Here is a 54875-nt window from a genome sequence, read left to right on the forward strand (position 1 = left end):
AGTTGGTTGCGGGAACCGACGTTGCCGCCGGAATTGCCTGCGTGGCTCACCGACGCGGACATCGATTTCTATGCCGGCGAATTCAGGCGCACCGGCTTCCGCGGTCCGCTCAACTATTATCGCAACCTCGACCGTAATTGGGAGCTGATGGCGGCGTTTACGGGAGTTATGGTGAAGGTACCGGCGCTCTTTGTCGCCGGCGACCACGACATGGTGATGGCTACTCCTCCCGGCATGGAACAGCATATCGCCAATCTCAGGCAGTTCGTCACGACGCTGCGCGACGTGCAAATTCTGCCTGGTTGTGGGCATTGGACCCAGCAGGAGCGCCCAAGCGAGGTCAGCGCCGCGATCATCGATTTCATCCGCGGCCTGCCGGGCTGAGGGGCAAAGGGACGCGCGTTGCCGACAACTCAGCTGTTCCCGGCGGACCCCAACGGATGCGTACGCGTTACCTCCGATCCTATCGTGCCGATCGGAGGTTCCCATGGGCATTACATTTCCCGGCGAATCCGCGGAGTATCGCACCGCACGGAATTCGCTGCTTGAGCGAGAGATCGAACTACGCCGGCAAATCGAGGACGTCGCAGCACGGCGCCGCGCCCTCCCACCCGGTGGATTGCTGAAGCAGGATTATGTCTTCGACGTCATGGCGCACGGCCATCCTGCGAAGATCAAGTTTTCCGAGCTGTTTCGGCCCGACACCAACTCACTGATAACCTACAATTTCATGTTTCCGAGATATCCGACGGACAAACGGGACGCGCCAAAAGTCGGCGAGACGGCGAAACTCAAGAAGATCGACACGCCCTGCCCTTCCTGCACCGCGCTGATCGACAGCCTCGATGGTGCAGCGGAACATCTCGAAGCGGCTGGTTTCAACTTCGTGATCGTGGCCAACACCTCGATCGACCGGTTGGCGGCCTTCGCACGGGACCGCGGATGGACCCACGCACGCTTCGTGTCGTCAGCCAACAACAGTTTCAAGCGTGACTATCATGGCGAGATCGAAGGCGGTCAGCAGCCCCTGATGACGGTATTTCATCGTTATCCCGACGGCATTCGCCACTTCTGGAGTTCGGAGATGGTCTACGGTAAGTCCGATCCCGGCCAGGACCACCGCGCCCTCGGATTGCTCGACACCTTCTGGAATCTGATGGACATGACACCAGAGGGACGACCGGCCAGCTTCAAGATTCAACCGCAATATCAGATGCCAAGCGACGTTCCGGAGCGGGCGCCGACGCTGAGCCCGAATTAGGGACGGGCGGCCGCGGTCGGTTCTGCCGTTCAGCGTAAATTGCGTAGGGTATTCGCGATCCGTCTACTGCTTTGATCGCGCGATGCGCTATTATCGCGCCCAAGAAGCAGAAAAATCGGGGAGCGAACTCATGGCCGCCAGCACTGCACCCGCCTCCAGAAGCGGGCTCTATGTCGATCCGCGCGAAGACTGGCTGGCGCAGCACACCGAAGAGATCATCGATCCCAGCCGACCGATCGTCGATCCGCATCACCATCTCTGGGATCGCGGCGGCCTGCGTTACATGATCGAGGAGATGGCGGCCGACATCGCCTCCGGCCATAACGTCATCGCGACAGTCTATGTCGATTGCCGCTCGATGTACCGCGCACACGGGCCCGAAGCGTTTCGCCCGGTCGGCGAGGTCGAGTTCGCCAATGGCGTTGCGGCGATGGCGGCGAGCGGCGGCTACGGCAAGGCCGCGATCTGCGCCGGCATCGTCAGCCACGTCAATCTCCTGCTCGGCGAAGGCGCGAAAGCCGTGCTGGAAGCCGAGATCGCGGCCGGCAACGGCCGCTTCCGCGGCATCCGGCACTCTTCGGCCTGGGACGCCGATCCCAACGTCGCCGGCATGTATGCGACCCGGCCGCAGGGGCTGTTGCTCGACAGCACTTTCCGCAAGGGCTTTGCCTGTCTCGCGCCGCTGGACCTGAGCTTCGACGCCTGGCTGTTTCATCCGCAGATCGGCGAGCTCACCGACCTCGCCCGCGACTTTCCCGATACAAAAATCGTGCTGGATCATTGCGGCGGCCCGGTCGGCATCGGCCGTTTCGCCGGAAGGCGCGAGGAGGTTTTTCCGGAATGGAAAACATCAATCCAGGAAATCGCGCGATGCCCGAATGTCGTGGTCAAGCTCGGCGGGCTCGCGATGTGCCTGCTCGGTTACGACTTTCACCAGCGGCCGAAGCCGCCGTCATCCGAGGAAGCCGCCGCCTCATGGCGGCCCTATATCGAAACCTGCATCGAGGCCTTTGGGCCCGATCGATGCATGTTCGAAAGCAATTTTCCGCCCGACAAAGGCCAGTGCAGCTATCAGGTGATCTTCAACGCCTTCAAGCGGCTGGCCGCGCAATATAGCGAAGCCGAGAAGACCGCGCTGTTCTCGAAGACGGCGACGGAATTTTACAAGCTCAAGCTGGACTGATCACGCCCACTCGCCCTTGCGCATCACAGGGACGCGGCGTCCGTCGGCGTGGACACCGTCGATGTCGGTCTCGGCCGTACCGATCATCCAGTCGATATGGATCAGGCTCTTGTTGCCGCCCTGCTCGGCGATCTGCTCCGGCGTCAGCTTGTCGCCATTGATGAAACATTTCGAGTAGCATTGACCGAGCGCGATATGGGAGGCGGCGTTCTCGTCGAACAGGGTGTTGAAGAACAGCAGCCCGCTCTTCGAGATCGGCGAGGAATGCGGCACCAGCGCCACTTCGCCGAGGCGCGCGGCGCCCTCATCGGTGTCGAGCACCTTCTTCAGCACCTCCTCGCCGCGCGAGGCTTTGGCCTCAACGATGCGGCCTTCCTCGAACCGCACCGCGATATTGTCGATCAGCGTGCCCTGATAGGACAGCGGTTTTGAGCTGACGACATGGCCGCTGACGCGCCGGCAATGCGGCGTAGTGAAGACTTCCTCAGTCGGGATGTTGGCGTTGCAGGTGATGCCGTTCTTCGCAGTCGAGGCGCCGCCTTCCCACTCATGGCCGTCGGCGAGACCGATCGTCAGGTCGGTGCCGGGGCCGGAATATTTCAGCGCGTGAAAGCGCTGGCCGTTCAGCCAGTCGGTCCGCTCGCGCAGCACGGCGTTATGCTTTTCCCAGGCGGCAACGGCGCCGTCCTGATCGACGCGCGAGGCCGCAAAAATCGCGTCCGCCAGTTTTGCTATCGCGACGTCCTCGGGAACATCGGGGAAAACCTGCCTGGCCCAGGACGGGCTCGGATAGGCGATGATGTTCCAGTTGGTGTCGAAATTGACGATCTTCTCCAGCGCCGGCTGGTAGGCGATCGAATTGGCTTTGCTGGCGCGTGCGACCTTTGCCGGGTCCTCGCCCGACAACAGCATCGGATTGTCGCCGACGATGGCGAGCCGCGCGGTGTTGGCGGCGAACGCCTTCGCCATGCCCTCATAGAGCCATCCGGCGGCGCGATCGAAACTCTCGTTGTGGCCATAGCGATAGCGCGCCAGCGTGATCTCCTCATCCGACAGGAACGGGGTCACGATTCCCGCGCCGGCCCTGTAGGCATGTTCGGCGATCCGGCGCACCAGCGGCAGCGCGACTGAGGGCGCGGTCAGCAGCAGGTCCTGTCCCGGCTGCAGCCGCAGGCCGACCTTGACCGCGACTTCGGCGAGGCGGTCGAGTTTCACGGGATCGATCGAAGGGGAAACGTTGCGCTGTGCGGTCATGATTCTTTCGGCCAATGCTCATCGATTTTGAAGGCCTCGCAGCCCTCGGCCGTGATCACACAATCAAGCCAAAGCGAGCGAAGCGCCTGACACAGCAATAGCACAGGAATGGTCCGGCGAAAGCCGATCTCGTTGATGTTCCGGAATGCAACAATGCCGAGCAGGGAACCCGCAAACAGCGCCGGGCCATCAGCGCTGCCGCTGTCAGCGCAAGCCCCTCACCGTGAGCACAATGCCGTCGGCGCCCGCTTTGCGGTCGACGGATATCTCCTGATACTCCGGCGAGGTCTGAAATTCCTGCGCCGCGGCCTCATCCGGGAATTCCATGATCACGACCTTGTCGCGCGGCCATTCGCCTTCCAGCACCACCGGATGTGCGTCCGCCACCAGCAGCTTGCCCTTGAACTTCTTGAACACGTCCATGAAGCGCGATTGATAGCGGTCGTAGAGTTCGCGGCGCGTGAACTTCAGTTGCGCGATGATGTAGACGCTCATGATAGCTCCTCATCTCACGTGGCAGGTGAGCGCCGGCGCTTTCAGCAATGGTCGCGCCGCTCAGCCACGAAACTTCTTGTTTTTCTTCTTTCCGAATGCGGGCTTTGCAGACGTCCCATTTTCATGCCGCGGCTTTCCGGGATGCGCCTGCTCGCCTCGATCCCGCCTCTTGGTATCGTAACGCGGTTTCTTGTCAAACCCCGCTCTGTCGGCGCCTTCAGCCTTCTTGCCGAAGTGCTTCGGCTTCGGCGCCGCCGCGTCGCGAACCGGCTCGCGCGATGGAGCGCCTGCGAGCGCCTCGATGCGGATGCTGTCTTCCTTGTCGGGACGGCGAATTTGCGCTGCGAAACGTTCGGCGATGCGCGCGGAAATCTCGAACTCGGTGGTGGTATCGAGAATGCGGATGGCGCCGATGTCTTCCTTCTTGATGCCGCCGCGACGGCACAGCATCGGCAGCAGCCAGCGCGCTTCGGCATTCTTCCGGCGTCCGATCGCCGCGCTGAACCAGACAGAATCCTCCGCCATGCGATGGCGCGGCGATGATTTCGCAGGCTTCGACCCGCGTCCGGCCTCGCGATCGGCCCTCTCCCGCGCACGTTCCGCCCGCGATTTGACGCGATCCTCACCGGGATCGACGATATCCTCGGGCGACGGAAGCCGCGAGCGATAGAGCCGCGCCAGCGCCGCGGCGATATCCTCCGCCGAGCGTTCGGCGAGCAGCGCCTGCGCGAGCGCCAGATCCTCAGGCGTCGTCTCGGCGGCGAACAGATCGTCGCGCAGCATGCGCTCCTGATCGAGCTTGCGAATTTCATCCGGCTGCGGTGCCTGACCCCAGGCGGCATCGATGCCGGCCAGATTGAGCAGCACCTCGGCTCGGCGCTTGCGTGCCGGCGGCACCAGCAAGACGCTGACACCCTTGCGACCAGCGCGTCCGGTGCGGCCGGAGCGGTGCTGCATGACTTCCGGATCGTTCGGAATATCGGCGTGAATGACGAGATCGAGGTTCGGCAGATCGATGCCGCGCGCCGCCACGTCGGTCGCGACGCAGACCCGGGCGCGGCCATCGCGCAGGGCTTGCAGCGCCAGCGTTCGCTCATTCTGGGTCAATTCGCCCGACAGCGCCACCACGGAGAAGCCGCGCTCCAGCAGCGTCGCCTGCAGATGCCGGACGGCATCGCGCGTGTTGCAGAACACCAGCGTGCCCGGCGATTCGAAAAACCGCAGGATGTTGACGACGGCATGCTCGACATCGCCGGAGGCAATCCGGATGGCGCGGTATTCGATGTCGGCATGGCCGCCTTCTTCGCCCGCGACTTCGACGCGAAAGGCCGATTGCTGATACTCTTTCGCCAGCGCGACGATGCCGCGCGGCAAGGTTGCCGAAAACAGCAGCGTGCGCCGGTCCTCCGGCGTGGCCTCAAGGATGAACTCCATGTCCTCGCGGAAGCCGAGATCGAGCATCTCGTCGGCCTCGTCGAGCACGATCGCCTTCAGTTCCGAAACATCGAGCCGGCCTCGCCGCAAATGATCGCATAGCCGCCCGGGCGTACCGACCACGATGTGGGCGCCTGCGGCAAGCTCACGCTGCTCGCGGCGCGGGTCCATGCCGCCGACGCAGGAAACCACCCGCGCATCGGCATGCTGATAGAGCCAGGCAAGTTCGCGATGGACCTGAAGAGCCAGCTCGCGGGTTGGCGCGACGATCAGCGCCAGCGGAGCCGCGGCCCGCTCGAACCGGTCGGCGCCATCCAGCAGATTCTTCGCGATCGCCAGGCCATAGGCGACCGTTTTGCCCGAACCGGTCTGCGCCGAAACCAGCAGGTCGCGGCCGGCAGCGTCGTCGGCCAGCACCGCGGTCTGGACCTGTGTAAGCCGATCGAAGTTGCGTTCCGCCAAAGCTCGGGCGAGCGGCGGATGGGTGGGCAATAATGTCACGAGATGTCAGACCTTAGGTTGGCTCTATCAGCCGGAAATGTTGAATACCGCCCCGAACCGAAATGGCTCAACGCTGCGCATTTCACGAAGCGCAGCCGAACGGCCTGACCGATTTCACTGAGGTGGGGATGCTTTAGGCGAAAACCAGCCAATACGCCATCCATTCTTTGCAGATCAGCCGATCACTTCTGTGGCGATTAACCTTTCGCGTTGCATGCATCCCGACGCTGGGAATCCTGGAGCGATCGGCTAAACTGCGGTTTTGAGGCGTTTCGCCCGTGTTTTCAGATCATGCGTCGCTCAAAGGGGCCGTATACCGTGATCGCGTTCAAGACCGTTCGTGCCCGGGCCGAGAAGCGCAAGGGCGGCCCCAAGGCGCTCGCCAGGCTGCTGCCGGCCAAGCCCGACCCGAAGGCGCTTGGCAACCTCGGCGATGACCGGATTCTCGCGGAAATGACCAGGCGGGTGTTCTCGGCGGGGTTTGCCTGGAGCGTGATCGAGACCAAATGGCCGGGTTTTGAGAAGGCGTTTCTCGGCTTCAAGCCGGGCCCACTGTCGCTGAAGCCGGACGAATTCTGGGACGATCTGATGAAGGACACGCGCATCGTCCGCAACGGCGCCAAGATCATGTCGGTGCGCGCCAATGCAAGCTTCGTGAGGGACATCGCCAGGGAGCACGGCAGTTTCGGCAAGTTCCTCGCGAACTGGCCCTCGTCCGACGAGGCCGGCTTGCTGGAATTGCTGGCCAAGCGCGGCAGCCGGCTCGGCGGCAATACCGGGCAGATGATGCTGCGCTTCCTCGGCTGGGACGGTTTTGTCACCTCTAGGGACGTCGTGCTGTGCCTGCGCGACGCCGGGCTCGACATCGCGGAGACGGTGACCTCGAAGCGCGATCTCGCCAAGGTGCAGGCGCAGTTCAACGCCTGGGCCGAGGAGACCGGGCTTTCCTACGTGCAGCTCTCGCGGATTTGTGCGCTATCGATCGGCGAGAATTATGCGGCGGAGAAGCTCGAGAGCATGATGGGCGGCGACGAATGATCCGCCTTCGCTCTTCGAGCTACGGCGCGACAAGTCCGCCCAATCCATCGGCTGAATTCGTCGGTTTAGAATCATATGACGAAGAATCCATGCGTGGCGTCGCGGCGGAGTTGCTCGACGAGGCCGTATTCCCAGTCGAGATAGGCCTGCATCGCGCTTTCCTTGATATCGGTGCCCTCATAGGGACGTCGGTAGCGGTGTGACGGATCGGGCTTTGGGATCGCAAGCGGCGCCCCGATCTCGAGCGTGCCGTCATAGCCGCCTTCGAGCACATAGGTTTCCCATCCCATCTGCGCGAGCCAGGACGCGGTCATATCGGCCCTGACACGCAGATTGTCGGTCAGCACGATGCGCGCGCCGCGCACAGGCGCAGCCATGTCGATCTCCTGCACCAATTGCCCGCCGGCATAATGGCGAAAGCCTGCGAGATGGCCGGCGGTGTATTCCTCTTCCGAGCGCACATCGAAACGATAGAGCGTACGATCGGCCTGCGCCTGCAGCGCCGCCATCTCCGCAAAGCCGATGTGTCGGACGCCGGCGCGATAGGCGACATCGCGCGCGCTGGCCTCACCGCCCGCGATAGTGCCGATCTCGCCGCGCCTGTTGGATCCATGTTCGAGATTCTGCTTGGCCAGCGTCCAGCCGATCGTTCCGTTGCGCAGCGCCCGCACCTTGTTGGTAACGCCGGCATTGATCAGCGACTGGGTGCCGATGATCGAGCGGGTGCGGCCGGCGCAATTGACGATAATGGTGGTTTCGGAATCGGGCGCGGCGCGGCCGGCACGCAGCACCAGTTCGGCGCCCGGTACGCTGATCGAGCCCGGGATATTCATGGTCGCGTATTCGTCGAACCGGCGGACATCGAGGATTTGAATGTTGGCGCCATTCGCAATCAGGGCGCTGACTTCCTCGGCGGCCAGCGAAGGCGTGTGGCGGCGATGCTCCACCAGCTCGCCGAACGCCTTGGCATAGGAATTGACGTCCTGGAACAGCTCAAAGCCCGCCTGTTTCCAGCCCTGCAATCCGCCATCGAGCTGGCGGACGTTGCTGTAGCCCAGCGCCGAGAGCCGGTCCGCCGCGACGGCGACGAGGCCTTCGCCGTCGTCATAGATAACGATCGGCACGTCCTTGCGCGGCAGCCGCGCTGCGGCCTCCAGCGTGATCCTGTCAGCCGCCATGTTGGCGGCAAACAGCGGATGGCCGGTGGCGAAGACGGCCTCGTGCCTGACATCGAGCAGTGCGATTTCATCGCGCAACAGCAGCGCGGTGCGGATTTGCGAGGGACTGACGGGGGGTACGGTCATGGATCGTGAATTCCGGATGGGGATCGTTGCTCCATTAACAGCATCCAGAGCCACGCGTCACGCCGGGCGAGGCATTAACTCTCATGTCATCGAACATTGAACTGATTGCACCGACTTCGCCGAAAACAGCATATGATGCCTACCAGATAAGCACCCAGGCATCCGATGGACCTCAAACAATTGCGCACCTTCCGCGCCGTGGCCGAGCTGGGCAGCCTCAGCAAGGCGGCGGACCGGCTGCGCGCCGCCCAGCCCGCGCTGAGCCGCCACATCAAGCTGCTCGAGCACGAGCTGCGCGTCGAGCTGTTCGTCCGCAACGGCCGCGGCATGCTCCTGACCAGCGCCGGCCGGATGCTGCTCGACCGCACCACGGGCCTGATCCGCCAGATCGAACAGGTCAGCGATGATCTCAAGTCGGCCAACGGCAATCCGTCGGGCCGCGTCATCCTCGGGCTGGTGCCGACGGTGAGCGCGGTGCTGTCCGGGCGGTTCGCCCGCCGCGTTATCAGCGAATTTCCCGACGTCTCGCTGCGCATCGTGGAGAGCTATGGCGGGCATCTGGTCGAGTGGCTCCACCGCGGCGAAATGGATCTCGCGATCATCTACGGCCCCGCGGTCGACCTGCATCTTCAGGTCCAGTCGATCGGCCGCGAGGATATCGTGGCCGTCGGGCCGCCGGGTTCGGGCCTCAACAAGCGGAAGCAGGTCGACCTGAAATGGCTGGTGAAGCAGAAGCTGATCCTGCCCAGCATCTCGCACGGCTTGCGGGCGCTGCTGGAGAAGGCGCTGGCGCGCGAGAAATTGAAGCTCGACGCCATGATCGAGGTCGATTCCTATCGCGCGCAGATCAGCCTGATGGAGGAAGGGCTTGGCTACACGCTGCTGCCGCCCTCCGCCATCCGCACCGAAGTGGCGGCGAAACGCCTGGAGATGGCGGCCGTCAGCCCCTCGGTGTCGCGCGAACTGATTCTCGCTTCGCCAATCGCCCATCCGCCGTCGATTGCAACGACGACGATTGCGACGCTGATCATGTCGGAAATTCAGCAGCTCTCCAGGGAAGGGCGCTGGAAGATCAACATGACGGCGTAGTGGCATTATTAGTTAAACAGCGCCCCGTCGCCCAGCACCGATTGCCGGAAGCGCGTCGTCAGGATGACCCCGTCCGCCGGCGGCATCACGAACACCAGCGCTTCGGGATTGATCTTGATCTGGGCGAAGGCCGTTCCCCTTCCCTCATGGGCGAGGTCGCGCAGTTCGGTCACTTCCGTCATCGTGCGCACGATGCGCGAGGTGCGGATGCCGCAGGCGGTAGCGATGGCGGCGAGGTCGACGCCGGAGGCGGTCGGGGTTTTCTGCATGCCGGTCTCGCCGAAGCGTTCATTGTCGAGGACGGCGATCGTCAGATTCTTCGGCGCTTCCACCGCGATTGAGGCAAGCGAGCCGACATTCATCAGCATCTCGCCGTCGCCGGTAATGACGATCACTTTTCGCTTCGGCTGCGCCAGCGCCAGTCCGAGCCCGATCATGGAGGCGCCGCCCATCGCGCCCCAGAGCGGAAAATTGTTCGGATGGTCGCCGGCGGCGGAGACATCCCAGTTCGGCGCGCCGAGGCCGGCGATGACAAGGAGATCGCCGCGGTCGCGCAACAATTCGTTGACGACGTCGCGCCGACGCAGGAGTGCGTTGGGATTGGTCATTTGCTGGCAAGCTCCTTGAAGTTCTTGGCGCCGAGCACGCGCTGTCCGATCAGCACCGCCACCGGCTTCCAGCTGTTGAAGGCGAGGTGCGCCGCGCCCTGCACGGCGGAAGCGACCAGATGCGGCTCGTCCACCTTGTTCACGATCACGCCCATGGCCTCCAGCGAGGGCCGCGTCCCCTGCCCCATCGGGATCTGCCACGGATTGAACTCGCCCCAATCGCCGCGCATGGTGACGATCATCAACAACGGCATATGACAGATGACGGGCAGCGACAGCATGTTGATGCAGTTGCCGACGCCGCTCGACTGCAGCAGCAGAACGCCCCGCTCGCCGCCGAGCCATGCGCCGGCCAGCATCGCCACGCCTTCCTCTTCCGTCGTCAGCGTCACGACGCGGGTTTCAGGGTCGGCCTCGAAGGAGCGGATCAGACGGCTGTGGCCGGCGTCCGGCACTATCGCCACCTGGCGAATGCCGGCGTCCTTCAGCACGCGATAGATTTCGTCCGGCCACGTCGGCAGCGCTGGTGCCGCCTCGCTCCGTGATTTTGCTGCTTCCGCCATCGGGCTCAGTTTCCTCTGCGATTCCCAAGGTGATTGGCGCGAACCATAGATCGCAGCCTGGCCTTAAGGAATTTGAATGTGGACATGGCTTCTATCGCAAAATTGAAAGGCTGGGGTGGGACTCGCCCTTCGAGACGGCCGCTTCGCGGCCTCCTCAGGGTGAGGGATGGACGCGCGGCTCGGCCTCTCCACGTCATTGCGAGCGCAGCGAAGCAATCCATGGCGCGGCAAGCGGAGAGGTGGATTGCTTCGTCGCTTCGCTTCTCGCAATGACGGCCAGACATCGCATCTCACCGCGCGTTCGTGACGATGGCCAACGCCCCTCATCCGCCGTGAGACGGGCGGAGTTATGCGGTTGATTTGGCCTGCGCGTTAAGCGGAATATTTTGGCAAAAGGGGCTGGACAGGATTCAGGTGATTTGCCCGACAAGTGGTTTTGTCGCAGTTTTTACCGTCATTCCGGGGCTCGCGAAGCACGAGCCCGGAATGATGGAGGAAGAGGTCAACTGCGGCTTGGAATCCGGCGCAGGATTTGCTTCCCTGTACCGATCGCCGGAGGAGCTTTCATGACCATCGACCTGACCCGCCGCACGTTGCTTCACCTCGCCGGCGCCTCCTCGCTGGGCGCGGCGGCGATCGCGGCGGCGCAAGCCGAGGGGACCGCAGGCGGCAGCGGGCCGACCTTTGCCAACCGGACGCCGATGCGGATCGGCATGGTGACCTTGCGCGTGCGCAACCTCGACCTCGTCGCTGATTACTATCGCGACGCGATCGGCCTGACTGTGATGCAGCGCTCGGCCACAAGCGCGCGTCTCGGCTCGGGCGGCGTGGCGCTGCTCGACCTCGAACGGCGCGAAAGCGCGGCGCGCGAGGCACGGAACGCGGCGGGGCTCTATCACACCGCGTTCCTGATGCCGACGCGCAAGGACCTCGCGCGCTGGCTGGTGCACGCGGCGAAAAACAAGATCCCGCTGTCCGGCTTTGCCGATCACCTCGTCAGCGAATCCGTCTACCTCGACGACCCCGAAGGCAACGGCGTCGAGGTCTATGCCGATCGTGCGCCCGAAACCTGGAAATGGGATGGCGGCTCGGTCGCGATGGCAACCGACCAGCTCGACATCGACGGCCTGCTGGCGCTAACGGACACGCGCACGACCAACTATGCCAAGGCCCCCGATGACCTGCGCATCGGCCATATGCATCTGCGCGTCGGCGACCTCGAACAGGCGGACCGCTTTTACGGCGACGCCATCGGCTTCGACCCGACCCGCAAGCGGAGCGGCGCCGCGTTTCTTTCCTCAGGGCGCTATCACCATCACCTCGGGATCAACGTCTGGCAGAGCGCCGGCGCCGGCCCGCGCGACGACACAGCCACCGGGCTAGCGTGGTTTTCGCTGGAGGTCGCGACGCAGCAAATTCTTGAGGCCCAAACGCTGCGTCTGCAGCAGGCGGGTGCGCCGGCTGCAGCGATTGAGAACGGCATCGAGACATCAGATCCCTGGGGCACGAAGCTGCGGCTGATCAAAGTCTGATGCTGGCAGCAATCGTCGATTAGCCCTGCTCAGCAGCCCCCGATGGGCCATGCGACCGCGGGACGGAATGAGGTCCATCCCCGCCAGGGCGCAGCAAGCATTATTTCTTCTTGCCGGTACCCAAGGTCGGCTGCCAGCCTCCGGTCTTCTGACTCGGTGCCGCGGCAATCACCTTGATCTTCTCCTTCTTGGGTTTCTTGGTTTCCCGATTGCCTCTTTGCTCGCCTTTAGCCATGTCGATCTCCTTAGGGTTGATGGTGATGGCGGAACTAACGCAGACTGGTCGACTAGAGGCGCGGCGCGTCCAGATCATATCGGACCTTCAAGGTCCCGATCAGATCGAGCGTGCGGGTGCGATAGAAATTGTCGGCCTCCGAAATTGGCCGACTGATGCTCGCGCTCCATCCGTAAGCATCGTCGAAAACAAACATCGTCATCCCCGACGGCCAGGGACCATGGAGGGTCCTTGCCTGCTCGACAATTATATCCTGGAGCTCATCGGCGGTCTTGCAGGCTCTGACGCTCATGGCTTGCCTCCCGGACCTCTGGTGGGCGCTCGGCTATCCTTCAAGCTGATCGAACTCATCAGACAACAGGATCCGGCCCCGGGGCGTGGATATCCTCACGTCCAAATAACCTTCCTGCAAAAGCTCGTTTGCCTTCTTGACGGCCGCCCCCGCCGCCGCACGGCTGAGATTGATCCGGCCAAATTGATTGTTGCCGCTGATCAGGTAATGCAGTTCGGTCGTCCTATCCATGCAGGGATGCCACGGCCGACACCGACAAAGGATGGAACTGCGGGACGGTCCGGTCGGCGGCCAAGCAAACCTGGGACAACAAAAGCTCCGTTCGCCCGGGCGTGAGCATTCTCAGCCCTCAATCACCCGATCGACGCCGTGGGAAACGCGGTGATGATCGACCCTAGGCTCGCGTCGCGGGAATAGCGAGCGCTAAAACGCCGCGTAGACAATCGCGATCGCCCTTCCAGCGGTAATGCCCGCACTTAGCGTGTCCCAACCTCAATCGCGGTTACGGAAGGATAGCTGACACAATCCCGTTGCTTCCGGCTCGAAGCAGATCCACGTGTTCGGTCCGACAGCAGGCCCGATCCGCGGAAAGTTGCCGAGCCTGTCTCAATCGAAGGCCGATGGCAGCTCTCCCTTGCGGAAGATGACCGTCGGCTCGTCATCATAGTCGCCCATCTCAGGATCGCCGGTGGATGAAAAGGCAACAACCCCGAGCTTGCTCAAGGCCAGCCGCTCCGCGGTGCGAAGCGCGCCCGTTGCCGTTTTGCAGGCGATCGGAGCGCCCGCTTTCAGGTTTCCTCCCCGGCCGGCATCGAAGACCTGAACGAAGTAGCTTGTTTCGCGAGCCATGGGGCGCTCCTTTGAGGACGGGCCGCACTGAGCGATTTCTGATTCAGGACATCGATCGCATCAACGCGGAAATTTGGATTGTTGCAAAGTTGGAGTACGTATCCGATACGGCGTAGGGCAAAATGAGCTGATCATTGTGCGCCATCGCCCCGCAGGTATAGACGACGTTGGGAACGTAGCCTTCGCGTTCGGACGGCTCGGGCCGCAACAACGGTTCGCTCGAACGGGCCAGCACCCTGGTGGGGTCGCGCTTGTCGAGCAGTGCCGCGCCGATCGAATATTTTCGGACCGGGCCGACGCCATGCGTCAGCATCAGCCAGCCCTCCTCCAGCTCGACCGGCGATCCGCAGTTGCCGATCTGCACGAACTCCCAAGGGAATTGCGGCTTCAGGATCGGCTGACCGCCTTCCCATCTGTAGAGGTCGTCGGAATAGATCAAATAAAGGTTCTCGTTATCCTGTCGCGCGATCATGGCGTACTTGCCGTCGATTTTGCGCGGGAACAGCGCCATGCCCTTGTTGCGCGCGGCTGCGCCGTGCAGCGGCGTCATTCGAAACGAGAGGAAGTCGCTGGTCTCGATCAGTTCCGACCGGATCGCGGTACCCTTGTAGGCGGTATAGGTTGCGTAATAGGTCGTCCGACCGCCATCGCTGAATTGGACGAAGCGCGCGTCTTCGATGCCGTTCGATTGCGAATCGGTGACCGGAAAGATCACGCGTTCACTGATGTCCTGTGCCGGCTCGAAAACGACGTCGACTTCGTCGCCCATCGGTCCAGCTAACCGGTGCCTGATCCGGGGACTCGAAGCGAGCCGGGCCGTCGGATCGACTCTGATGCTGCCTTCAGCGGCGATGGTGCCAGCGCGAAACGTCAGTGACGATACGTGCCCCTCGCCGACGGCTCGGAGGCTCAGAATGAAGCGCAGGCTGCCGTTCGGGATTCCTGACTGGTCGGGGTGCGGCACGATGCTGGGATTGAACAGTGCCGACGCTTCGAACGAGTATTCGTGCAGGAAGTAGGCGCCGATAAGCTGGCGCTGCACTTCGGAAAACGTAATGTGCGCCAGCAGCGCCTCCTCCATTTCGTCGGCGCGCAGCTCAAATGTCTTCAGCAGGTTGCGGTGCCGGCCCTGGAAGTTCTCCAGCACGTCGGCCAGTTGGCCGGCCGCGGCCTGCGGATCGAGATTGAGAACACGCTCGACGATATGATTGGCACGGGTCTTGTCGGTCGGGTTGAGATCGCGCGGCTCGGTCGCCGGCTTGAACGGACGCACGATCACGCGCGCTGGATCTGGGCGTAGATAAAGCGCTCGCCGATTGATAAAAGTGGCTTGTAACAAGGTGCCCTCAGTTCGCGTTTGCGTAAGTGGACGCTTAACTCAAGCGCCGATGGCGCGAAGCGTCACGGGGTTCGTCGGATTGATATTGGCGCGCGCAAGCTGGCGCATCTCGGCCAACGCCAGCAGATAGGACACGACCGACTCGCCGCCGCGATTTTCATTGGCACGATCGGGATGCAGCCCATCGCGACAACTGCCGGTCTCGGAATCGACGAGCGCAACCGACAGGTCGTTGCCGCCAAAGAACCAGAAGAAAACCCCCGCCGCGATGACCTTCCATTCGGCATCGCCGTCCGCGCGCCACGCGGTCAGGCACGCCGCAATCGTGGCGGTGGCTTCCACCGGCTGCTGATCGAAGGCCCCGGGAGGCTTTCGAAGTTCGCCAAAACTCGTCGTACCCACCGGGCGGAAATGCCCGGTCGACGTCGTCTGCAGCGTCATCAACCAGCGCAGGGTTCTCAAACCGGCATCGACATAGGCCGGCGTTTGCGTGGCGAGGCCTGTGGCGATCAGGGCCTGCGGCAGGCGCGCATTGTCATACGCCAGGCCTTCCTCGAACCACACCCAGTCCGGCGTCTCGACCAGAGCGAGGGCGGACACCAGCGTGTCGGCAAGAGAATGCCTGATCTCACGGGCCCGCTGATCATCAGGAGCTGCGGCGCAATAGGCGTCCAGCCCGAGAAGCGTGAAGGCCATGGCGCGAGGCGAGCGAAAGGCCGCGGCGGTCGACAAGGCTTCGGCAAACAAGGCCGCCGCCCATCGACGCCGTGACCGGCTGGCATCCTTCCGCGCGCATTCACCCAGGGCCCACAGGGTTCGCCCGTGACTGTCCTCGGAGCCTTCATCTTCGAGCCAGGTCCGGTTGAAACCCATGAAGTTGCGAAAGCGCCTGGTATCGGGATTCCACGCATGCTGCACAAAGGCGGCAAAGCGGCCCGTCTGGCTTTCCGAAAGCGGGTGCTCGCCCGGTTCATTGAGCGCGCAAGCCAACAGCAACGCCCGGGCATTGTCGTCCACGCAGTAGCCGTGCGCGCGGTCAGGCACCGAATGCACGGCGTGCTGGAACAGGCCGGTATCGTCGCACATCGACAGGAAATGGCCCAATTGCATATCGGGCACCGCGTGACCGTGCAGCGCGATCGCGTCCGGCGCGGCACGCGCGATCACCTTCAGCCGGTGGCCCTGCCGGGCATTTTCGAAGGCGGTCATGTAACGCTCGGCGGTGCGCTCCCATGTCATCGATCGGCTGGCAGCGTAGGCGCGCTCGCGCATCGCCTGCCGGCGAGGACTGTCGGTAAGCAATCCTGCTAATTCGTTGCCGGTCCCTGTCGCGTCGCCAAAGGCAACGAGAACGCCGCGCCCGTCGGCCAGCAATTCGCGCGCATGCCAGTAAGGTGTCGAGACGACCGGCTTGCCGAGGCCGAAGCTGTAGGCCAGCGTGCCCGACGTCATCTGCGCCTCGTTGAGATAGGGCGTGACGTAGACGTCGCACATTGAAATGAATTCGAGCAGCGTGGCCTGATCAACGAACCGGTCGAGGAATACGACGTGGTCCTCGATACCAAGTTTGCGCACGCGTTCCATCAGGCTGCCGCGATAGGCTTCGCCCTGATCGCGAACCAGATTGGGGTGCGTCGCACCGAGTACCACATAGACCGCGTCCGGCCGCCTTTGCAGGATCGACGGCATGGCGTCGATCATGACCTCGATGCCCTTGCTGGGGGACAGCAGACCGAACGTCAGAATGACCGACCGGTTGCTAAATCCGAGCTTGGCCTTTGCCGCGTCCGGCGCGACGAACGGAAAGTCGGGGATGCCATGGGCAATGACCTCGATCTTTTCGTCCGACACCCGATAGATATCGCGCAGCAGCTCGCGGCCCTTGTTGGCCATCACGACGACCTTCGAGGACATCTCGGCGATGCGCTCCATCACCGCGCGCTGAGCCGCCGTCGGCGCGGCCAGCACCGTGTGCAACGTCGTGACGACTGGCATGGTCAGGCGCGACAGCAGTTCCAGGATATGAGCCCCGGCCTCACCGCCGAAAATTCCGAACTCGTGCTGCAGGCAGACGATGTCGAACCGGCCGGCGTTGAGGAACGCTGCGGCGCCGACATACTCCTCGATGCTTCCATCCTTGATCTGCAACGCGACCGAGGCAGGATAATCGTAAGTCTGGTCGTGGTCGGTCATCGCCACGATGCAGGTTTGCAGGTTTGGCCGTGAATTCGAGATCGCGCGCTGCAGGTCCGTCGAAAATGTTGCGATCCCGCAGCGGCGAGGCAATGAATTTCCGATCACCGCGATCCTGCGGAGCGGCGTCATATGTGCGCCTCGGCCAGGCCGGTGAGTTCCGCCAGGTCGGCAGCAACGGCCTGAACAGGTCTGGTCGATCGCCCGGAAAGCCTGTGCAAGAGGGAGCCGATCGGACCGCTTGCGGGATACGCGATCAGGGCAGATAACCCGTTGGCACCGACTTCGATGCTGGCGCGATCGCCGCCGACGAAGATCGCCTGCCCGATGGATAGTGCGGCCAATCCGATCGCCGCATGGCCGTCGAGCGCGAGAACCCAGGTTTCCGAATCGGCGAGCAGCGCCCAGCTCGAACCCCCGGGCAGATCGAGCCGCTCGAGCACAAAATGTTGGCTCGCGACCAGAACCGTCCGCTCAAGAGTCAGGCGGGTCGGTTGACGTGGAGGCCCAAGCGGAAAGACATTGGCGACTGCTACGCCATCGTCGATGTGCAATTCGCGTGCTCTGCCGTAGTCGAACAGGCGAAATGTCGTATCGCTGCGCTGCTGAATCTCGGCGAGCACGATGCCGGCGCCGAGAGCGTGGATGGTGCCGGCCGGAATGAAGATGACATCGCCTTTCGCAACCGGACGCCATTGAACCAGCTCAACGATCGAGCCATTCGTTATCGCCGCGCGTAATTCCTGTGGTGTGATCCGTCGCTTCAGGCCGACGCCGATCTGCGCGCCCGGCTCCGCCGAGATGATGTACCATGCTTCGCTCTTACCGTTCGGCATCCCCATCGCGCGCGCAAACGTATCGTCCGGATGGACCTGGATCGACAACGGCGCGCTGGAGAACAGCAACTTGAAGAGCAGCGCCGGGATCGGAGCATTTTTGTCGGCGCGCTCGAACCAGAGCTCTCCCACGGCATCCCCGGTACCGTCGACGCTGCTCCATGGTTGGAGATCGCTGACGCCCCAAGGCTTGCGCAAGGCCTGCACGGACGCGTGTTCGATGGACATAGCGTCTCCTGACCCGTAACGCGCATGCCGAAGCGACATGCCGTTGGTCGATATCGTCTGTAGGATTGTGTGGCTAAGCGTCGCGTCTGCGGACTCGCCTTGTTGCGAAACCGGGTACGCTGTTGGTCATATGGATACTGCCGCACCCAATAGCAACCACTTTGCTTCGCGCGCGGTCGATATCGTAGAAGACGGCACGCCGAGCATGGCTCGGCTCGCCGGAGATCGATCCCGGTTCTACATCACGTTTCTATCGCGATCGGATTAGATGCGGCATGAACGCTGACCTTGCCTTCGCTGTGGGGATTTCCCTCGACATCGTGACGAAAAGAGCGTCTGCTGCACCGATCACCGCCTATCCCAGGCCGCAAGGCGATGGGCGTCCGGGCCTGTTCTGGCGAGGCCCTGCGAATCTCCGGCAAGATCGGAACGATATCTCTCCATCTGACATCTCTCCATCTTATGCCGCCGCCCATTCAGACCAGCCGCTGAGCCAGCTCCGACGAGATCATCGCGGTGAACGCGAAAGGAATGACGATGAAGAAACCCCTGCTTTCCATTGAAGAGCCGGAGCCGAAGAAGACGGTGCGGGCCGACAGGCCTCCGACCGAAGGGTTCGCGACGATCGTCGACGGCCATTTCAAGTCGCAGTTCGACACGGCCGAGGCTGCCGAAGTCTCCGGCCGAAAGCTGAAGACCGCTTATCCGATGCTTCAGGTCCAGATCTACGATGCCGTCATGAAGGCGCGCACCTTGTTGAGCTAGCTGGCTGGCTAACCAAGCCGATCGACTCGAGACGATCCGTCGTCACGCAACCTCGTCGGTCCAGACCTTGAAGCCGACCAATGTGTTTGGCCCAAACGTCTGGGTGATCGGCACATCGGAGGCATCGCGCCCCTGCGCGATCAGGATGCGGCCGATCCTCGGCACGTTGTTGCGCGGATCGAAGGTGCGCCAGTGCCCGCCGATATAGGCTTCGAACCAGCCGGCGAAATCGCCTGCGGCCCAGGGCTTCGGCGTGCCGACGTCGCTGAGATAGCCCGTGCAATAGCGCGCGGGAATGTTCATGCAGCGGCAGAACGCGACGGCAAGATGAGCGTAATCGCGGCAGACGCCCTTGCCTTCCGTGTAAGCCTCCCACGCCGTCTTGCTGGCGCGCGCATGCTCGTATCCGAATGCGATGTGACGGTGCACGAAATCGCAGATCGCCTGGACCCGCGCCCAGCCTGGCGGCGTTTTCTCGAACAATTGCCAGGCGATTTCCGAAAGCCGCTCGGTCTCGCAATAGCGGCTGCCGAGCAGATAGACCAGGGTGTCCGCGGGCAAGTCCTCGACCGCATGCTGAACCGCGGAAGCAAACACCGGATCGGGCAGGCCGCTGTCGCGAACGACGCCATCGGCCGCGAGACGCACGCGGCCGGCGGGCGCAACCATGCGGCTGCACCAATTGCCGAACATGTCGCGATAGGGTGCGATCTCGACGACGGGGTCGGTGGTGAGGAAGTCCGGCACAATGACGTCGGACGCACGGGTGAAGTGGGTGCCCAGCACCATGATCATCGGCGTCGGCTGCGGGAAATCGTAAAGCATTTCGAATCCGACGCGAATCTTCATTCGAAAGGCCTCTCCCGCTACTAACGCTCGAAGTGGCTATGAAACCAGCGAATACAAGGCGCCGGCGGCCTCATTCGACCAAATGCGGCTGCTAGCTGAGAAAACGATAGCTAATTGCCGCAAAAGCGCGCACGCTGCGACTATGTCCGAAAACCCTCATCACTTCGCGCGCAGCTTCGCCGGGCTGCCGGCATGACCACCCGCACGCGACGGGAAATGGTTCATTTCAGGCATCCGTTCCGCCTCAAGGGTATCGATCGGCAGCTCGCACCGGGGGCTTACGAAATCATCACCGACGAGGAGCTGATCGAGGGCCTTTCGTTTCCGTGCTTTCGGCGGGTCGCCACCATGATTATGGTGCCCGGCGCGCCGCCGCACCGCTCAGCGATGGAAATGATCTCGATCAGTTCGATCGATCTGTCCGACGCGCAACGCATCGACGCGAGCGCCCCCGCGTGACCGAGACCCCGATCGAGCTCGACAAGCATCGCGGCATGGCGGCGCAGAAGGCCACCGATATCCGTCGCGTGCTTGCCGACGTCGAGGCCAACGCAAAACTGTTGCGTGACGAGCAGGGCGCTGTCGAACTCCAGCTCCTTGCCGTGCCGGCCACCTCGTGGCCCGAGGCGGTGGCCAAGGCGCGTTACGTGCTCAATCTGTATTCGGCCGGTCTCGCGCCGACCGACACCCATCACCGCGACCTCGTCGCCGCGGTGCTTGCCGATCTTACCCGGCTTTCCGGGGAGGAGACCTGAACAGGACGATGTTCGGCCTAAAAGAAACTGTACACTTCATCCAGCCGTCCCGACCAGGATCGAACGGCGTAAACCGAAAGCACCTGATGCAGAACCTCTCGCCACGTCACGTCATGACCGAAGAATCGCTTCGTCTCGGGGTAGAGTCCGGCTGGTACTCGACCAAAGTCAGCGGAACCTTCGTCTCGGGCCCGCATTCTTCCGAAGCGGACTGCCTGCGCAGGATCGCAGAAATCAATCCGCCGGTAACGAAAAAGAAGAGTTAAGTCCGCTCCGTTCCGGGAGGAAAGCCTGATGACGTTCGCGCGCGGCAACATCCGAGGCTATGACGACGACCGGATGGTCCTGCTGTTCTCCATGATGGACGGCGGCAGGGAAGTGCCCTGCGCCGTCAGCGCTTCGGCGATGGACGATCTGGAACACGTGCCGCGGACGCCGGCCAACCGGCGCGAGGAACAGTTCGCACGGTTGCGGGACCGGATCGAAGCCTGCGCGTCCCGCAAATTCCAGGCGCGGGAGTTCGAAGGCACTCCCCCCGGCATCATCGTGCGCAGCATCGATTTCCGTTCCTGACGCTGCGGCTCAGCGCTGTCACGACGGCCGCGATGAAGCGGTCTGCGGACCGGTGAAAAAAGTTCCGCCCTCCCCAATCATGTTCTAAGGTTCCGAGCTATTTTCCGAGGGGACCGATTGCATGAACTTGCCGATGAGCTGGGACGAATGGGCTGACCACGACGGCGTTGCGCTGGCTGCGCGCGTCGCGAAGGGTGAACTGACGGCCGCGGAACTGGCTGCGCAGGCGGCCGCCGGCATCGCCAAAGTCGATCCCGCGCTTTCAGCCGTCGTCGAAATCTTCGAGGATGCGGTCACAGACCCCGGCACCGACGGCACCAACCTCGACGGCCCGTTTGCCGGCCTGCCCTTCCTGATGAAGGATCTGGGCCCGACAATGAAGGGCCGCCTGCAGGAAATGGGCTCGCTCTACATGCGCGGTAACCGCGCCACGGCCGACACGTTCATGACGACGAAGATGCGCGGGGCCGGGCTCAATCTGATCGGCCGCACCACGACGCCGGAATTCGGCGTCTGCAGTTCGGCCGAAAATCCCGCCGTCTATGTCACGCGCAACCCCTGGAATACCGACTACACCACCTGCGGCTCGTCGGCGGGCAGTGCCGCGATGGTCGCCGCCGGCGCGGTGCCGATCGCGCATGCGACCGACGGCGGCGGCTCGATCCGAATTCCCGCCGGCGTCAACGGCAATATCGGACTGAAGGTCTCGCGCGGCGTGTTCTCGCTATCGCCGCTTCTGTCCGACCTCAGCGGGCTGGTCTCCATCCAGGGCTGCCAGTCGCGCACGGTGCGCGACACCGCGGCTTTCGTCGACGCCTGCCGCGGGCCGGCGCCGGGCGAATTCATGCCGTTCTGGAGTTCGCCGGAGCCTTATACGCGGATGATCATGCGCGATCCGGGCCGGCTGAAAATCGCGCTGTCGTACAAGTGGGGCGATTACCAGGCGACGCCGCAGATCGCGGCCGAGCTGCAAAAGGTCGGGCGCTTCCTTGAAGGCCTCGGCCATCACGTCGATTACGCCTTGCCCGATCTGGATTATCGCGAAGCCTTCGCGGCGCAGACCACCTGCTACATCAGCAATTTTGCGATCGTCATCGGCAACATGCTCGCCGCGCGCGGGCTGACGCAACCGCCGGCCGATCTGATCGAACCGGTCAACGTGCGGATCTGGGAGGCGGGCCGGCACATGAGCTTTGCCGACCGCGCGCGCATGCAGGCGGTGTTCAACACCACCTCGCGCGGCTTCGGCGCCTTCTTCGAGGATTGGGATATCATCCTGACCCCGATCACGGCATTGCCGACGCCGAAGGTCGGCACCACGGAGTACCTCACGCTCAGTGACAATCCGTCCGTGCTGGACTGGTTCGGCAATCTCTGGCGCAATTTTGCCTTCACGCCGCTCGCCAATCTCTGCGGCATCCCCGCGATCTCGCTGCCGCTCGCCACCCACGAGCACGGCCTGCCGCTCGGCATCCAGGCGATCGGAAAGCAGGCCAATGACGGGCTGTTGTTGCAACTGGCCGCGCAGATCGAGCGCGCGATCGGCGGCAAGTGGAACGCGGGGCAGAAGCCGGGCGTGCATGTGACGAAGGAGTGAGCTCAACCGTCATTGCGAGCGCAGCGAAGCGATCCATGCCTCGGCGCAGGGAAAGATGGATTGCTTCGCTACGCTCGCAATGACGGGGGATGCACCGCCGCCCGCCGTCGTCCGCGGGCGCGTGGTATTTCGGCTGCTTTAGGATCTTCGTGAGGTTGATATCGCCGCGACTTCACTTCCCCTGCCAAGCAGAGCGTCACGGGCTTCCTTCAGGCGCTTCAAACTCGCCACATTGGTCTCGCGAATTTCGTCCAGACGATTGAGATAGGACAGTTCGGCCCTGACCTGGGCGAGGTTCACCGCATTGTCCATCTCGTTCGATCCTTGCTCTGCGGGCTGATCGGCTTCTTCAAAGGCCATGTCGTGGGCGGGGCGAATTGATTTTAGCATGAAGATGCCGGTCCGATTGTGAAGCTCACCACACATGGCGCAAGAATCCCTTGCCTGCGTAACTGCGGGTGACGTTGGAGAACCCGCCCTCGAAGGTGGCGCCGACCGCAAAACCGTTGCGCCATTTCACTTCGGCGGAGACGGTGGTCAGGGCGGCATCGCGTGCCTGCGCGGCGCCGTTGACTACGAAGCTCGCGCCCAGTGCGCCAGTTGCTGCCCGTATTGAAGTCGCCCGAGCCGGGGCTGGCGAGCCAGGTGGCGTCCTGGGCCGCCGCCGGTGAGCCCGCGCCACCGGCGCCGGCAAAGCCAGAAGCGCGACGCGCAGCTGCTTGCCGGCGACACAGCCCGCAGCACGGTAATAATTACGTATACCGTACATCTTCCGCCCCCAGCCCGCAGAGGTCCGCGCGCCTGTCCAGAATCGCAGTCCCCATTCGGCACGACTCCCCGCTTCAACTCCCCCTTTCCTCTCATTTCGCCGTCCGGAGGTCCTGAGATTGCACCCAGGACATTCTGAAATTTTTCTGATATTCGGCCCACTTGTGCGTTTGGGCACATTTTTGGGGTCGATCCGGGCACTAAATGGGGACAGTTGCCGGTTTGGAGGGGACGGTGCTGCGCTTTTCTGGTTTCGAGCTCGATTCTGAGCGCGCCGAGCTGCGCACACCCAATGGCGGGACGATCAGGCTCCGGCCCAAGAGCCTGGAGATACTGCGGCTACTCGCCAGCAATGCCGGCCGGGTCCTAAGCAAGCAGCAGTTGATGGAAGCCGCCTGGCCGAACGTCCATGTCGGCGAGGACAGCCTGTTCCAGTGCATCCGCGAAATCCGCACTGCGCTGGGCGACGACAAGCGCCAGGTGGTCCGCGTCATTTCGGGGCGCGGCTATCTGTTCCAGGCCGAGGTGACCGAGGTCCCCGTCCCTGCGGCGCCGGAAATTGCGTCCGTCAGCCAGCCGGCACCCGTTGCATCGGACACGAAGGCGACGGTCGAAGCGAACAATGAGCCCGCGAAACGGCTTTTCGACTTCAGCCGGCGTCGCATCGCCTTCGCGTCTGTCGCGGGGCTCGCCATCCTTTGCACGGCGGTGGCCGTGTGGATGTTGCGCCCCGGCCTGATCTTTGCGCGCGGGCCCACAACCATCGCCGTGATGCCGATCGCGGATGCGAGCAGCGATCCCCTCGTCGCCCAGATGGCGGCCGACGTCAGCGGGCGCCTCACCGACGGGCTGGCGAAGATCGAAAACATCCGCGTGCTGGCTCCCGAAACGGGGGCGCCGAAGGCCGACTTCGTGGTGAAGGGCGAACTGCAGAAGAGCGAGCAGGCCTGGACGATACGAACGCGTATGACCAACTCGGCAACCGGCGAGGTGACGTGGACGGCGTCATATCAGGTCAACCCGGCGGACACCGACCTGCAGATGCAGCAGTCCCGGCTGGCGGCGGGTGTCGGTCACGCCCTGGCGCTGCGCATCAACGAGTTGCTGAATGCCGACGGGCCATCGGCTACGAAGAGCAAGGTCGTGATCGAGCAGGCGACCGCCCATATCAACCAGACCTCGCCGGAACGTTTTCAGGCGGCGCAGGCCATACTGGAGAAAGCGCTGGCCGAAGATCCTGACAATGTCGAGGTTCAGGTCGCGCTCGCCGCGCTGCTGATGCGCGGCGTGCAGATGGTGTGGTTGGGTACGGACGAGCGCGAGGCGGCGGAGACCAAGGCCGAGGCGATGCTGCAGCGGACGCTGCGCGCAAAACCCAATTATATTCCGGCGCACGAGGCCTATTGCCGCTTCCTCAACGCCACCAACCAGTTTAGCGCGAGTCTCGTCGCCTGCGCGCGAGCCTTGAGCTTCGACCCGTGGAACGGGATTGCGCTGTATCATGTCGGTCTTGCCCAGATCCAAACGGGGCGCTTCGAGGACGCGCTCGCGACGTTCAAGCAGGCGGACCGGTTCGACACGCCGCAGGTATCGCGCTGGACGTGGATGATCGGCGCCGGCTGGGCCAACATGTTGATGGGCCGCGCCGAAGACGCCGTGCCGTGGCTACTGAAGTCGATCGCGATCACGGCCGCCAGTGGCCGCACGCATATGCTGCTGGCGGCGGCCTATCAGCAATTGGGGAAGACCGAAGAAGCCAGAGCGGCGATGGAAAAGGGCCGTGAATTACGGCCCGGCTCGACCGTGCAAAACGTTCCGACGCCCAGGAAGAATTCCAGCCCCGTCTATATCGAGGTTGCCGAACGGATCATGCAGTTGATGGCGGCGGCGGGGTTGCCGGAGGGCTGACGTATCGCGCGCCCTGCGATTATTCCGTCACCTCGACCGGTAACGTACTGCCATAAGCCCGGTCAGCTTCAGTCGCTTCCCACCAGCTACCCAGCGCATCAAGCAGCGGCACGAGCTTGAGACCGGCCGGCGTCAGATCATATTCCACCCGCAACGGATATCCCTCGAATTCGCTGCGCGCGACAATGCCGGCGTCCTCCAGCTTGCGAAGCTCCAAAGTGAGCATCTTGTGCGAGATGGCGGGGTTGTCCCTGCGCAGGTCGCTGAAGCGTTTCGTGCCCTGCTTCAGATAGTAGATCAGCAGACCGGGCCAGCGACCGCTCACGACCTGCATCACTTCTTCGATGGGACAGCGGGAGACGAGATCTTTCATCCGATTGCTCGTGGTTACAAAAAGGTGCGTCATTTACTTGGGCAGCGCGATCCGTAATTTCCAGTCACGCTGCGCAGCGTGATCAGCAGAAATCACGGAGAACATACCAATGGAACCGATTCTTGTTTATGGCTTCCCGGCCGGAAGCTCGATGGGGCTTGTCGCAGCGCTCGAATGGCTTGGCAAACCCTATTCGCTCTGCCGCGTCGACATGCTCGGCGAGATGCGCGACCCTTCCTATGCCCGCATCAATGCAAGGCATGAAACGCCGGCCCTGATCACGGATGCAGGGCGGGCGCTGACCGAGACGATGGCGATCGCCAGATGGCTCGAGGCACGAGACAGCGAGCGCCGCATCAGCTTCGCGCCGCTGTCGCCGGAAGCAGACCGGATGCACCAGCTAATGGCCTTTGTGAACACGGGCTTCACCGGCGCCTTCTCGCCGCTATGGGTCGCGATGGAGATGGAAAAACCGAACCCGCAAATGCAGGCATCGTTGCGCGAGTTCGGCGCCGCACGGGTGATCGAGCGGCATGACAAGCTCGAGGCCATGATCGACGATCAGCCCTTTCTCATGGGTGAGCGCCCGACGCTGGCCGACGGCCTTCTGGTCGGCGTCGCGCGATGGCTCGACTTCCATCAGGTCGCCGATCCCTCACGCTGGCCAAAACTCGCCGCGATACGCCGACGCATTGAGGCCGACCCCGCCGTCATCTATGCAACGGCGCTGGAGAGCGGCGACATTGGTTCGGGAACAGGAGCTTGTGTCGGCCATATTCCGCTCGCAGATGTTATCGAGCGGTTCGGCGGCTGAGGTCACTGCGCTGCATCGTCTGGGTGGCGCTGGGCAAGAAGCCCGGCGTGCACCCGGGCAGCCGGACTAGAACGGAAGCTGCTGCTGGTCTTCCGACCAGTCAATGATCTCGAAAAACATGCCGCGCCGAAGCATCTCGCTCTCCAGATTGGCCGCGTGCGCTCTCCAATCGGGCGTCTCCCGAACGCGAAACCGGGGCTGGTCGCCTGCCGCCTTCTGCGCATCATCAGAGGCAAGCGCGCCACGGATGCCCTCGTACATCATGGTGAGGCTGTCGTTGGTGAACGCCTGATAATCCATCGGTCTCAAATCCAATCGAGCCGACCGTTGACGGCCGGGGTCTGCGTTAGCGACGATCAACGCCTGACGAGGATGGTACCTCGCCCCTGGTCGATATACCGTTGCAAAGGCTCTGGGCGTAAAGAAGTCGGACTAGCTAGCTGTGAACTTTCAGGAGGTTGTCCACTCGGCCCCGGCCGTGAACGCTGATGTCGCCAAACACACAGCGATTCGCAGGGGGAGCCGAATGGACACTCATAAGAATGCGCCTCTGACGCCGAAAGGTCGAGAGGCGATGGTGCGGAGCGTCATCGAAGGTGGCCTGACCAACGCCGCAGCCGCGCTGAAATTTAACGTTTCGGCGAAGACGGTGGCCAAATGGGTCAACCGCTTCCGCGCGGAAGGCGTGAGTGGGTTGCGTGATCGCTCCTCAAGGCCCCTTTCATCGCCAAGCCAAACCCAGCCTGCCACATGCGCCGCAGTTGAGGCTTTGCGCCGGCATCGCCACACCGGCAAGCAGATCGCGGCCGAGGTCGGGATCTCTCCGGCGACCGTCAGCCGCATCCTGCGTCGGCTCGGGCTAAACAGGCTCGCCGCGCTGGAGCCCGCCGAGCCGATCCGCCGCTATGAGCGCGAGCACCCTGGCGAGCTTATCCATCTCGATATCAAGAAGCTCGGCCGGATCGGCTCGGTGGGACATCGCATCACCGGGCGGTATCCTGGCGCGATCAACCGCCACCATGGCATCGGCTGGGAGTTCGTCCATGTCTGCATCGATGATGCTTCGCGCGTCGCCTTCGTCCAGGTCATGACCGATCAGCGCAAGGAAAGTGCTGTAGCTTTCCTTGAGGCCGCCGTCGCTTATTTCGCCAGGCTCGGAGTCCGCGTCGAGCGCGTGATGACGGATAATGGCTCGTGCTACCGCTCAGAGAGCTTCCGAGCAGCTTGTAAACGCCTCGGCCTTCGCCAAATCTTCACCAAGCCTTATACGCCCAAGACCAACGGCAAAGCCGAGCGCTTCATCCAAACCGCGCTTCGCGAATGGGTTTATGCGCAGGCCTACCAGAACTCAGACCAGCGAACGGCCGAGCTGCCCAACTGGCTGCATCGCTACAATTGGCACCGGCCGCATGGTAGCCTGAAGGCCAACACACCCATCAGCCGACTCGGTTTAGCCGGGAACAACCTCTTGAGGCTCCACAGCTAGAGCAGTGGCAATTGCTACTCGAGCCTGCCGCCCCCCTGATCCGATCGATCAAAGATAGTCAAAAAGACAAGCCGTGTCGGGTAGTCGACAGACTGCGGCTCCTGTCCCGTCGGCTCAAGGCACTCCGCTCGCACGATGGAACGGCCGGACCGGCATTGAGTTCATCAATTAGAAATCGCTTTTTGCAGCCCAGGCGCAGAATTTGCCGATTTCCGATGGTCCGTGGGTAGGCGCGCTCGTGATCGAACCCGGCACGCGTCTTGCTGACATACCGGTGCTGGGGATTTGAGGGCCCAGTAAATCACCAACGCCGCCCAGCGATTATACTCCGCTGGTGCGGCGTTGTGTTTTTTCGAGAAACGCTGGCTCAAAATGAAACAGCGACGCGACAGGTCATGGCTTGCTTAAGAGCATCGCACCACTCAGAAGCCCCAGCCAAAGTCGGTTAAGCCTGCGAGCCCTCGCCGCCCCTACTTCCACTTCGCCAGATAGAAGCGCGGCAGCTCGTCCGGGTACGGCGTGAAGTCGAGCTGCTTGGAGTGACCGTAGGTCGTCACGTAAGTATGCAGCGGCGCCCAGTAGGCCTGTTCGGTGATCTTTTTGATCGCCGCCGAATAGGCTTCCTCGCGCGCCTCCGGGTTAATGGATGATCCGCCCTGCAGCAGCCATTTCTGCACGTCTGGATCGCGCGCGTAGTCATCGGCGCCGCCGTCGAAGTAATTGGGCAGGACCGCCGAGACGTCATTGATCGAATAGCTGCCCCAGCTTCCGAGATACATCCGCAATTCGCCCGCCTTGGCGCGCTGGATCAGGGCTGCCGTCTGAAGCTGGTTGAGCTTGGCGCGGACGCCGACCGCATGCAGGTAGTTCTGGACCGCCGAGCCCCATTGCGGCAGCACGTAACTGGCAAGCTCGACGTCGAAGCCATCGGGATAACCGGCCTCTGCCAGAAGCTTCTTCGCCTTCGCCGGATCGTAGTCGTAGGCTACTGCTGCTTCGGCATCGCAGCCGAACTGCGTCGGGAAGCATGGCGCTGAAGGAACGCGGCTGCCGCCGGTGACGAGCTTCTCGGCGATCGCTTTGCGGTCGATCGCATGCCAGATCGCCTGCCGTACCTTCAGCTTGGTCAGGGGATTGTCGGCGCCGGTGCGGCCGCCGGCGTCGAGCGAGAGAAAGCCGATCCGCATCGACTCTTTTCGCACCGCCTGCAGATGCGGCATCCGGTTCACGGGCTCAATCTGGTCCGGATTCATGTTCCAGATCCAGTCGGCACGGCCGGCGAGCAATTCAGTCATCTCGGTGCTGGCGTCCGGCACGAAGCGCACGCTCATCTTCTTGATCGCCGGCTTGCCTTTCGGACTGCCGGCCCAGTAATCCTCGAACCGCTCGAAGTCGATGGAGACACCGGGCTCGACCTTGGTCATCTTGTAGGGACCTGCACCAATCGGCGCCTTGGCGTAGCCCTCGGCACCGACCTTCTCGCGATAGGCCTTGGGATAGATCGGCAGCACCAGCGCGAAATATTCCAGCGCCGCGGGGTTCGGCCGCTTCAGCGTAACGCGCAGCGAAAGGTCGCCGGTTTTCTCGGCCTTGTCGATCCAGTTGTAGTTCGACGGCGTCGATACGCGGCTCGTCGGATCGGCCACGAGGTTAATGGTGTAGACGACGTCATCGGCCGTGAACGGGCTGCCGTCGTGGAATTTGACGCCCGGACGCAGCGTGAACTCGATGGTGGTCGGATCCGGCAGCTTCCACTCGGTGGCGAGCAGCGGTTCGAGCTTGAACGTATCCGGATTGCGGTAGACCAGCGCGTCCCAGCCCTGGTGGTGCATCACCACGCCGGTGCGCAAATTGTTGAAATAGGGATCGATGTTGGGAAGCGCATCGCGCATCACGATCCGCAGCGTGTCGACGGATTTCTGAGCCGTCGCAGGCACCGCACCGGCGCCGAGCAAAGCCGCCGCCAGAATGGCAGCACCGAGTTTATTTTGCATACGCATATCGCCCTCCATTATTGGTGTTTTTCGAAGTGGCGTGAAGCACGCCCTATGCCAGATGACACTCTACCATTCCCTGGGGAGGCCGGACCATGCGCGTTGGTGCCTCATGGCGGCAGCGCTCGACTGCGATGCGGCAGCGCGGGTTAAACCGGCAGCCCGGCGGAATATTGGCCGGATCCGGCATGACGTCGCCGAGGCCGATGTCCGGCACGCCCTTGCCCGGCTCCGGCGTCAGCACGCTCTCCAGCAGCGCCTGGGTATAGGGATGCCGCGGCTTGCGAAACAGTGCATCGGTTTCGTTGCGCTCGACAAAACGGCCGAGATACATCACCGCGACCTCGCTCGCCACGTGCTCCACGACGGCGAGATTGTGGCTGATGAAGAGGTAGGTCAGCCCGAGATCGCGGCGCAAATCGGCAAGCAGGTTGAGGATTTGCGCCTGCACCGAAACGTCGAGCGCGCTGGTCGGCTCGTCGCAGATCACGATCCTGGGTTCCAGCACCAGTGCGCGTGCAATCGCCGCGCGCTGGCGCTGCCCACCGGAAAGCTGCGCCGGCATGCGCTCGCCCATGGCGGCAGACAACCCGACGCGCTCGAGAATGCCGCCGACCCGGCGCTCGATCTCGCCGCGCGAGAAGGTACCTTGGGCTGCCAGCGGCAGGGCGACGATGTCCTTGATGCGCCGACGCGGATTGAGGGAAGCAAACGGATCCTGGAACACGGGCTGGATCAGCCGGGCACGCGCCTTGCGGTCGAGGTCGAACAGGCGCTTGCCGTCGACCAGCACGGTCCCCGCCGTCGGCTTGAGCAGCCCAAGGATCAGGCGCGCAAGCGTGGATTTGCCGCAGCCGGACTCGCCGACAATGCCGAGCACGCTGCCGGCCGGGACGCTGAAGGTGACATCGTCGACCGCGACCACGCGCTTTTCCGCCGACATCAACCCGGTGTGGACGCGGAATTCGCACCGCAGGTTCTCGACCTCGATCGCGGCGGTCATGCGGGTTGCAGCTCCGCCCAGTCCGGCTCGAGCCGGCAAAGATAGTCGTGCGCGTCGCCTGCCTGCCGCCGCGGAATTTTATGCTCGCAAGTCTCGTCGGCGTGGGCGCAACGCGAGCGGAAGGCGCAGCCGGCAAAGCCGGGTCCGATCGCCGGCACCACGCCGGGGATCGAGCCGAGCGGCCGGTCGCGCTGCACGCGGCCAGGCACCGGCACGCAGGACAGGAGACCGCGCGTGTAGGGGTGTTGCGGCGCACGGAACAGTTCCGCGGTCGTCGCGCGCTCGACCACCTCGCCGGCATACATAACAGACACGTGATCGGCGATGCGCGCGACGATGCCGAGGTCGTGGGTAATCAGCAGGATCGAGAGGCCGAACTCGCGCTTGAGGTTGGCGAGCAGCCGCAGGATCTGCGCCTGCACGGTGACGTCGAGCGCGGTGGTCGGCTCGTCGGCGATCAGCAATTCAGGATCGCACATCAGCGCCATCGCGATCATCACGCGCTGGCGCAAGCCGCCCGAGAGCTGGTGCGGGAACTGGCCAAGCCGCATGCCAGGTGCGGTGATGCCGACGCGGCCCATCAGTTCGGCGGCGCGGTCCAGCGCCGCGGCGCGCGAACCGCCCTTGTGGCGCGTCAGCACCTCGGCCATCTGCGAACCGATCGTAAACGCTGGATTGAGGCTGGTCATCGGCTCCTGGAAGATCATCGCCATGCGGTTGCCGCGCAGCCGCGCCATTTCGCGGTCCGACAGCGACGTGAGGTCGGTACCGGCAAAGCTCATCTGTTTTGCCGAACGCTGGCCGCCGCGGGCGAGCAGGCTCATGACGGCCAGCGCGGTGACCGACTTGCCGCAGCCGGATTCACCGACCAGGCAATGCGTCTCGCCCTTCTCGACCCGGAACGAGGCGCCGCGCACCGCCGCGGTGCGGCCACCAAAACTCACCTGAAGCTCCTCGACCTCCAGCAGCGCGCTCATCGCAGCCGCTCCGCGCCGAGCAGGTTACGCAATCCGTCGCCGACCAGATTAATGCCGAGCACCAGAACGGCCAGCGCCACGCCGGGGATCATGATCACCCAGGGCGAGAAGAACATGTAATCCTTGCCCTCGGCGATCATCAGCCCCCAGGACGGCAGCGGCGGCGGCACGCCGAGGCCGAGGAACGACAAGGCGGCTTCGAGCAGGATCGCCAGCGCCATCTCCAGCGTTGCCACCACGGCGAGATGGCTCGCAATGTTCGGCAGGATCTCCCTGATCAGGATATGCGGCATCGAGGCACCGGCGCACCAGGCGGCGCTGACATAATCGTGGTTGCGGACCTGCATGGTGGTCGCGCGCGCCACCACCGCGAAGCGATCCCACAACAACAGCCCAAGGGTCGCGACGACGAGCCCGAGGCCCGATCCCATCAGCCCGACCACCGCAAGCGCGACCAGCACGACGGGGATAGACAATCGCGTCGTGATGGCGAACAGCACGAAATCGTCAACGCGGCCGCCAAAGAATCCGCCGAGCACGCCGAGCGTGATGCCGATCAGGCCCGACGTGATCACCGTCATGATGCCGATCAACAATGAAATGCGCGCGCCATAGACCAGCCGCGCCAGATAATCCCGCCCGAGCTGGTCGGTGCCGAGCAGGTGCCCCGCCTGGCTGCCCTCCATCCAGAACGGCGGCTTGAGACGGTTGCCGAGATCCTGAACGAACGGGTCCTGCGGCACCAGCGCATTGCCGACGAGCGCGGCGGCGAGAACAACCGCGACGATGGCGATGCCGATCGCAAAGCCGGCGGTGCCGATGCGCGAGCTACCTGTGCTCGAAGGCTGCGGCGCCTGAATGGCAATCGGCTCGCTCATCCGGTCCTAAGCCTCGGGTCTAACAGCGCATTGAGGATGTCGGCCAGCAGCGTGAGGCCGATATAGAACACGGCGAGCACCAGTACCACCGCCTGCACCACCGGAAAATCATTCTTGGCGATGCTCTCCCAGCCGAGATAGCCGACGCCATGCAGCGCGAACACGGTCTCGATGACGATCGAGCCGCCCAGCATGAAGCCGAGCTGCACGGCCGCGATCGACACGACGGGAATGGCGGCGTTGCGCAGCGCGTGCTTGAAGACGATGCGCGCCCGCGACAGGCCCTTTGCGCGCGCAGTACGGATATAGTCGGACGCCATTGCCTCGATCATCCCCGAACGCGTCAGCCGCGTCAGCGCCGGGATCGCCGTGAAGGCAAGCACGATCCCCGGCATCACGAAATGCTGCCAGGTGCCGGTGCCCGAGATCGGCAGGATGCCGAGCTGCAGGCCGAGCACGATCATCAGGATCAGCGCCAGCCAGAAGCTCGGCACCGCCTGCCCCACCATCGTGAACAGGGTGACGCCGCGGTCGACCCAGGTATTTTCGCGCAGCGCAGCCAGGATGCCGAGTGGAATCGAGATGACCAACGCAAGGCTCAGGCCGACGAGGCCAAGCGTGACCGTGATCGGCAGGCGCTTCTGGATCAGGTTCGCCACGCTGTCCTTGAAGAAGTAGCTCTGGCCGAAATCACCGACCATGGCGCGGCCGGTCCAGGCGAAGAACTGGACATAAAGCGGGCGATCGAGGCCATAGGCCTTGCGGACGATTTCGACGTCGGCCTGCGTTGCCGACGGGCCCGCGATCGAAACCGCAAGGTCGCCGGACAGCCGCGTCAGCAGGAACGCGAGCGTCATCACGGTGAGCGCGACCAGCACACCGATGGCAAGACGCCGGGCAATCAGACGCAACATCTACAAAAACCCCAAAACCGACCAGCACGCCCCACGCTCTCAGGCCGGCAAAGCAAGCGCAACGGTGTCACCAAACTGTCGTCCCATGCAAGAGCGAGTTAGAGATTGCCACGATTGCCCACCGCGACAATGCCCATTGCGGTGACTGCAATGCGCGTGCCACGGCACCCCCCCGGTCTCACGACAGGCGCCAGATCCAGACAAGGTTTCGCGGCCGCAAAAAATTCGAGCGAGTTCAATGTCCCTGGTTCCAGAATGTGGGCCATGCAGGGACCGCACCGGATACCGAGGCCCGCCGCCTCGAAGCCTGCGCCCATTTTTCGAGCGACCTGAACCGAGATGGCTCCACACGGCCGCCGGTTGCGCGGCGTCGGGGCTCATCGGCAGCGAACGAGTCCGAGCTGGTGTCTTGCTTGCGGCGCTCGCGATGCTGCCCGGCAGCTTTGCCCGCACTCATGCGGAGATCTTCGCTTGCATCGTTCGGGGCCACACTCGGTCTCGTGCTGCCGGGCAGGCGCGGTCGATCATTTTTTGCGGACTCCCCCAGGGAAAAAACGCGAGTCATCCGTCCTATTCCGTGACGTCTAAATTTTGTCTCAGTCTGCATCGCAGGGTTGACGCAATCTCGACCAACCATCACAGACCGCGCATTTGCAGCCGACGCGCCTTTGAGGGGGAATGATGAAGTCCGTTCTTAAGTGGGTCATTTGGCTCTACATCGCGGCGGCCTGCGCTTATATTTTCTACGAGTGGTACGCTTACGCAGGGCTCTACCGGCTGGCCGCCGAGTGGCAATTGGAGCAGTTCGGCTCCTACGGGCTGAAGCGCACCCTGATCTTTCCGCTCATGGTGCTGCTTACTCCAGCCGCCGTGCTCGTCACGCTTACCGGCATGCAGGATCAACTGCGCGGTGCCACTGCGGGCGCCGGATCGCCCGTGACTTTCGTTTTGCTGGGTGTCCTGGCCCTGGCGATCGCGGCCGGCGCCGGCTGGTACGGCTACGTGAAGTCGACGGAAACGGTCGACGTCGAGAGCCTCGACCTGTCGAAGGGCGACACGCCACGATCAACACATGTGACGATCACCGGCATCGCGCGGACCGAATACATCATCGAGTTCGGGACCAAAAGCTCCGGCACGACGATACTCGACCGCTACATTCCATTGACTCCGGCGAATTGGCGCCCGGGCCAGCCTCTCGTCTATTTCATGAAAACCAACACGACGGCCTATGTGCCGCCCGGTGGCGGCAGCATGTTGATGCTTTCGCCGAGAACGCCGGCCTTCCAGATCACGACGCAACCGGGCGTTCTGGTGCGTGATGGTCTTCCCGGGGCCGTCGGCGAGGGCTATCGCAAGAATAACATCGCGGTCGCATCGCCGCCGATCGTGCTCGACGTCAGCCCCGGCGCGGACCTGAAGCCGTTCTTCGTCACCGCCGGGGTGAGCGGCGTGCTCAGCTTCTTCATGCTGGTCGCTGCCGGGGCAGCGGCGGTGCGCCAGCGGCGTCAAGAAATATAGCGATCCGGCGCGAACGGCGCGACGTCGAAAGGCGGCGGCGCGCCGCCGATCATGGCCGCGGTGGCGGCGCCGGTCGCGGGACCGGTCGTGAAGCCGATATGCTGGTTGCCGAAAGCAAGCCACAGGCCGGCATGCCGGGGCGCCGGACCGATAATCGGCAGGCTGTCCGGCAGCGTCGGCCGCGAGCCTCGCCATGCATCGCCGACCGCATCGCCAAATTCGGCCACGCCGCGCGCCAGCGGAACCACCTGATCGAGCTGGGCGAATGAGGAAGGCGCGTCGCGGCCGGTCAGCTCGACGCCTGAGGTGACACGGATGCCCTGCTCCATCGGGGTCATGATGAAACCGCCGTCGATGTCATAGATTGGACGCCGCAACGGACGTGCCGGGTTCGGCTTGAATTCGCGATGATAGCCACGCTCGAACGCAAGCGGAACGCGGTAGCCGAGCGGCCGCAGGATTTCTGCCGACCAGGGTCCCAGCGCGACCACGACATGGCGCGCCGAAATCTCACCATCGGCCAGCACAACGCGCCAACGATCGCCGTCAGGCGCGATCGCCTTGATATCCGACTGCCTGATATCGCCGCCGGCACTGGCGAACATCCGCGCATAGGCCTTGACCACCTCGCCCGGCGAGTCGACCGAAGCGGTCTCCGTGTGCAGCATGCCCACTTTATAGACGGGCACGATGCCGGGCTCGAGCGCGGAGATGGCCTGGCGGTCAAGCAGTTCGCTGGCGATGCCGTATTCGGCCAGCAGCGCCTGTTCCTGCTTTGCCGCCGCGATCGCATCGCCGCGCCACGCCCTCAGCCAGCCGGTTTCGCGAATGCGATGCCCCGCTTCCGCTTTCACGATCCATTCCCGGTGCAGTTTTGCCGATGCGGCGATCAACCCATGCAGGGCGGTCGCCCGCGGCCTGAAACGCGACGCTGCCGAATCGGCCAGAAAACGCACGACCCATCCCGCGTTTTGAACCGCCCAGACCGGATTCCAGCGCAACGCGGCGTGGCGGTTGGTCAGGTATTTCGGCAGCGCCTTCCACAGCGCGGGATTGTTGAGCGGCGATATCGAGCCGCTGCTGATGATGCCGGCATTGCCGTAGGAGGTCTCGCTGCCCGGCTCGCGCCGGTCGACGAGAATGACCGACATCCCGCGCTGCCGCGCGGCATAGGCTGTTGACACACCGACGATGCCCGCGCCGAGCACCACGACTTCAGTTTTTTCTTCCGACATCGACTTTCCAAATATAATCACGGGAACATTTCACATCGTGGCCCGCCCGCCAATGTCCGGCTTCGATACGAATGGCCACGCCGGAATGGCCACGCCGGAATGACGATGCCAAAGCGTACACCGCTACGCAGGGAACAGCCGGTTCCGCTCCCAACAAATTATCACCAAAACGCCGCATGTGAGTCCGCAACCTTTCCGCCTGCCATGGCTTTGTGCAGCGCGACGTTCGTCGCATTTCAGCCAACTATCAAAGGAGTTGACTACATGGCTGCTCTACTCGGAAACCTGCTTGGTACCGTCGATGGCCTGCTCGGAACCGCCACCGGCGTTCTTGGCGGCGCAAGCGCTAGCGGCAGCGCCTCTGCAAGCGCCGGCACCACGGCGGACCTGTCGCACACGCTCGATCTCGGCGCAGGGATCGAGACGAGCCCGAGCATCGACCTCTCCGCCGGACTCGACGGTGTCGACGCCTCGGTTTCCGCACCGACTCTGATCGGTGCCAGCGCCGATGTCGGTCACCTCGATGTTGGCGGCCTGCTGCACGGCCTCGCCTAACGCCAGTTGAGCCTCAGACATTCAAAAATGCGCGGCGTGGGGAACGCATCCCCACGCCACGTCTCGACCACCTGCGCTGCACGAGTTGATTGCGCAGCGTCCTGTCGACCTGCGCCTTGAGGTGATCGCCGAATGTCTACGGGCACGCTGACTGCGCTTGATGAATCCGTCGCCCCGCAGCGCCGGACCGACGACGTTCGCCAGGCGCTGATTGCGCTGTGGCCGCACTTCCTCTGGGCCGGGCTGTTCTCCAGCGCCATCAACCTGCTCTATCTGAGTTCGCCGCTCTATCTGATGCAGGTCTATAACCGCGTCCTGCTCAACGAAAACGTTTCCACGCTCGTCCTGCTCACGCTGATACTTGCGATCGCGCTGCTCACCATGGCGGCGCTGGACGCGGTGCGCTCCTGCATCCTGATCCGCTGCGGCATCCGCCTTGACATGGAATTGTCGGCGCGCGTGTTCGAGGCGCTGGTGGTGCACTCGGCGCAGCGCGGTGCCTCGCGTGGCGCGCAGCAATTGCGCAATCTCGATCAGTTCCGCACCTTCGTGACCGGTCCAGGCATCTATTTCGCGTTCGACCTGCCGTGGATACCGATCTATCTCATGCTGCTGTTCTTCATCCATCCGCTGCTCGGCATCGTCGCGACGATCGGCGCCATCCTGCTGCTCGGGCTCGCCGGCCTCAACGAAGTCATGACCCGCGAGCCGATGAAGGAAGCGGAGGCCGCCGGCAACCAGTCCTACGTGTTCACCGAGAACATCCTGCGCCATGCCGACGTCATCCGCGCGATGGGCATGCAGCCGGCGGTCGAGCGCAACTGGCAGAGCCAGCGCTCGTCGATGCTGGTGCAGCAGGCGCAGGCCAGCGACAAGAACGCGGTGATGACGTCCTCGATCCGGTTCTTCCGCCTGCTGCTGCAGTCGCTGATGCTCGGCACCGGCGCATGGCTCGCCATCGACCATGCCATCACGCCGGCCACCATCTTCGCCGCCAGCATCGTGATGGGCCGGGCGCTGGTCCCGGTGGAACAGGCCGTCGGCACCTGGAAGCAGTTCATCGGCGCGCGCGAGGCCTATGCGGAAGTGCGCGAGTTGCTCAGCGAGATCGACCTGACGCCGCCGCACACCATCGTGCCGCGGGCGCGCAACACCATCGAGGTGCGCGAACTGCGCTGCCTGCTGCCGGCGCGCAAGGAGCCCGTCATCAAGGACCTGACGTTCGAGCTTGGCGGCGGCCAGGCGCTCGGCATCGTCGGCCCGAGCGGCTCCGGCAAAAGCACGCTGGCCCGCCTTCTCGTTGGCGCCATCGCACCGGCCGACGGGCGGTTGCGTTTCGGCGGGCTCGACTACAGCCATTGGGATCCGCTCGAATTCGGCCGCCATGTCGGCTATTTGCCGCAGGACGTCGGCCTGTTCGCCGGCACCGTGCGCGAGAACATCGCCCGTTTCGGCGACGCCTCGACGGAGGAGATTATCGACGCCGCCAAGCGCGCCGGGATTCACGAGATGGTGCTCGACCTGCCGAAGCAGTACGATACGCGACTGGGCCCCGGCGGCGTCGGCCTGTCCGGCGGGCAGCGCCAGCGTCTGGCGCTGGCTCGCGCGCTGCTCGGCCGGCCGCCGCTGCTCGTGCTCGACGAGCCCAACGCCAATCTCGATGCCCCTGGCGAAGAGGCGCTCAAGATCGCGCTGCTGCAGGCCAAGAACGAGGGCGCCACCGTCATCGTGATCACCCACCGGACCACCATTCTCGACATCGTCGACGTCATGATGGTGCTGCGGGGCGGCATGCTCGACATGCTTGGGCCCCCGGGCGAGGTCTATCGCGCCCTGCAGCAAGCCGCCGCGGGGCGCCCATCATGACGACGATCGACGACGGCTTCGCCCCGATGCGCGACCGCGCGCGCTACGCGCGGCCCGCCCGGCCGGCGCTGATCGGTGGCAGCGTGGTCGCGGCGTTCGCGGCCGCGATGACGATGTGGGGAACGCTCGCGCCAATTTCGGGCGCAGCCATCGCCAACGGCAACCTCCAGGTCGAAGGACGGCGGCAGAGCGTGCAGCATCCTTACGGCGGCGTCGTGCGCCAGCTCACCGTGCGCGACGGCACGCGCGTCGAAAAAGGCCAGCTCCTGATCCGGCTCGACGACAGCGACCCGCGCGCCAAGCTCGACGTTCTCACCGCCGACCGCGACGCCGCGCTGGCGGCGCGCGCGCGGCTGATGGCCGAACGCGACAAAAGCGATGCGCCGGATTTCGACGAAGGTCTCCGCGCGCGCAGCGAACTGTCCGCCGTGCGGCAAGCCATGGCCAACGAGACGGCGATGATGGCGGCGCGCAAACACCAGTTCGCCGCCGAGACGGCGGTGCTGCGCGGCAAGATCAAGGAGCTGGAGTCGCAGATCACGGGGACGCAGGCGCAGCTTGCCGGCACCGAGAAGCAGCGGGAACTGCTGACGGACGAGATGAACGGCGCGCAGCATCTATTCGCGCAAGGCTATACGCCGAAGACCCGCATCCTCGCTTTGCAGCGCGAAGACGCAAAACTGCAGGCGGATATCGGCGCGCAGCAGGCCGGCATCGCCGGCATGCAGCAGCAGATCGCGCAGAACGATCTCGAGATCGCCAGGGTGGAACGGGCGCGAATGAGCGAGATCACCGACCAGTTACGCGCGACCGAAAACAAGCTCGCCGAACTGACGCCCAAGATCGACGCCGCCACTGATGTGATGACCCGCACGCGGATTACGGCGCCTGCGACCGGCTCCGTGGTCGGCCTCGACGTCTTCACCGAGGGCGGCGTGATCCAGCCCGGTGCGCGGCTGATGGACATCGTGCCGACCGACAATCCGCTGATCGCGGCCGCGAAGCTGAAACTGTCCGACATCAACGACGTCGCCGTCGGCCACCGCGCCGAAGTGCAGCTCACCGGCGTCAACTATATCGAGCGCCCCCGGCTCTATGGCACCGTGCACACGGTGTCCGCCGACCGCCTGACCGACGACAAGTCCGGACAGGGCTATTACGCCGTCGAGGTCGCGCTCGATCCGAACGACGTCAAGAAATCGCGCATCGACCTGCAGGCCGGCATGCCGGCCGAGGTGATCGTGCCGACGCGTCCGCGCACTTTGTTCGAATATCTGCTCGGACCGCTGCGCGACGAAATCACCCGCGCGTTCCGCGAACGCTGACGAGGAGGTGGCCATGGCCGAATCCGAAAAGAACGCCCGCCGCTCCGACGAAGCCGAGCGCAGCCGTCATATCTCGGCAACCGAGTCGGTTGCTTTCGCCACCATGCTGCTCGGCCTGCTCAACGACGTCGACACGGCGCTGCATCGCCTCGAGCACGAGGGGGAGGCACGCGCGGCGGAATCGGCTGCCGTGCATCCGCTTCCGGCAGAAATCATTCCAGCGACGCTGACGCCGGCCGATCCGGGGCCGGGCCACGAGGCGCAGCATGCCGGCACGATCGACTCTCCGGCCGCGGATCTTTCACCGGCGGTCCACGCCGACGCGACGGCAGCGGTCCCGCCGCAGGATGCGGGCGCGACCCTCGACCACATGCCGCCAGGCGAAGTGCTCGCCACGAACGCTCTTGCATCGTCGCCTGCGCTGTCGAGCTTCAGCGCCTCCATCGATCGCGCACCATCGGCGGGCGAGAGCACCGCCTCGCATGGCGGCAGCATCGCCTCATCCACGCCCGATCTCGGCGCATCTGTTCACACGCTTGCCGACACCGTCCCCGGCATCGTCGACACCGCACTCACAGCGGTGTCGAGCACGATATCGAGCCTGAACACCACGGTCGGGGAACTGACGTCGACGGTAACAGACTCCGTCGGTCACTTGGTCGATGGTCTTACCGGCGCGGTGAGCGGCCTGCTCCATGACACACCCGCCACGGGCCTGCTTGCGCCGCTGGCGACGGACCTTTCCGGACTGACATCCAGCACGACGGATCTTTCCGAAGCCGCGCAGCACGACATACCGCTGCTCGACACCGCGGGCGCGATACCGACGTCGCTGCTGCATCCGATGCCGCTGCAACTCGGCTTTCTCGGCCAGCCGACCATGGACGGCCACGAGCCGCATGACGGCGCATTCTCGGCGCTGGGCGTGCATCATTTCTGACGAAACCATCTCGGACAGTTTCCGGATGGCTAAACGAATGCCAATCCGGCAGCGATCAGCACCGTCAATCCGAGCGTGACATTGAGCACACGTTCGCTGTTTGGCGACATCATCAATCCTCGCAGGAAGGCCCCGACGTAGAGCCAGACGATGTCCACCACGATCATCACCACTACCAGCAAAAACCATTTGGTGAGGGTATCCTGCTGCGCGCTGCCTTTGATCACGGTATAGGACGCAAGCAGAGATGCGAATGCCAGATAGGCTTTCGGATTTGTCACACCCAGGAGAAATCCGGCCGCAGGCGACGCGTGCGCGCCGTTGCTTGCCTGGGCGGTTTCTCCGACCGGGGACGACGCAATCTTGTAGGCGAGATAGATCAGATAAACCGTGGCGGCTATCGTCATCACGCGCAGCGCGGACGGGAATGCTGCCAGCAACGAAAACAGTCCTGCGGCCGTAATGCCGGCAGCCGTTGCCAAACCCAACTGAAGCCCCAGGAAATACGGCAACCCTCCAACAAGGCCTCGGGCGCGACCGACCGCGATAAGGGCCGCGATCGCAGGACCTGGCGATCCAAGCAATCCGACCGCCGCAGTCAAAAATATGCCTAGTGCAACCGTGTCCATTGCGGAGCGCCTCCCTCCAAGAGGACTAACCGGTTTGTCTCCAATGCAAAAACCAATTATTCCGATGAGCGGTATTGATTTTTGTTAATTGCAGAATGACGCACCAACGTAGAGCAAGGCAAAGGGCGGCACATGCACGCCGGCCGTGCGAAGTATCTCTGAGGGACTGGCATGATGAGGCTGCGTGGCGTTTTCCTGACCTCCGAAAATCCTGAGGTAGCGGCCCGCTTCTACGCGCAGGTCGCCCAGCTACCGATGGAAAAGGTCGGGGTAGAAGGCGGATACATCTACTGGCGGATGGATCGGGATGGCATGCAATTGGTGATTCACGACGCCAAGGCATTTGCCGATTACACTCATCCCGCGCTGCCTGAATCGAATCTGACCCATCTCTACTTCAGCATCGAGGATCAGAGCCGCTTTCTTGCGCATCTGAAAAACTGCGGGCTCATGCCATACGCCACAGACGACGTTGTCATAACCGTAGTCGATCCCGATGGTCGAAAGTTGATGTTTGGAACCGCCTGATCGTCGACTTCGCAGATCCGGCGTAAAAATAGCGCCCCAGCGTGGATGAAACTGATAACTACATTTCCGCTGGGGCGCTATGATATCCTACCCTCCAGCCTGCGAATACCGCCGTGCGTATCCGAGAACCGCCAAGGCTGTTACGACTCACTGCTCCGTAGAGCACATTTTTTTCGATTGTGCGGAGACGACGAAGGTCGGTCGGACGTCTCTCATAAAGTCAACGCGTGCAATGATCACCGGAATTGTTGATCCGTGTTGCGGCAACATCGGCGCGGTCTGCTACTTGCTCAGCGCTTCGCTCCGCTGGGGGCGAACATAACGCCCTCAGAATCGGAGAATTTTAGGGTGAGGAGCCAAGCGGCCGACCGCGAGATCGACGACTTCATGACTGTCCCGCGCTCGCGCCCAGGGCGACGAGAAGCTCGTCCAGCTGCTCGAACTGCTCGGGCATCGCATCCGCCGCCCCGGTGCCGGCAGCGTCGAGAGCTTCCTTCGAGGGATAGAGCTCGTGCAGGACCAGTAGCGTCTTGCCACCTTTTTCCTCGAAGGTCACCGTGGTGACCGGTCCACCGTCACCACCTTCGTCATTGGTCCAGACAAGCCGCGAGTGCGGTGTCACTTCGATATACCTGCCGAAGAATGCCGAGGAGTTTGAGGCATCCTGTCCGAACTCGAGACGGTATTTGCCTCCGGCACGAACATCCATCTCGCAGGAAAGCAGGGGCACGCCCATCGACTTCGGTGCCCACCACCGCATGAACAGCTCGGGCTTGGTCCAGGCCTCGAACACGGTGCGCGCCGGCGCATCAAAGGTTCGCGTAACGACCAGCTCCCGGTCGGACTTCCGTTCCACCGTCGTGTGGTTCTTTATGGGGGTGGACTCACCCTCTCTTCTTTTGTCCATCGACCTTCTCCTTCCGTTTCAATTCCTCGACAACCTTGTCCAACTCGTCGAAGCGTGCGTCCCAGAGATCGCGGTGCCTTTCGATCCATGCCGCCTCTTCCTCCAGTCGGCGTAGGCCGAGCTTGCAGGTCCGCACTCGGCCGACTTTCTCCGTGGTGACGAGTCCCGCCTGCTCCAAGACGCCGACGTGCTTCTTCATGCCCGTGAGGGTCATTTGGAACGCCTCGGCAAGGTCCGTGATCGAAGCGTCTGCACGTCCGAGCCGCTCCAGAACGCCGCGTCGGGTGGCGTCCGAGAGCGCGGCGAACGAGGCATCTAAGCGGGTCCGGGCATACTGAACCATTCGGTTCAGTATGTAGCGCACGGATTGGCGGCATGCAAGGGGGACCGAGCGCGCTGCGTTGCCGGCCGCCCCCCAGATCGACTCCATCTCGACGAGATTCGATCGACTCGGCGATCCCCAGGCCCTGTAGCCATTCCGCCAGAAGCAATTCGAACTTTTCTGCCGTCCGGGATCGCCGAACTAACGATATCTAAGAGTGTTCCGATTTCCGCCGTCGTAGCCAGTGCGGCTTTGTCGTAGTTTCAGCGACTTGCGGCGGGATTTGGCGCGCCACGGCCGATGAAGATGGGCACTATTGCTTCGCCGTGACGCTATGAGGTCTAACCGGACTGAGCGGCTCCAATCAGCTAATCTGCGATGGCCTGCGATCTTGCACTACACCTCATCGGCGTTTCTCAGGGCGGTTTGGCCTACATCGCGGCCCGCAGGCGATTTTTCTGTCGGCTGATTAACATTGGCAATGCACAGCAGCACCACCACGGAGCTGATTACCAGCGCCGCACCAACCAAGCTGCGGAGGGCAATGTGTTCACCCAGAATCACCACACCAAGGATGACCGCGACCACTGGATTTACGAAAGTGTAGGTTGCAACGATGGGCGCTGGTATGCGGTCCAGGAGCCACAGATAGGCGGTGTTGCCGATGACGCTGCCGAGGAGAGCGAGATAGATCAGGCTGGCGAGCGAAACGACTGTGACTTGTTGCGGCGCGAAGTTCGCCCATTCGCCGCTTAGCCCACTCAGCATCAGCAACACTGCGCCACCGCAGATCAACTGCATCCCGGCAAGATCGCGGGGCGGAATACAGGCTGCACGTCTTTGCGCGTATACAGTGCCGAGCGCCCAGGCGAGGGCCGAAGCCAGGAGGAGAACAATCATCGAGATTGGCAGAGAATTCTCACCATTCGACGTCTCATTCCATGCGATAAGCGCAACGCCAAAGAAGCCGGGCAGAAGTCCGATGAGCCGTTTCAGCTGTTGCCTGTCGCCAATGGCGAGGTCGACGAGTACAATCCAGAATGGAATGGTCGCTAGAATGATCGCGGATAGTCCGGAGGGGACGAAACGCTGGGCGTAGGCTAGCGCCCCGTGACAACCCACAAACAGGAGTAGACCGCTGACCGCGGCGTGGCGCCAGTCCTGCCACGATCGCACGGTCAACCGGTCCAGCTGCGACAGCGCAAACAGCACTAAACCGCCGAGAACCGATCGTGATCCGACCAAGAGAAAAGGCGGAATCGATTGCAGGCCCAGTGCGATCGCCAGGTATGTTCCTCCCCACAAAAAGTAAATTGCGGCGAAAGCCACAACCAACCGCTCGCGACCGATCTTTCCGGACATCAGTTACCTGCCGTACTGCAGGTACAATAGGACCTCAACGCGTCGATGGTCCGTCAAGTTTCGTCATCGCGGAACCTTGATCGAGGTTTGACCCGGAGCGCATCACGCGAGAGCACGGAGCCGAGATCATGCGGCGCGTCCGTCCGGCAGGCGCAGCCTAAAAGATAGAGGCGAAGGAACCGCAACGACTGGCGGCGATAGCGTATTCGAAGTGGCGCGCCACGGTCGACGGAGATGGGCACTATTCGTTCGCTGTGCCCCTATGATGCAGCAGCCTGCCGCGCGCTCCAATCGGCAAGCCTACGACGTCCCGCGATCTTGCTACCCGGGTCGTGGGCCTCCCGATATCGCAGGATCTGCCGAGACATGCTGACCGGCCCAGAAATGGGCAAAGGACTCCCCCAGCGCCGCCTCCATCCGGGCCCAGAACTCTGTGTGCCTCATGCCCGACTCGCCCGAACGCTCAGCCACCGATCATCCGGCCTTCCGATGCACCGACGTACGTCGCTGACGATCCAGCCGGAGTCTGTGAGTGCGGACCGCAGGGCGGGCTCGCGCCAGTACGTCTCGACGTACCGCCGAGGCGCCGACGCGCTGCCGTGTGTGGACACATCCTCGCCATCGCCCTCTCTAACCGAGGTGTGCAGTCGGCCACCGGTCCGGGTCGCCTCGGCAAGCCGTCCAAGCACCGTGCCGAAATCCTCGCGCGCGACGTGAATTAGGCAGGCACAGGCCCAGATCCCGTCGTACGGCGTGCCGGGACGCTGCGGGTCGGTCAGGTCTTCGGTCAGCGGGTCCAGCAGGTCGGCCTCGAACCCACTCTCGCGAAGCAGTTCGATGAAACCCTTCGAGATGTCGGTGCGCCGGACGCTCATCCCCCGCTTCTCGAGCTCTAGTGCATCTCGCCCGCCACCGCTTCCGATCTCCAGCACCCTGCCCGAGCCACCCAGCTCGGTCACGAACGCATCGATCTCTGTCGCGACCCATTCGGGCATCGCCGCGGCCTCCGCGGCGTACTCCGCCGCGACCGCGTCATAGGACCGCACGGTGTCCCGGTCGGTGCTCATGCCTGCGCTCCTCTCGATCTCGAACCTACGGCGGCCGCCAACGTGCCAACCGCGAACATGCCCGCGAATACGTTCAGCCGATGCGTGCGGCTCCCTGCGGGGAGCGATCAGCAATGTAGTCCAGAATCGATGCAAGGTCGGCCAGGGCGGGAAGCGTATAGCAGACAACCGCGAGCAAGTTTCCCGTGCGCCGTCGGCGGCCCGATGTTGCGTCTGCGCGCCGATTGGTAACGATGTCGTGCGAAATCGTAGACTGGCGCGCCACGGTCGATGAAGATGGGCACTATTCCTTCGCGATCGCGCTATGATGTGGGAGCCTACGACACGCCGCCCTAGCTGAAAAAGCGAAGGCCTACGATTAAGCGCTACGCTTCATCACCGCGATTGCGGGCTCCACACGCAGTCACAGTGTGCCCCATCTGCGATCACGGGCCCGCGCCCACGCCGATGGCGGAAGTACCCCAATAAGCAAGCCCTATTTGGCGCGGAAAGACACGGCGCGCGGAGCAGTTGCCCGGCCCATGCGTTATTTCGACCTGGCGGCTAAGGTAGTGGGCCCTCCGGGGCGAGGCCGCTAGGCGCGCTTGCTACGCTTCGCCGTCTCGCACTGTTTGGTCGCCCGTGAAGAATCCTGATCTCAGGTTTGATTGATCGACGGCTCCGGGAAGAGTGCCGTCAGGATTTGGCGCAACAAGAGTGTGAGCCAGCGGATCAGACGGCGGAAGTTGTAGCCGACGGCGGCGAGGACGGCGTTGGCAGCGTCGCCGCGGCGGAACCAGAGATAGTTGCGACCCATGCGGTGCTCGGCCTTGAGATGGCCGATGACGGGCTCGACGGCGGACCTGCGGCGCAATTCGCGCTTGATCTTGGGCGTCACCCCACGCTTCTGGCCAGAGATGAAGACCCTGAACCTGTAGTCGGGCGGCGCATTGTGGCCGCGGTATCCCTTGTCCGCGAGGATGCGCGCGATGGTGCTGCCGACGAGCGCCTCCATGTCCGGGATCACGCTTGCCAGGGTGTGACCGTCGTAAGGGTTGCCGGGCAGCGCTTTCACATGGGCGACGAACTGGCCGCCCTTGCAGTGCTTGAGGGTGGTGGCGACGCTCACCTTGACGCCGAACTCGTAAGGCCGATGCGCCTTGCCTTTGCCGATGCATTCGACTTCCGGCGCGTGCAGGGAATAGATCTTCGGCCCGCGCTGATGCTGTTTCTGCTCGCGCACCCGCCGAGCCAGCGCCAGCAGCTTTGTAAACGCCGCTTCGAGCCCGCCGTCGCCCTCGATCTTGCGGGCGATGTCACGGATGACGCGGCCGAGATAGGTGCGCAGTTTCTTGAGCATCCGGTTGGCGCGCTTGAACTGCTTGGCGTGGGCATAGCGCTGATGCTGGATCAGCGCGAGCTTGCCCACCCGCGCATAGGATTGGCGCAAATCCACCCCGCGCAGCTTCGCCAGCCGCACCAATTTCTCGCGCGCCCGGTTCAGAAGCTTCGCATCGGTGGGGAACGTCACGTTTTTGGGCTGAACCGTGGTATCGACGATCACCCGTGACAGTTCGGATGGCTTGATCGCCTTGGTCCTGGTGGCAACCGACAGGCTTTCCTGGATCAGCGCAGCCAGCCGCTCCTCGCCCATGCGGCTTCGCCAGCGCGTCAGCGACGAGCGGTCGAACACCAGCCGGTGCTGGAAGAATTCCTCGCCGCAGAAGTATTGGTAATAGGGGTTCTCGACCCAACGCTCGCACAGCACCTCATCGGAGAGGTCATAGCTGTGCTTGAGGATCGCCAGCCCCGCCATCAATCGCGTCGGCAGCGGCGGCTGGCCGGGGCCGTCCGTGTAGACCTCGCCGAGGCGCCCTTCCAGGAACCCCCAATCCACCGTGCGCCCCAGCGTCACCAGTGGATGCTTCATGTCGATGATCTGATCGAGCCGGGACCGGAACAGATCCTGCTCACCCGTTTCTCGCCGTTCCCGTGGCCGCATCGCGCCCCCGCCAAATCATTCCCAGGCGAGAGAATCACGAATCAAGTTTGCAAGGAATCCCCTTCCGCACGCCAGGTTTCCGGCAAATTCGACTGCCCAAATGTCGCGTTTTCAGATTCCATATCAGTCACTTGGGAATTCTTCACCGACGACTGTTTGTTGCAGCCGGCATCGAGCCGCTTGCAGCGATCCTTTATGCGGCTCGCCATGGCGTCAACCGCGGAATCCAGCGCGGCACATTAGTCCGAAAGCTCTCGTACTCCGTGCCGAATGTTTGCTTGAGCGTCGGTTCTTCGTACATCACCACAAAGACATGAAAAAAAAGCCAGAGTAGCGCGCCGTACCAGAGGAGACGCCAGTCACCAAACAAAAGGGCCTGACCAAAAATGACTGCGACGACGGCGATGTAGATCGGATTTCGCACGTAGCGATAAAGGCCAGTCACTACGAGCTTTTGTGTCGGCGCGATCGGGGCGGGCGTCCCCAGCCCCTCCAGCGCAAAACGGGCAAATGAATCCACAAGTCCGGGCACTCCGACGATGATCAATATACCGCCGAGGATGCGGGTTAGATCGACGCCGAAAAAAGCTGGCCGAAATTCCCACTGCGTGACCCACCAGGGGACGAAGCCTGCCAGCACCAACGGCGCAATGACGAAGAACAGAGCGGAGCCCAAGACGGCAATTGCTTTCGACATTGCGTGCTCCCACGACCCTCCCACATCATAGCGCGATCGCGAAGGAAGTGCCCATCTTCATCGACCGTGGCGCGCCAGCCCCCCATCGAGGCGCCGGCTCACGCACGCCAACAACTATCTGATCGTTGAATCACGACGGCCTTGCGAAAGCGTCTCGACCAGGCCCACAGTCCAGCACATCGGGCATCCGCGTAGCGCGACGAGGGCGGCAACGCCCGCGCCCAAGGATAGCCAAGGGTGCGCGGTCTGGTGGACGATGGCCCAAGCGAGTAGCGCCGCCGCAGCTGCGCCGCGCATCAGGTGTGCGCCCAGGAAGGCGCTCCCGAACATGCCGACTCCACGAAAGTAATTCATGTGCTCTCTCGTCCGCTGTCCTTTGTGCCGAGCAGGTATTCGCGCACCAATGTGCGGGCGCGGCGCAGGCGGCTTTTGGCCGCTTCGCGCGTCACGCCGAGCCGCCCGGCGATTTCCCCAATAGTCAGATCTTCGAGATCTCGCAGCAGCAGCACTTCGCGATGCGACGGCGAAAGCGACTCGATCGCATTGACCAAGTCTATGCGCAACTCGTCCGGCGGGACCTTTGCGAGCTCGCGTGACTCTTCGAGGCTGGCGAGTTCCTCGACTCCGCGCATCAGCATCAGCGCCGGCAGCATGCAAAGGCGCGCGATGATGGTCAGCAGCCAGCCGGCGAGTGCGGCTGGACTGCGGATCGTGCCCACGCGCCGGTACACGACGATGAGTGCTTCTTGCACCACATCTTCGATAACCGAGGTGCGGTAGCAAAGGCGCCGGGCGTAGCGTCGAATGTCCGGCTGCAGCGCCACCAATAGCTGTGTCAGCGCGTGCCGGTCACCCGACCGTGCCGCGAGCAAGAGATCGTCTGATACGCGCGCCAAGGCAGTCACCCCTTCAGTGGCTCGCGCCCGGCGATGGCGCAGGCAGGGCAATAGCCGAACACGCCGGTGACCAGCGTCACGACACCCGCGCCGCTGAGCAGTAGCCCGAGCGGCGAAGCGTGCAGCCCAACCACGCCGCAGATGAGCATCAAGCCCCCGCCGATCAGCCTGGCCGCGCGCTCCGACCCGCCAACGTTCTTCCTATACCACATGGTTCTGTGCTCCGGTTCGTGACGCGCCGCTATGGCGCATTCACCCATACAAGAGGGCGCAAACCCGGCGCCGGGGTCGCGGCACAAAAAAATAATTTGAGGGGGTGGCAGCTTCAGCAGGCTGGCGTGGGCGTCGGGACGCGAAGCCGTGAGCGCTTGGCAGCCAACAGCCGGACCGGCGCTGGCCAGTCAAGGCCGCAAGCCGGCGGAGCCGGGCGCGCGCAGCGCGAGCCTCGACGGGCCTGCGACGTGTCCGGCATTGGTTCGGCGAGGCGGTCGAGCTTGATGGCAAGATAAAAGCGACGATGTCGCTGCGGTCGATTTGGGCCGTAAGTGCTTGTCTGCACACTGATTTTGAAAAGGTGCGGCGCCAGCCCGCGAGGTGCCTGACTGGCTCTTCGCGCGAAAAGCTGTTGAGAATCAAAGCGCCTGGCGACTGCCGGCGCACCTTGCGCCCTGGATTCGGCCCAACAGTGCAATGATGGCCTTGATCGCTTGGGCGAGCGATGCCGGCCCGGCGTCAGCCCGTCAAGGCTCGCGCTCCGCGTGCCCGGCTCCGCCGGCTTGCGGCCTTGACCGCCTGCCGACGAGCCGGCGCTTTGCCGCCAAGCGATCATGGCTTGTCGTGAGCGCAAGCGCTCACTTTGCAAACCAATTGCGGATCGCAGCGTCATGGAGTGACGTAGCGTGGACATCGGTCGTTCTGTGGATCAGCCAGGCTTGCCACAGTCGCGCCATGGCTCGCTCTCACAAACCCTGCCGACGGCATGCATTGACCGAAACGTCATTCGACGATCTCTACGACGGGTCTCAACGGGGCGGCAAGCCGACAGCGATCTTTCGATTCCGGATCAGCGTCGTCAGGCGAAGGGCTATTGCACATCGCGCGGCTGGGAGATCGTCGCCGATTATGTCGAGCCCGGCGGATCCGCGACCGACGATCGGCGGCCGGAGTTCCAGCGCATGATTGACGCGGCGACGGTCAAGCCGTCGGCATTCGACGTGATCCTGGTTCACAGTTTCAGCCGCTTCTTCCGCGATCAGTTCCAGCTTGAGTTTTACGTCCGCCGGGCTGGCCAAGAACGGCGTGCGCTTGGTGTCAATTACGCAAGAGCTCAGCAACGATCCGATGAGCAACATGATCCGCCAGATCATGGCGCTGTTCGACGAATACCAATCCAAGGAGAACGCCAAGCACATGCTGCGGACGATGAAGGAGAATGCGCGCCGCGCTCAAAACCTTCGCCAGCCATGCCCGCAGGCGCATGCGCACCGAGTCAGGTGGCTACCGCCGCGACCACCTGCGCGCGCTGGCCCAGCGCATCGAGGTGGACGCGAAAGAGGTTCGCATCATGGGGTCAAAAAGCGTGCTGTTGCGCACGCTTGTCGCGGCGTCCAGCGCAAAATCGGCAGGGTTTTGGAGTGCCCAGTTTTGTACCCGAAGTGGCGCGCCCGAAGAGATTCGAACTCCTGACCCCCAGATTCGTAGTCTGGTGCTCTATCCAGCTGAGCTACGGGCGCGTTTCGCTTGGCATTTGGGCTTAAGGGGCCCGGATGCGTCCGAATAAGGTCCGGACGGTCGCGAAAGAGCGCTTTAGCTACCTGCTCCGGCCCCGCTTTGCAAGGTCCGCTTCGTGCGATTTGCCGGCCGAAACGGAGGCCGACAATTTGACGTCATTTCCGGGTGCCCGGCGGAGCGCATCCGAAATTTACTTGTAATTATAAATAATTACCGGTCCGTCGCACCGCGATGCCCCCAGCCGGGCCATGCCGCCCGCCACGCGTGATTTGCAGCCGTCGCAAGCAAGAATTTGGCGGTAGCGGGGCCCCGCCCGGATAGCCGCCGACGCAGCGGGATCCGTAGGCCCCCGCGGGCGCCTCACTGCCCCTTGAACACCGGCTTGCGCTTCTCGCGGAACGCCGCGAGCGCCTCCTTCGTGTCCTCGGTTTCGGCCAGCGCCGCTGTCTGGCTCTGCTCGTAGCGATAGCCGTCGCGCAGCGGCAGTTCCTCGGTCAATCCGAACGAACGCTTGGCCGCGACGACCGCGAGCGGCACCTTCTCCGCGATCGTCTTGCCGATCGCTTGCGCCTCGGCCACGACGCGCTCGCGCGGCACGCAGACGGACGCGACGTTCATGCGGTAGAGTTCGGCGCCCGACATGCGCTTGGCCGTATAGATCATCAGGCGCGCATCCGACGGGCTGAACGAGCGCAAGACGTGGCGGACGCCGCCTGCGAGCCCGTAGTCGACCTCGGTCATGGACATGTAGGCTTCCTCGGCGATGACGAGGATGTCGGAGACGAGGGCGAGCACGCAACCGGCGCCGATCGCCGCGCCGTTGACGGCCGCGATCACCGGCTTCGGGCATTCCATCACGCAATCGAACGAGGCACGCACCAGACGGTTGTGACGCGAATAGCCGCCCGGCTCCTGCAGCAGCGCGGGGCGCTCCGACAGATCCGCACCGGCCGAGAAAATCTTGCCGTCGCCTGTCAGCACGATCGCGCGCACGTCGATCTCGGCGCCGAGCACGTCGAAAATCCGGATGATCTCTTCGCGAAACTTGCGATCCTGCGAGTTCACCGGCGGCGCTGTGATCGTCAGCGTCGCGACGTGATCGGTGACGTCGATGCGGAAACGTTCGAGCGTTTCGAGACCTTTCATGGGGTAGTCCTTTCGAAGCCGTAGAGGCTAGCCGGATTGTCGACGAGAATGCGGGTGCGCTGCGCCGGATCGGGCACCCAGCGGCGCAGGAGATCGAGCATTTGACCGGCATCCGGCGCCGGGTTCATGCGCACATAGGGCCAGTCAGACCCCCACACGACACGTTCCGGCGCGGCGGCGATCAGGGCGTCGTGGAAGACGCGCGCATCGTCATGCCCGGGTTGTTGCGACACACGGCAAACCGTCAGCTTGGCCCAGACGTCGCTGTCGGCGAGGCGCGCGCGAATGGATCTGAAGGCAGCGGCATTAGGCCCGTACAGCCGGTCAGGACACGCCATGTGGTCCAGCACCAGCGGCACGTTCGACCGCAGCAAATGCGGCAGCCAGTCCGCGAGAACATCCGCCCTGGCCCATAGCTGGGCGTGAAGGCCAACCGCCCGCATGCGCGGCGCCAGCACCCCGATGGCATCGAAGCCGACGCTGCCGGGATAACGGTTGCCATCCGGTGGGCGCATTTCGACGAAGCGGAGCCCGACGATGCCCGCGGCGCGCCAGGCCGCGAGTGTGCCGGTGTCGACGCCGGGATATGCGACCGCAATGCCGCGGAGCGTGTCGGGCGCGTCCGCGATGGCGCTCAGCATTGCATCGGGATGGCTGCCATAGGGCGCCGGCTGAACCAGCACGCCGCGCGTCAGGCGAAGCGTCCGGCGCAGGGCGGCCGCGACCTGCGGCGTCGCGTCGGGAAGCGCGTAGACCGGCCGCGCCGCCGGAGGGAAGCGATCGTGCGGGCCGAACACGTGAAAATGCGCATCGCACGCGCCGGGCGGCAGCGCCCAGCCCGGCACGCTGGCGTTCGGCGCCGGAACGGTCTCGAAGCCGGCCGCCGTCACGACGCGCTCCCGTGGCGACCCGGCAGCAGGGTGACCAGGATCGTCTCGGGCTCCAGACCCGTCGCGCCCTCGGGTAACGGCAATTGGTGCGCATTCAACGTCTGCGCCACCATCGTGTAATAGCCGATCACGGCCGTCAGCTCGACCGCGCCGCGCGCGCCCCAGCGGCGCAATACGGCGTCATACGTGTCTGCCGGCACGCGCCCGGTCTGCTGCAAAGCGCGCGCGAACTCGTAGACCTCGAACTCCGCCGCGTCGTCGAACGCCGGGCTTTCGAGGGCTGCGATGGTATCGACGATCTGCTGCTTCAGGCCCGCCGCTACCGCGGCGCGCGCATGCACCCACCACTCCACCTGCGCTGTCCAACGCCGTCCCGTCACGATGATCGCGAGTTCGTTGAGGCGTGCCGGCAAACAGGTGCGGTAGCGCAGAAACTCGCCGAGCACCGACCATGCCGACGCCAGCTCCGGGCTGTGGATCGCGGCGCGCAACGGACCGATCATCTGCCCGCGCGGACCCGACACGACCGAGTCGTGGAGACGGCGCTGCTCGGCGTTCATGTCTGCGACGTCGAGCAGTGGAATGCGCGGGCGCTGGTCCTCGACGCCGGTCACGATGCGCCTGCCGCGAGCAGCCCGAGTTCGCGCAGCACCTCCTGCGTATGTTGACCGAGCAGGGGCGGCGCCCGGTCGAAGCGCAACGGCGCGTCGGCGAGCCTGATCGGGCTCACGACCTGGGGGACGCTGCCGGCGAGCGGATGCGCCAGGTGCCGCAGCATCCCGCGATGTTGCAGTTGGGGATCGGCAAAGACTTGAGGGATGGTGTTGATCGGTGCGGCCGGCACGCCGGCGGCGTCCAGCGCCGCAACGAGCGCGTCCCGCTGCCACGCGGCGAAGGCCCCGGACAACAGCGCCGTCAGGTCGGCATTGGCGCGGACGCGGGCCGCGTTGGTCGCGAAACGCGGGTCGCGCGCGAGACCAGCGTCGCCGATCACCTCGCACAGCCTTGCGAACTGACCGTCATTGCCGACCGCGAGCACGAAATGTCCGTCGGACGCCGCAAACACGTCCTGCGGCTGGATGTTGGGATGGCGGTTGCCGCCGCGCTGCGGCGTTTTGCCGGAGACGAGATGATTCATCGCCTGGTTGGCGAGGAACGCCGCCGCGACATCGAGCATGGCGAGGTCGATGGTCTCGCCATGCCCCGTCTCGGCGCGTCGTGCGAGTGCCGCAAGAATGGCCACAGTCGCGTACATGCCCGTCATCAGATCGACAACGGGAACGCCGACCTTCTGCGGGCCGCCGCCGGGTTCGCCGTCGCGCTCGCCGGTCACGCTCATCAGGCCGCCCATGGCCTGGACCGCGAAGTCGTATGCGGCGTTCTGGCTCC

At 63.7% G+C, this 54875-nt stretch carries 58 protein-coding genes, 1 tRNA gene and 2 pseudogenes (1 of these 61 running past the window's edge); 22 read left to right on the forward strand and 39 right to left on the reverse strand.

Annotation, left to right across the window (positions count from 1 at the left end):
* The 3 genes from V1294_RS00005 to V1294_RS00015 form a co-directional block, all read left to right on the forward strand.
* Nucleotides 1-384 (forward strand): alpha/beta fold hydrolase (locus tag V1294_RS00005; protein WP_334494373.1); only part of this gene is annotated, 384 nt, incomplete at its 5' end.
* 103 nt (nucleotides 385-487) lie between these two features.
* Nucleotides 488-1261 (forward strand): DUF899 family protein, encoded by a 774-nt coding sequence (locus V1294_RS00010; protein ID WP_334494375.1) that lies wholly within the window; start codon nucleotides 488-490, stop codon nucleotides 1259-1261.
* A gap of 130 nt (nucleotides 1262-1391) precedes the next feature.
* On the forward strand, nucleotides 1392-2444 hold the full coding sequence (locus V1294_RS00015; RefSeq protein ID WP_334494377.1) for an amidohydrolase family protein: 1053 nt from the start codon (nucleotides 1392-1394) through the stop codon (nucleotides 2442-2444).
* Here V1294_RS00015 and V1294_RS00020 read toward each other — a convergent pair whose 3' ends face one another.
* From V1294_RS00020 to V1294_RS00030, 3 genes are all read right to left on the reverse strand, one after another.
* On the reverse strand, nucleotides 2445-3698 hold the full coding sequence (locus V1294_RS00020; protein ID WP_334494379.1) for an aminopeptidase: 1254 nt from the start codon (nucleotides 3696-3698) through the stop codon (nucleotides 2445-2447).
* Between the two features lie 204 nt (nucleotides 3699-3902).
* Nucleotides 3903-4193, reverse strand: a complete 291-nt coding sequence (locus V1294_RS00025) for a DUF1330 domain-containing protein (protein ID WP_108512257.1) — start codon at nucleotides 4191-4193, stop codon at nucleotides 3903-3905.
* Between the two features lie 60 nt (nucleotides 4194-4253).
* The gene (locus V1294_RS00030) at nucleotides 4254-6128 is read right to left on the reverse strand and encodes a DEAD/DEAH box helicase (RefSeq protein WP_334494381.1); all 1875 of its coding nucleotides are present in this window, start codon (nucleotides 6126-6128) and stop codon (nucleotides 4254-4256) included.
* A gap of 318 nt (nucleotides 6129-6446) precedes the next feature.
* Here V1294_RS00030 and V1294_RS00035 point away from each other — a divergent pair, with 318 nt between their 5' ends.
* Nucleotides 6447-7166: a DNA-3-methyladenine glycosylase I gene (locus tag V1294_RS00035; RefSeq protein WP_334490026.1), complete on the forward strand. Its 720-nt coding sequence runs from the start codon at nucleotides 6447-6449 to the stop codon at nucleotides 7164-7166.
* Between the two features lie 71 nt (nucleotides 7167-7237).
* Here the strand turns inward: V1294_RS00035 and V1294_RS00040 are convergent, their stop codons facing one another.
* A complete protein-coding gene (locus V1294_RS00040) occupies nucleotides 7238-8470 on the reverse strand; it encodes a rhodanese-like domain-containing protein (protein ID WP_334494383.1) in 1233 nt (410 codons plus the stop codon).
* A 165-nt stretch (nucleotides 8471-8635) separates the two neighbouring features.
* Between V1294_RS00040 and V1294_RS00045 the strand changes: the two genes are divergently transcribed.
* Entirely contained in the window at nucleotides 8636-9559 is a 924-nt protein-coding gene (locus tag V1294_RS00045) for a LysR family transcriptional regulator (RefSeq protein ID WP_334494385.1), read from the forward strand.
* Between the two features lie 8 nt (nucleotides 9560-9567).
* On the opposite strand, the gene V1294_RS00050 is transcribed toward V1294_RS00045, so the two are convergent.
* Together V1294_RS00050 and V1294_RS00055 are read right to left on the reverse strand one after the other, a co-directional pair.
* Nucleotides 9568-10167 (reverse strand): thiamine pyrophosphate-dependent enzyme, encoded by a 600-nt coding sequence (locus V1294_RS00050; protein WP_334494387.1) that lies wholly within the window; start codon nucleotides 10165-10167, stop codon nucleotides 9568-9570.
* Nucleotides 10164-10730 (reverse strand): thiamine pyrophosphate-binding protein, encoded by a 567-nt coding sequence (locus tag V1294_RS00055; protein ID WP_334494388.1) that lies wholly within the window; start codon nucleotides 10728-10730, stop codon nucleotides 10164-10166. Before V1294_RS00055 ends, V1294_RS00050 begins: the two co-directional genes overlap by 4 nt.
* Before the next feature lie 566 nt (nucleotides 10731-11296).
* Between V1294_RS00055 and V1294_RS00060 the strand changes: the two genes are divergently transcribed.
* Nucleotides 11297-12262: a VOC family protein gene (locus V1294_RS00060; RefSeq protein WP_334486253.1), complete on the forward strand. Its 966-nt coding sequence runs from the start codon at nucleotides 11297-11299 to the stop codon at nucleotides 12260-12262.
* A 100-nt stretch (nucleotides 12263-12362) separates the two neighbouring features.
* On the opposite strand, the gene V1294_RS00065 is transcribed toward V1294_RS00060, so the two are convergent.
* The 7 genes from V1294_RS00065 to V1294_RS00095 form a co-directional block, all read right to left on the reverse strand.
* Nucleotides 12363-12497, reverse strand: coding sequence for a hypothetical protein (locus V1294_RS00065; RefSeq protein ID WP_256473058.1), 135 nt, complete (start codon nucleotides 12495-12497; stop codon nucleotides 12363-12365).
* A 52-nt stretch (nucleotides 12498-12549) separates the two neighbouring features.
* Complete coding sequence (locus V1294_RS00070) at nucleotides 12550-12789, reverse strand: hypothetical protein (protein WP_334494389.1); 240 nt, start codon at nucleotides 12787-12789, stop codon at nucleotides 12550-12552.
* A gap of 33 nt (nucleotides 12790-12822) precedes the next feature.
* Nucleotides 12823-13020, reverse strand: coding sequence for a hypothetical protein (locus tag V1294_RS00075; RefSeq protein ID WP_334486260.1), 198 nt, complete (start codon nucleotides 13018-13020; stop codon nucleotides 12823-12825).
* Between the two features lie 375 nt (nucleotides 13021-13395).
* Nucleotides 13396-13638, reverse strand: a complete 243-nt coding sequence (locus V1294_RS00080) for a hypothetical protein (RefSeq protein WP_334486263.1) — start codon at nucleotides 13636-13638, stop codon at nucleotides 13396-13398.
* A gap of 43 nt (nucleotides 13639-13681) precedes the next feature.
* Nucleotides 13682-14977 carry a glycoside hydrolase family 130 protein gene (locus V1294_RS00085; protein ID WP_334494391.1) on the reverse strand — a complete coding sequence of 432 codons (1296 nt, stop codon included), beginning with the start codon at nucleotides 14975-14977 and terminating at the stop codon, nucleotides 13682-13684.
* A gap of 39 nt (nucleotides 14978-15016) precedes the next feature.
* Nucleotides 15017-17302, reverse strand: coding sequence for a glycosyltransferase family 4 protein (locus V1294_RS00090; protein ID WP_334494393.1), 2286 nt, complete (start codon nucleotides 17300-17302; stop codon nucleotides 15017-15019).
* The gene (locus V1294_RS00095; protein ID WP_334494394.1) at nucleotides 17299-18234 is read right to left on the reverse strand and encodes a class I mannose-6-phosphate isomerase; all 936 of its coding nucleotides are present in this window, start codon (nucleotides 18232-18234) and stop codon (nucleotides 17299-17301) included. Before V1294_RS00095 ends, V1294_RS00090 begins: the two co-directional genes overlap by 4 nt.
* 537 nt (nucleotides 18235-18771) lie before the next feature.
* Here V1294_RS00095 and V1294_RS00100 point away from each other — a divergent pair.
* Nucleotides 18772-18999 (forward strand): hypothetical protein, encoded by a 228-nt coding sequence (locus V1294_RS00100; RefSeq protein WP_334494396.1) that lies wholly within the window; start codon nucleotides 18772-18774, stop codon nucleotides 18997-18999.
* A 42-nt stretch (nucleotides 19000-19041) separates the two neighbouring features.
* Here the strand turns inward: V1294_RS00100 and V1294_RS00105 are convergent, their stop codons facing one another.
* Entirely contained in the window at nucleotides 19042-19848 is an 807-nt protein-coding gene (locus V1294_RS00105; protein WP_334494398.1) for a transglutaminase-like domain-containing protein, read from the reverse strand.
* Between the two features lie 192 nt (nucleotides 19849-20040).
* Between V1294_RS00105 and V1294_RS00110 the strand changes: the two genes are divergently transcribed.
* From V1294_RS00110 to V1294_RS00130, 5 genes are all read left to right on the forward strand, one after another.
* Entirely contained in the window at nucleotides 20041-20307 is a 267-nt protein-coding gene (locus tag V1294_RS00110; RefSeq protein WP_334494400.1) for a hypothetical protein, read from the forward strand.
* Nucleotides 20304-20603, forward strand: coding sequence for a hypothetical protein (locus tag V1294_RS00115; RefSeq protein WP_108512273.1), 300 nt, complete (start codon nucleotides 20304-20306; stop codon nucleotides 20601-20603). Before V1294_RS00110 ends, V1294_RS00115 begins: the two co-directional genes overlap by 4 nt.
* Nucleotides 20604-20689: 86 nt before the next feature.
* The gene (locus tag V1294_RS00120; protein ID WP_334486279.1) at nucleotides 20690-20869 is read left to right on the forward strand and encodes a hypothetical protein; all 180 of its coding nucleotides are present in this window, start codon (nucleotides 20690-20692) and stop codon (nucleotides 20867-20869) included.
* A gap of 28 nt (nucleotides 20870-20897) precedes the next feature.
* Nucleotides 20898-21176, forward strand: a complete 279-nt coding sequence (locus V1294_RS00125) for a DUF1488 domain-containing protein (RefSeq protein WP_108512275.1) — start codon at nucleotides 20898-20900, stop codon at nucleotides 21174-21176.
* A 121-nt stretch (nucleotides 21177-21297) separates the two neighbouring features.
* Entirely contained in the window at nucleotides 21298-22773 is a 1476-nt protein-coding gene (locus V1294_RS00130; protein ID WP_334494402.1) for an amidase, read from the forward strand.
* Between the two features lie 138 nt (nucleotides 22774-22911).
* Here the strand turns inward: V1294_RS00130 and V1294_RS00135 are convergent, their stop codons facing one another.
* Together V1294_RS00135 and V1294_RS37875 are read right to left on the reverse strand one after the other, a co-directional pair.
* Entirely contained in the window at nucleotides 22912-23133 is a 222-nt protein-coding gene (locus V1294_RS00135; RefSeq protein WP_334494404.1) for a hypothetical protein, read from the reverse strand.
* A gap of 55 nt (nucleotides 23134-23188) precedes the next feature.
* A pseudogene (locus tag V1294_RS37875) lies at nucleotides 23189-23368 on the reverse strand (hypothetical protein); the annotation flags it as partial.
* Nucleotides 23369-23775: 407 nt separating this feature from the next.
* Between V1294_RS37875 and V1294_RS00145 the strand changes: the two are divergent.
* Nucleotides 23776-25449: a tetratricopeptide repeat protein gene (locus tag V1294_RS00145; RefSeq protein WP_334494406.1), complete on the forward strand. Its 1674-nt coding sequence runs from the start codon at nucleotides 23776-23778 to the stop codon at nucleotides 25447-25449.
* 19 nt (nucleotides 25450-25468) lie between these two features.
* On the opposite strand, the gene V1294_RS00150 is transcribed toward V1294_RS00145, so the two are convergent.
* Nucleotides 25469-25822: a winged helix-turn-helix transcriptional regulator gene (locus V1294_RS00150; protein WP_334494408.1), complete on the reverse strand. Its 354-nt coding sequence runs from the start codon at nucleotides 25820-25822 to the stop codon at nucleotides 25469-25471.
* A 109-nt stretch (nucleotides 25823-25931) separates the two neighbouring features.
* Between V1294_RS00150 and V1294_RS00155 the strand changes: the two genes are divergently transcribed.
* On the forward strand, nucleotides 25932-26636 hold the full coding sequence (locus V1294_RS00155; protein WP_334494410.1) for a glutathione S-transferase family protein: 705 nt from the start codon (nucleotides 25932-25934) through the stop codon (nucleotides 26634-26636).
* A gap of 66 nt (nucleotides 26637-26702) precedes the next feature.
* Here the strand turns inward: V1294_RS00155 and V1294_RS00160 are convergent, their stop codons facing one another.
* A complete protein-coding gene (locus V1294_RS00160) occupies nucleotides 26703-26936 on the reverse strand; it encodes a hypothetical protein (RefSeq protein WP_108512281.1) in 234 nt (77 codons plus the stop codon).
* A 226-nt stretch (nucleotides 26937-27162) separates the two neighbouring features.
* Here V1294_RS00160 and V1294_RS00165 point away from each other — a divergent pair, with 226 nt between their 5' ends.
* On the forward strand, nucleotides 27163-28122 hold the full coding sequence (locus V1294_RS00165; protein WP_334494412.1) for an IS481 family transposase: 960 nt from the start codon (nucleotides 27163-27165) through the stop codon (nucleotides 28120-28122).
* A gap of 470 nt (nucleotides 28123-28592) precedes the next feature.
* Here V1294_RS00165 and V1294_RS00170 read toward each other — a convergent pair whose 3' ends face one another.
* The 5 genes from V1294_RS00170 to V1294_RS00190 are packed head-to-tail and all read right to left on the reverse strand — an operon-like array spanning nucleotide 28593 to nucleotide 33888.
* Nucleotides 28593-30122 (reverse strand): ABC transporter substrate-binding protein, encoded by a 1530-nt coding sequence (locus tag V1294_RS00170; protein ID WP_334494414.1) that lies wholly within the window; start codon nucleotides 30120-30122, stop codon nucleotides 28593-28595.
* Between the two features lie 46 nt (nucleotides 30123-30168).
* A complete protein-coding gene (locus V1294_RS00175; protein ID WP_334494415.1) occupies nucleotides 30169-31119 on the reverse strand; it encodes an ABC transporter ATP-binding protein in 951 nt (316 codons plus the stop codon).
* Nucleotides 31116-32096, reverse strand: coding sequence for an ABC transporter ATP-binding protein (locus V1294_RS00180; RefSeq protein ID WP_334494416.1), 981 nt, complete (start codon nucleotides 32094-32096; stop codon nucleotides 31116-31118). Before V1294_RS00180 ends, V1294_RS00175 begins: the two co-directional genes overlap by 4 nt.
* On the reverse strand, nucleotides 32093-32974 hold the full coding sequence (locus V1294_RS00185) for an ABC transporter permease (RefSeq protein ID WP_334494417.1): 882 nt from the start codon (nucleotides 32972-32974) through the stop codon (nucleotides 32093-32095). The genes V1294_RS00180 and V1294_RS00185 overlap by 4 nt, the downstream gene beginning before the upstream one ends.
* On the reverse strand, nucleotides 32971-33888 hold the full coding sequence (locus V1294_RS00190; protein ID WP_108512285.1) for an ABC transporter permease: 918 nt from the start codon (nucleotides 33886-33888) through the stop codon (nucleotides 32971-32973). Before V1294_RS00190 ends, V1294_RS00185 begins: the two co-directional genes overlap by 4 nt.
* 681 nt (nucleotides 33889-34569) lie before the next feature.
* Here V1294_RS00190 and V1294_RS00195 point away from each other — a divergent pair.
* Entirely contained in the window at nucleotides 34570-35409 is an 840-nt protein-coding gene (locus tag V1294_RS00195) for a hypothetical protein (protein ID WP_334494418.1), read from the forward strand.
* On the opposite strand, the gene V1294_RS00200 is transcribed toward V1294_RS00195, so the two are convergent.
* The gene (locus V1294_RS00200; protein ID WP_334494419.1) at nucleotides 35397-36644 is read right to left on the reverse strand and encodes an FAD-binding oxidoreductase; all 1248 of its coding nucleotides are present in this window, start codon (nucleotides 36642-36644) and stop codon (nucleotides 35397-35399) included. The genes V1294_RS00195 and V1294_RS00200 overlap by 13 nt on opposite strands.
* A 264-nt stretch (nucleotides 36645-36908) precedes the next feature.
* Between V1294_RS00200 and V1294_RS00205 the strand changes: the two genes are divergently transcribed.
* From V1294_RS00205 to V1294_RS00220, 4 genes are all read left to right on the forward strand, one after another.
* Entirely contained in the window at nucleotides 36909-37199 is a 291-nt protein-coding gene (locus tag V1294_RS00205) for a hypothetical protein (RefSeq protein WP_334494421.1), read from the forward strand.
* Nucleotides 37200-37331: 132 nt separating this feature from the next.
* Entirely contained in the window at nucleotides 37332-39065 is a 1734-nt protein-coding gene (locus V1294_RS00210; RefSeq protein ID WP_334494423.1) for a type I secretion system permease/ATPase, read from the forward strand.
* Nucleotides 39062-40390, forward strand: a complete 1329-nt coding sequence (locus V1294_RS00215; protein WP_334494424.1) for an HlyD family type I secretion periplasmic adaptor subunit — start codon at nucleotides 39062-39064, stop codon at nucleotides 40388-40390. The genes V1294_RS00210 and V1294_RS00215 overlap by 4 nt, the downstream gene beginning before the upstream one ends.
* A gap of 13 nt (nucleotides 40391-40403) precedes the next feature.
* A complete protein-coding gene (locus tag V1294_RS00220; RefSeq protein WP_334494425.1) occupies nucleotides 40404-41330 on the forward strand; it encodes a hypothetical protein in 927 nt (308 codons plus the stop codon).
* Between the two features lie 29 nt (nucleotides 41331-41359).
* Here V1294_RS00220 and V1294_RS00225 read toward each other — a convergent pair whose 3' ends face one another.
* Entirely contained in the window at nucleotides 41360-41959 is a 600-nt protein-coding gene (locus V1294_RS00225; protein ID WP_334486333.1) for a LysE family translocator, read from the reverse strand.
* 171 nt (nucleotides 41960-42130) lie between these two features.
* Between V1294_RS00225 and V1294_RS00230 the strand changes: the two genes are divergently transcribed.
* Nucleotides 42131-42487, forward strand: a complete 357-nt coding sequence (locus V1294_RS00230) for a VOC family protein (RefSeq protein ID WP_334494427.1) — start codon at nucleotides 42131-42133, stop codon at nucleotides 42485-42487.
* 385 nt (nucleotides 42488-42872) lie between these two features.
* Here V1294_RS00230 and V1294_RS00235 read toward each other — a convergent pair whose 3' ends face one another.
* From V1294_RS00235 to V1294_RS00270, 9 genes are all read right to left on the reverse strand, one after another.
* Nucleotides 42873-43394 (reverse strand): SRPBCC family protein, encoded by a 522-nt coding sequence (locus tag V1294_RS00235; RefSeq protein WP_334494429.1) that lies wholly within the window; start codon nucleotides 43392-43394, stop codon nucleotides 42873-42875.
* Entirely contained in the window at nucleotides 43372-43737 is a 366-nt protein-coding gene (locus V1294_RS00240) for an ArsR/SmtB family transcription factor (RefSeq protein WP_334504432.1), read from the reverse strand. The genes V1294_RS00235 and V1294_RS00240 overlap by 23 nt, the downstream gene beginning before the upstream one ends.
* Before the next feature lie 375 nt (nucleotides 43738-44112).
* The gene (locus tag V1294_RS00245) at nucleotides 44113-45078 is read right to left on the reverse strand and encodes an EamA family transporter (RefSeq protein WP_334494430.1); all 966 of its coding nucleotides are present in this window, start codon (nucleotides 45076-45078) and stop codon (nucleotides 44113-44115) included.
* Nucleotides 45079-45399: 321 nt separating this feature from the next.
* Nucleotides 45400-45522 carry a DUF3046 domain-containing protein gene (locus V1294_RS37880; RefSeq protein WP_417021201.1) on the reverse strand — a complete coding sequence of 41 codons (123 nt, stop codon included), beginning with the start codon at nucleotides 45520-45522 and terminating at the stop codon, nucleotides 45400-45402.
* A complete protein-coding gene (locus V1294_RS00250; protein ID WP_334494431.1) occupies nucleotides 45519-46145 on the reverse strand; it encodes a class I SAM-dependent methyltransferase in 627 nt (208 codons plus the stop codon). The genes V1294_RS37880 and V1294_RS00250 overlap by 4 nt, the downstream gene beginning before the upstream one ends.
* 637 nt (nucleotides 46146-46782) lie before the next feature.
* Nucleotides 46783-48126 (reverse strand): IS5 family transposase, encoded by a 1344-nt coding sequence (locus tag V1294_RS00255; RefSeq protein WP_334481944.1) that lies wholly within the window; start codon nucleotides 48124-48126, stop codon nucleotides 46783-46785.
* 193 nt (nucleotides 48127-48319) lie between these two features.
* Nucleotides 48320-48823 (reverse strand): methyltransferase family protein, encoded by a 504-nt coding sequence (locus V1294_RS00260; protein WP_334363275.1) that lies wholly within the window; start codon nucleotides 48821-48823, stop codon nucleotides 48320-48322.
* Between the two features lie 350 nt (nucleotides 48824-49173).
* A complete protein-coding gene (locus tag V1294_RS00265) occupies nucleotides 49174-49719 on the reverse strand; it encodes an RNA polymerase sigma factor (RefSeq protein WP_334494432.1) in 546 nt (181 codons plus the stop codon).
* 5 nt (nucleotides 49720-49724) lie between these two features.
* Nucleotides 49725-49931 carry a YgaP family membrane protein gene (locus V1294_RS00270; RefSeq protein WP_334494433.1) on the reverse strand — a complete coding sequence of 69 codons (207 nt, stop codon included), beginning with the start codon at nucleotides 49929-49931 and terminating at the stop codon, nucleotides 49725-49727.
* Nucleotides 49932-50702: 771 nt separating this feature from the next.
* On the opposite strand from V1294_RS00270, the pseudogene V1294_RS00275 reads away from it, so the two are divergent.
* A pseudogene (locus tag V1294_RS00275) lies at nucleotides 50703-51162 on the forward strand (recombinase family protein); the annotation flags it as partial.
* Between the two features lie 213 nt (nucleotides 51163-51375).
* Here the strand turns inward: V1294_RS00275 and V1294_RS00280 are convergent.
* The 5 genes from V1294_RS00280 to V1294_RS00300 form a co-directional block, all read right to left on the reverse strand.
* A tRNA-Arg gene (locus V1294_RS00280) sits at nucleotides 51376-51452 on the reverse strand.
* Between the two features lie 358 nt (nucleotides 51453-51810).
* Nucleotides 51811-52596, reverse strand: a complete 786-nt coding sequence (locus V1294_RS00285; protein WP_334494434.1) for an enoyl-CoA hydratase/isomerase family protein — start codon at nucleotides 52594-52596, stop codon at nucleotides 51811-51813.
* Complete coding sequence (locus V1294_RS00290) at nucleotides 52593-53486, reverse strand: amidohydrolase family protein (RefSeq protein WP_334494436.1); 894 nt, start codon at nucleotides 53484-53486, stop codon at nucleotides 52593-52595. The genes V1294_RS00285 and V1294_RS00290 overlap by 4 nt, the downstream gene beginning before the upstream one ends.
* Nucleotides 53483-54100 (reverse strand): carboxymuconolactone decarboxylase family protein, encoded by a 618-nt coding sequence (locus tag V1294_RS00295; protein WP_334486364.1) that lies wholly within the window; start codon nucleotides 54098-54100, stop codon nucleotides 53483-53485. The genes V1294_RS00290 and V1294_RS00295 overlap by 4 nt, the downstream gene beginning before the upstream one ends.
* A protein-coding gene (locus V1294_RS00300; RefSeq protein ID WP_334494438.1) for a CaiB/BaiF CoA transferase family protein crosses the window boundary here: on the reverse strand, nucleotides 54097-54875 show its 3' portion. Its footprint extends 439 nt past the window's final position; only the last 779 of its 1218 coding nucleotides appear in the window; its start codon lies beyond the right edge, outside the window — the gene reads right to left on this strand; the stop codon is at nucleotides 54097-54099. The genes V1294_RS00295 and V1294_RS00300 overlap by 4 nt, the downstream gene beginning before the upstream one ends.

The sequence above is a fragment of the Bradyrhizobium sp. AZCC 1678 genome (assembly GCF_036924765.1).
In the GTDB taxonomy this organism is placed as follows: Bacteria; Pseudomonadota; Alphaproteobacteria; order Rhizobiales; family Xanthobacteraceae; genus Bradyrhizobium; species Bradyrhizobium algeriense.

What these genes read in the sequence shown, in the direction of transcription:
- V1294_RS00070 (WP_334494389.1), bottom strand. Translation starts at nt 12,789, where the DNA reads ATGAGCGTCAGAGCCTGCAAGACCGCCGATGAGCTCCAGGATATAATT.
- V1294_RS00215 (WP_334494424.1), top strand. Translation starts at nt 39,062, where the DNA reads ATGACGACGATCGACGACGGCTTCGCCCCGATGCGCGACCGCGCGCGC.
- V1294_RS00260 (WP_334363275.1), bottom strand. Translation starts at nt 48,823, where the DNA reads ATGTCGAAAGCAATTGCCGTCTTGGGCTCCGCTCTGTTCTTCGTCATT.
- V1294_RS00255 (WP_334481944.1), bottom strand. Translation starts at nt 48,126, where the DNA reads ATGCGGCCACGGGAACGGCGAGAAACGGGTGAGCAGGATCTGTTCCGG.
- V1294_RS00250 (WP_334494431.1), bottom strand. Translation starts at nt 46,145, where the DNA reads ATGAGCACCGACCGGGACACCGTGCGGTCCTATGACGCGGTCGCGGCG.
- V1294_RS00225 (WP_334486333.1), bottom strand. Translation starts at nt 41,959, where the DNA reads ATGGACACGGTTGCACTAGGCATATTTTTGACTGCGGCGGTCGGATTG.
- V1294_RS00100 (WP_334494396.1), top strand. Translation starts at nt 18,772, where the DNA reads ATGAAGAAACCCCTGCTTTCCATTGAAGAGCCGGAGCCGAAGAAGACG.
- V1294_RS00220 (WP_334494425.1), top strand. Translation starts at nt 40,404, where the DNA reads ATGGCCGAATCCGAAAAGAACGCCCGCCGCTCCGACGAAGCCGAGCGC.
- V1294_RS37880 (WP_417021201.1), bottom strand. Translation starts at nt 45,522, where the DNA reads ATGAGGCACACAGAGTTCTGGGCCCGGATGGAGGCGGCGCTGGGGGAG.
- V1294_RS00175 (WP_334494415.1), bottom strand. Translation starts at nt 31,119, where the DNA reads ATGACCGCCGCGATCGAGGTCGAGAACCTGCGGTGCGAATTCCGCGTC.
- V1294_RS00235 (WP_334494429.1), bottom strand. Translation starts at nt 43,394, where the DNA reads ATGGACAAAAGAAGAGAGGGTGAGTCCACCCCCATAAAGAACCACACG.
- V1294_RS00285 (WP_334494434.1), bottom strand. Translation starts at nt 52,596, where the DNA reads ATGAAAGGTCTCGAAACGCTCGAACGTTTCCGCATCGACGTCACCGAT.
- V1294_RS00135 (WP_334494404.1), bottom strand. Translation starts at nt 23,133, where the DNA reads ATGGCCTTTGAAGAAGCCGATCAGCCCGCAGAGCAAGGATCGAACGAG.
- V1294_RS00155 (WP_334494410.1), top strand. Translation starts at nt 25,932, where the DNA reads ATGGAACCGATTCTTGTTTATGGCTTCCCGGCCGGAAGCTCGATGGGG.
- V1294_RS00060 (WP_334486253.1), top strand. Translation starts at nt 11,297, where the DNA reads ATGACCATCGACCTGACCCGCCGCACGTTGCTTCACCTCGCCGGCGCC.
- V1294_RS00010 (WP_334494375.1), top strand. Translation starts at nt 488, where the DNA reads ATGGGCATTACATTTCCCGGCGAATCCGCGGAGTATCGCACCGCACGG.
- V1294_RS00120 (WP_334486279.1), top strand. Translation starts at nt 20,690, where the DNA reads ATGCAGAACCTCTCGCCACGTCACGTCATGACCGAAGAATCGCTTCGT.
- V1294_RS00015 (WP_334494377.1), top strand. Translation starts at nt 1,392, where the DNA reads ATGGCCGCCAGCACTGCACCCGCCTCCAGAAGCGGGCTCTATGTCGAT.
- V1294_RS00125 (WP_108512275.1), top strand. Translation starts at nt 20,898, where the DNA reads ATGACGTTCGCGCGCGGCAACATCCGAGGCTATGACGACGACCGGATG.
- V1294_RS00020 (WP_334494379.1), bottom strand. Translation starts at nt 3,698, where the DNA reads ATGACCGCACAGCGCAACGTTTCCCCTTCGATCGATCCCGTGAAACTC.
- V1294_RS00150 (WP_334494408.1), bottom strand. Translation starts at nt 25,822, where the DNA reads ATGAAAGATCTCGTCTCCCGCTGTCCCATCGAAGAAGTGATGCAGGTC.
- V1294_RS00075 (WP_334486260.1), bottom strand. Translation starts at nt 13,020, where the DNA reads ATGGATAGGACGACCGAACTGCATTACCTGATCAGCGGCAACAATCAA.
- V1294_RS00205 (WP_334494421.1), top strand. Translation starts at nt 36,909, where the DNA reads ATGGCTGCTCTACTCGGAAACCTGCTTGGTACCGTCGATGGCCTGCTC.
- V1294_RS00195 (WP_334494418.1), top strand. Translation starts at nt 34,570, where the DNA reads ATGAAGTCCGTTCTTAAGTGGGTCATTTGGCTCTACATCGCGGCGGCC.
- V1294_RS00090 (WP_334494393.1), bottom strand. Translation starts at nt 17,302, where the DNA reads ATGACGCCGCTCCGCAGGATCGCGGTGATCGGAAATTCATTGCCTCGC.
- V1294_RS00200 (WP_334494419.1), bottom strand. Translation starts at nt 36,644, where the DNA reads ATGTCGGAAGAAAAAACTGAAGTCGTGGTGCTCGGCGCGGGCATCGTC.
- V1294_RS00080 (WP_334486263.1), bottom strand. Translation starts at nt 13,638, where the DNA reads ATGGCTCGCGAAACAAGCTACTTCGTTCAGGTCTTCGATGCCGGCCGG.
- V1294_RS00095 (WP_334494394.1), bottom strand. Translation starts at nt 18,234, where the DNA reads ATGTCCATCGAACACGCGTCCGTGCAGGCCTTGCGCAAGCCTTGGGGC.
- V1294_RS00050 (WP_334494387.1), bottom strand. Translation starts at nt 10,167, where the DNA reads ATGACCAATCCCAACGCACTCCTGCGTCGGCGCGACGTCGTCAACGAA.
- V1294_RS00025 (WP_108512257.1), bottom strand. Translation starts at nt 4,193, where the DNA reads ATGAGCGTCTACATCATCGCGCAACTGAAGTTCACGCGCCGCGAACTC.
- V1294_RS00180 (WP_334494416.1), bottom strand. Translation starts at nt 32,096, where the DNA reads ATGAGCGCGCTGCTGGAGGTCGAGGAGCTTCAGGTGAGTTTTGGTGGC.
- V1294_RS00240 (WP_334504432.1), bottom strand. Translation starts at nt 43,737, where the DNA reads ATGGTTCAGTATGCCCGGACCCGCTTAGATGCCTCGTTCGCCGCGCTC.
- V1294_RS00040 (WP_334494383.1), bottom strand. Translation starts at nt 8,470, where the DNA reads ATGACCGTACCCCCCGTCAGTCCCTCGCAAATCCGCACCGCGCTGCTG.
- V1294_RS00270 (WP_334494433.1), bottom strand. Translation starts at nt 49,931, where the DNA reads ATGTGGTATAGGAAGAACGTTGGCGGGTCGGAGCGCGCGGCCAGGCTG.
- V1294_RS00210 (WP_334494423.1), top strand. Translation starts at nt 37,332, where the DNA reads ATGTCTACGGGCACGCTGACTGCGCTTGATGAATCCGTCGCCCCGCAG.
- V1294_RS00190 (WP_108512285.1), bottom strand. Translation starts at nt 33,888, where the DNA reads ATGTTGCGTCTGATTGCCCGGCGTCTTGCCATCGGTGTGCTGGTCGCG.
- V1294_RS00055 (WP_334494388.1), bottom strand. Translation starts at nt 10,730, where the DNA reads ATGGCGGAAGCAGCAAAATCACGGAGCGAGGCGGCACCAGCGCTGCCG.
- V1294_RS00105 (WP_334494398.1), bottom strand. Translation starts at nt 19,848, where the DNA reads ATGAAGATTCGCGTCGGATTCGAAATGCTTTACGATTTCCCGCAGCCG.
- V1294_RS00230 (WP_334494427.1), top strand. Translation starts at nt 42,131, where the DNA reads ATGATGAGGCTGCGTGGCGTTTTCCTGACCTCCGAAAATCCTGAGGTA.
- V1294_RS00065 (WP_256473058.1), bottom strand. Translation starts at nt 12,497, where the DNA reads ATGGCTAAAGGCGAGCAAAGAGGCAATCGGGAAACCAAGAAACCCAAG.
- V1294_RS00165 (WP_334494412.1), top strand. Translation starts at nt 27,163, where the DNA reads ATGGACACTCATAAGAATGCGCCTCTGACGCCGAAAGGTCGAGAGGCG.
- V1294_RS00160 (WP_108512281.1), bottom strand. Translation starts at nt 26,936, where the DNA reads ATGGATTATCAGGCGTTCACCAACGACAGCCTCACCATGATGTACGAG.
- V1294_RS00170 (WP_334494414.1), bottom strand. Translation starts at nt 30,122, where the DNA reads ATGCGTATGCAAAATAAACTCGGTGCTGCCATTCTGGCGGCGGCTTTG.
- V1294_RS00045 (WP_334494385.1), top strand. Translation starts at nt 8,636, where the DNA reads ATGGACCTCAAACAATTGCGCACCTTCCGCGCCGTGGCCGAGCTGGGC.
- V1294_RS00245 (WP_334494430.1), bottom strand. Translation starts at nt 45,078, where the DNA reads ATGTCCGGAAAGATCGGTCGCGAGCGGTTGGTTGTGGCTTTCGCCGCA.
- V1294_RS00110 (WP_334494400.1), top strand. Translation starts at nt 20,041, where the DNA reads ATGACCACCCGCACGCGACGGGAAATGGTTCATTTCAGGCATCCGTTC.
- V1294_RS00185 (WP_334494417.1), bottom strand. Translation starts at nt 32,974, where the DNA reads ATGAGCGAGCCGATTGCCATTCAGGCGCCGCAGCCTTCGAGCACAGGT.
- V1294_RS00130 (WP_334494402.1), top strand. Translation starts at nt 21,298, where the DNA reads ATGAACTTGCCGATGAGCTGGGACGAATGGGCTGACCACGACGGCGTT.